The sequence below is a fragment of the Exiguobacterium oxidotolerans JCM 12280 genome (assembly GCF_000702625.1).
Taxonomy (GTDB): Bacteria; Bacillota; Bacilli; order Exiguobacteriales; family Exiguobacteriaceae; genus Exiguobacterium_A; species Exiguobacterium_A oxidotolerans.
The window spans coordinates 1207051-1264466 of the sequence record NZ_JNIS01000001.1; the positions used below are offsets into that span (position 1 = coordinate 1207051).

The 57416-nt window shown below is 48.7% G+C and carries 58 protein-coding genes and 3 riboswitches (2 of these 61 only partly in view); of the genes, 16 read left to right on the forward strand and 42 right to left on the reverse strand.

The genetic code is table 11. From position 1 onward, the window contains the following. The 16 genes from P403_RS0106085 to prfA all read right to left on the reverse strand — a co-directional run. A protein-coding gene (locus tag P403_RS0106085; RefSeq protein WP_014971404.1) for an AtpZ/AtpI family protein crosses the window boundary here: on the reverse strand, positions 1-191 show its 5' portion. It extends 28 nt beyond the left edge of the window; the window shows 191 of its 219 coding nt (coding positions 1-191); the start codon lies at positions 189-191; its stop codon lies off the left edge, out of view. 1045 nt (positions 192-1236) lie between these two features. Continuing rightward, complete coding sequence (wecB, locus tag P403_RS0106090; RefSeq protein ID WP_029331751.1) at positions 1237-2376, reverse strand: non-hydrolyzing UDP-N-acetylglucosamine 2-epimerase; 1140 nt, start codon at positions 2374-2376, stop codon at positions 1237-1239. Positions 2377-2480: 104 nt separating this feature from the next. Next, positions 2481-3110 carry a uracil phosphoribosyltransferase gene (gene upp / locus P403_RS0106095; RefSeq protein ID WP_029331752.1) on the reverse strand — a complete coding sequence of 210 codons (630 nt, stop codon included), beginning with the start codon at positions 3108-3110 and terminating at the stop codon, positions 2481-2483. A gap of 75 nt (positions 3111-3185) precedes the next feature. Next, a complete protein-coding gene (locus P403_RS0106100; protein ID WP_029331753.1) occupies positions 3186-4163 on the reverse strand; it encodes a hypothetical protein in 978 nt (325 codons plus the stop codon). Positions 4164-4295: 132 nt separating this feature from the next. After that, positions 4296-4940, reverse strand: a complete 645-nt coding sequence (locus tag P403_RS0106105; RefSeq protein WP_029331755.1) for an ABC transporter ATP-binding protein — start codon at positions 4938-4940, stop codon at positions 4296-4298. Continuing rightward, a complete protein-coding gene (locus P403_RS16020; protein ID WP_235195183.1) occupies positions 4937-5668 on the reverse strand; it encodes an ABC transporter permease in 732 nt (243 codons plus the stop codon). Before P403_RS16020 ends, P403_RS0106105 begins: the two co-directional genes overlap by 4 nt. A 2-nt stretch (positions 5669-5670) precedes the next feature. Beyond that, on the reverse strand, positions 5671-5967 hold the full coding sequence (locus P403_RS16815) for a hypothetical protein (RefSeq protein WP_235195184.1): 297 nt from the start codon (positions 5965-5967) through the stop codon (positions 5671-5673). Positions 5968-6037: 70 nt separating this feature from the next. Beyond that, entirely contained in the window at positions 6038-7408 is a 1371-nt protein-coding gene (locus P403_RS0106115) for a sensor histidine kinase (RefSeq protein ID WP_029331756.1), read from the reverse strand. After that, on the reverse strand, positions 7405-8073 hold the full coding sequence (locus P403_RS0106120) for a response regulator transcription factor (protein WP_029331758.1): 669 nt from the start codon (positions 8071-8073) through the stop codon (positions 7405-7407). The genes P403_RS0106115 and P403_RS0106120 overlap by 4 nt, the downstream gene beginning before the upstream one ends. Positions 8074-8185: 112 nt before the next feature. Further along, on the reverse strand, positions 8186-9445 hold the full coding sequence (gene glyA, locus P403_RS0106125; protein ID WP_029331759.1) for a serine hydroxymethyltransferase: 1260 nt from the start codon (positions 9443-9445) through the stop codon (positions 8186-8188). A 111-nt stretch (positions 9446-9556) separates the two neighbouring features. Then, positions 9557-10096, reverse strand: coding sequence for a TIGR01440 family protein (locus tag P403_RS0106130; RefSeq protein ID WP_029331762.1), 540 nt, complete (start codon positions 10094-10096; stop codon positions 9557-9559). Then, positions 10097-10537 carry a ribose 5-phosphate isomerase B gene (rpiB, locus tag P403_RS0106135; protein WP_029331763.1) on the reverse strand — a complete coding sequence of 147 codons (441 nt, stop codon included), beginning with the start codon at positions 10535-10537 and terminating at the stop codon, positions 10097-10099. It abuts the gene before it with no gap. 5 nt (positions 10538-10542) lie between these two features. Then, positions 10543-11058, reverse strand: a complete 516-nt coding sequence (locus P403_RS0106140; protein ID WP_029331765.1) for a low molecular weight protein arginine phosphatase — start codon at positions 11056-11058, stop codon at positions 10543-10545. 17 nt (positions 11059-11075) lie between these two features. Further along, on the reverse strand, positions 11076-12074 hold the full coding sequence (locus P403_RS0106145) for an L-threonylcarbamoyladenylate synthase (RefSeq protein WP_034800984.1): 999 nt from the start codon (positions 12072-12074) through the stop codon (positions 11076-11078). Then, positions 12071-12919, reverse strand: coding sequence for a peptide chain release factor N(5)-glutamine methyltransferase (gene prmC / locus P403_RS0106150; RefSeq protein WP_029331768.1), 849 nt, complete (start codon positions 12917-12919; stop codon positions 12071-12073). Before prmC ends, P403_RS0106145 begins: the two co-directional genes overlap by 4 nt. Beyond that, positions 12919-13977, reverse strand: a complete 1059-nt coding sequence (gene prfA, locus P403_RS0106155) for a peptide chain release factor 1 (protein ID WP_029331769.1) — start codon at positions 13975-13977, stop codon at positions 12919-12921. The genes prmC and prfA overlap by 1 nt, the downstream gene beginning before the upstream one ends. Positions 13978-14154: 177 nt before the next feature. Here prfA and P403_RS0106160 point away from each other — a divergent pair, with 177 nt between their 5' ends. The 6 genes from P403_RS0106160 (at position 14155) to treC (ending at position 20679) form a co-directional block, all read left to right on the forward strand. Next, complete coding sequence (locus P403_RS0106160) at positions 14155-14523, forward strand: GntR family transcriptional regulator (RefSeq protein ID WP_029331771.1); 369 nt, start codon at positions 14155-14157, stop codon at positions 14521-14523. Then, complete coding sequence (locus tag P403_RS0106165; RefSeq protein WP_029331774.1) at positions 14517-15383, forward strand: ATP-binding cassette domain-containing protein; 867 nt, start codon at positions 14517-14519, stop codon at positions 15381-15383. The genes P403_RS0106160 and P403_RS0106165 overlap by 7 nt, the downstream gene beginning before the upstream one ends. Then, positions 15376-16341, forward strand: a complete 966-nt coding sequence (locus P403_RS0106170; protein WP_029331776.1) for a hypothetical protein — start codon at positions 15376-15378, stop codon at positions 16339-16341. The genes P403_RS0106165 and P403_RS0106170 overlap by 8 nt, the downstream gene beginning before the upstream one ends. A gap of 50 nt (positions 16342-16391) precedes the next feature. Continuing rightward, positions 16392-17099, forward strand: coding sequence for a trehalose operon repressor (gene treR / locus P403_RS0106175; RefSeq protein WP_029331777.1), 708 nt, complete (start codon positions 16392-16394; stop codon positions 17097-17099). Positions 17100-17570: 471 nt separating this feature from the next. Then, entirely contained in the window at positions 17571-19010 is a 1440-nt protein-coding gene (gene treP, locus P403_RS0106180; RefSeq protein WP_029331778.1) for a PTS system trehalose-specific EIIBC component, read from the forward strand. 25 nt (positions 19011-19035) lie between these two features. Next, complete coding sequence (gene treC, locus P403_RS0106185) at positions 19036-20679, forward strand: alpha,alpha-phosphotrehalase (protein WP_029331779.1); 1644 nt, start codon at positions 19036-19038, stop codon at positions 20677-20679. A gap of 196 nt (positions 20680-20875) precedes the next feature. Here treC and P403_RS0106190 read toward each other — a convergent pair whose 3' ends face one another. The 7 genes from P403_RS0106190 to ribD all read right to left on the reverse strand — a co-directional run bounded on the left by P403_RS0106190 (position 20876) and on the right by ribD (position 29473). Beyond that, positions 20876-22237 (reverse strand): alanine/glycine:cation symporter family protein, encoded by a 1362-nt coding sequence (locus P403_RS0106190; RefSeq protein ID WP_029331780.1) that lies wholly within the window; start codon positions 22235-22237, stop codon positions 20876-20878. 162 nt (positions 22238-22399) lie between these two features. Further along, positions 22400-23167 (reverse strand): DUF6612 family protein, encoded by a 768-nt coding sequence (locus tag P403_RS0106195; RefSeq protein ID WP_152638911.1) that lies wholly within the window; start codon positions 23165-23167, stop codon positions 22400-22402. Positions 23168-23239: 72 nt separating this feature from the next. Beyond that, a complete protein-coding gene (locus tag P403_RS0106200; protein ID WP_235195185.1) occupies positions 23240-25891 on the reverse strand; it encodes a putative bifunctional diguanylate cyclase/phosphodiesterase in 2652 nt (883 codons plus the stop codon). A gap of 277 nt (positions 25892-26168) precedes the next feature. Then, positions 26169-26630: a 6,7-dimethyl-8-ribityllumazine synthase gene (ribH, locus tag P403_RS0106205; RefSeq protein WP_029331783.1), complete on the reverse strand. Its 462-nt coding sequence runs from the start codon at positions 26628-26630 to the stop codon at positions 26169-26171. A 1-nt stretch (position 26631) separates the two neighbouring features. Continuing rightward, positions 26632-27816, reverse strand: coding sequence for a bifunctional 3,4-dihydroxy-2-butanone-4-phosphate synthase/GTP cyclohydrolase II (locus P403_RS0106210; protein ID WP_029331784.1), 1185 nt, complete (start codon positions 27814-27816; stop codon positions 26632-26634). Then, positions 27816-28442: a riboflavin synthase gene (gene ribE / locus P403_RS0106215; protein WP_029331786.1), complete on the reverse strand. Its 627-nt coding sequence runs from the start codon at positions 28440-28442 to the stop codon at positions 27816-27818. Before ribE ends, P403_RS0106210 begins: the two co-directional genes overlap by 1 nt. Continuing rightward, complete coding sequence (gene ribD, locus P403_RS0106220; protein ID WP_029331787.1) at positions 28427-29473, reverse strand: bifunctional diaminohydroxyphosphoribosylaminopyrimidine deaminase/5-amino-6-(5-phosphoribosylamino)uracil reductase RibD; 1047 nt, start codon at positions 29471-29473, stop codon at positions 28427-28429. The genes ribE and ribD overlap by 16 nt, the downstream gene beginning before the upstream one ends. A gap of 158 nt (positions 29474-29631) precedes the next feature. After that, positions 29632-29776: riboswitch (FMN riboswitch) on the reverse strand. A 150-nt stretch (positions 29777-29926) separates the two neighbouring features. Beyond that, positions 29927-30031, reverse strand: a riboswitch (SAM riboswitch). A 215-nt stretch (positions 30032-30246) separates the two neighbouring features. After that, positions 30247-30349: riboswitch (SAM riboswitch) on the forward strand. A gap of 60 nt (positions 30350-30409) precedes the next feature. Here ribD and P403_RS0106225 point away from each other — a divergent pair. Beyond that, the gene (locus P403_RS0106225) at positions 30410-31168 is read left to right on the forward strand and encodes an alpha/beta hydrolase (protein WP_029331789.1); all 759 of its coding nucleotides are present in this window, start codon (positions 30410-30412) and stop codon (positions 31166-31168) included. A 170-nt stretch (positions 31169-31338) separates the two neighbouring features. On the opposite strand, the gene P403_RS0106230 is transcribed toward P403_RS0106225, so the two are convergent. Next, on the reverse strand, positions 31339-31956 hold the full coding sequence (locus P403_RS0106230; protein WP_034801409.1) for a thymidine kinase: 618 nt from the start codon (positions 31954-31956) through the stop codon (positions 31339-31341). A gap of 184 nt (positions 31957-32140) precedes the next feature. On the opposite strand from P403_RS0106230, the gene P403_RS0106235 reads away from it, so the two are divergent. Beyond that, positions 32141-32791 carry a DedA family protein gene (locus P403_RS0106235; protein ID WP_029331792.1) on the forward strand — a complete coding sequence of 217 codons (651 nt, stop codon included), beginning with the start codon at positions 32141-32143 and terminating at the stop codon, positions 32789-32791. A 35-nt stretch (positions 32792-32826) separates the two neighbouring features. Here the strand turns inward: P403_RS0106235 and P403_RS0106240 are convergent, their stop codons facing one another. Together P403_RS0106240 and rho are read right to left on the reverse strand one after the other, a co-directional pair. Further along, positions 32827-33072 (reverse strand): type B 50S ribosomal protein L31, encoded by a 246-nt coding sequence (locus P403_RS0106240; protein WP_012371588.1) that lies wholly within the window; start codon positions 33070-33072, stop codon positions 32827-32829. 97 nt (positions 33073-33169) lie between these two features. Then, positions 33170-34534 carry a transcription termination factor Rho gene (gene rho, locus P403_RS0106245; RefSeq protein WP_029331794.1) on the reverse strand — a complete coding sequence of 455 codons (1365 nt, stop codon included), beginning with the start codon at positions 34532-34534 and terminating at the stop codon, positions 33170-33172. Between the two features lie 351 nt (positions 34535-34885). Between rho and P403_RS0106250 the strand changes: the two genes are divergently transcribed. Both P403_RS0106250 and P403_RS0106255 read left to right on the forward strand, forming a co-directional pair. Next, positions 34886-35566 (forward strand): C40 family peptidase, encoded by a 681-nt coding sequence (locus tag P403_RS0106250; RefSeq protein ID WP_029331795.1) that lies wholly within the window; start codon positions 34886-34888, stop codon positions 35564-35566. Between the two features lie 133 nt (positions 35567-35699). Beyond that, positions 35700-36473: an SDR family NAD(P)-dependent oxidoreductase gene (locus tag P403_RS0106255; RefSeq protein ID WP_029331796.1), complete on the forward strand. Its 774-nt coding sequence runs from the start codon at positions 35700-35702 to the stop codon at positions 36471-36473. A 502-nt stretch (positions 36474-36975) separates the two neighbouring features. Here the strand turns inward: P403_RS0106255 and glpX are convergent. From glpX to P403_RS0106280, 5 genes are all read right to left on the reverse strand, one after another. After that, positions 36976-37941: a class II fructose-bisphosphatase gene (glpX, locus tag P403_RS0106260; protein ID WP_029331797.1), complete on the reverse strand. Its 966-nt coding sequence runs from the start codon at positions 37939-37941 to the stop codon at positions 36976-36978. A 32-nt stretch (positions 37942-37973) separates the two neighbouring features. Continuing rightward, on the reverse strand, positions 37974-39224 hold the full coding sequence (murA, locus tag P403_RS0106265; RefSeq protein WP_029331798.1) for a UDP-N-acetylglucosamine 1-carboxyvinyltransferase: 1251 nt from the start codon (positions 39222-39224) through the stop codon (positions 37974-37976). A gap of 27 nt (positions 39225-39251) precedes the next feature. Next, positions 39252-39899, reverse strand: coding sequence for a fructose-6-phosphate aldolase (fsa, locus tag P403_RS0106270; RefSeq protein WP_029331801.1), 648 nt, complete (start codon positions 39897-39899; stop codon positions 39252-39254). Positions 39900-40064: 165 nt separating this feature from the next. Next, positions 40065-40919, reverse strand: a complete 855-nt coding sequence (fba, locus tag P403_RS0106275; RefSeq protein ID WP_029331802.1) for a class II fructose-1,6-bisphosphate aldolase — start codon at positions 40917-40919, stop codon at positions 40065-40067. A gap of 132 nt (positions 40920-41051) precedes the next feature. Further along, positions 41052-41429, reverse strand: coding sequence for a response regulator (locus P403_RS0106280; protein WP_235195186.1), 378 nt, complete (start codon positions 41427-41429; stop codon positions 41052-41054). Positions 41430-41520: 91 nt separating this feature from the next. Here P403_RS0106280 and P403_RS0106285 point away from each other — a divergent pair, with 91 nt between their 5' ends. After that, positions 41521-42030 (forward strand): DUF2529 family protein, encoded by a 510-nt coding sequence (locus P403_RS0106285; RefSeq protein WP_029331806.1) that lies wholly within the window; start codon positions 41521-41523, stop codon positions 42028-42030. Between the two features lie 197 nt (positions 42031-42227). On the opposite strand, the gene P403_RS0106290 is transcribed toward P403_RS0106285, so the two are convergent. From P403_RS0106290 to rpoE, 7 genes are all read right to left on the reverse strand, one after another. Continuing rightward, complete coding sequence (locus P403_RS0106290; protein WP_029331807.1) at positions 42228-43550, reverse strand: PTS sugar transporter subunit IIC; 1323 nt, start codon at positions 43548-43550, stop codon at positions 42228-42230. A gap of 12 nt (positions 43551-43562) precedes the next feature. Next, positions 43563-44969 (reverse strand): glycoside hydrolase family 1 protein, encoded by a 1407-nt coding sequence (locus P403_RS0106295; RefSeq protein WP_029331808.1) that lies wholly within the window; start codon positions 44967-44969, stop codon positions 43563-43565. A gap of 14 nt (positions 44970-44983) precedes the next feature. Next, positions 44984-45292 (reverse strand): PTS sugar transporter subunit IIB, encoded by a 309-nt coding sequence (locus P403_RS0106300; RefSeq protein ID WP_029331810.1) that lies wholly within the window; start codon positions 45290-45292, stop codon positions 44984-44986. After that, a complete protein-coding gene (locus P403_RS0106305) occupies positions 45289-45636 on the reverse strand; it encodes a PTS lactose/cellobiose transporter subunit IIA (protein WP_029331812.1) in 348 nt (115 codons plus the stop codon). Before P403_RS0106305 ends, P403_RS0106300 begins: the two co-directional genes overlap by 4 nt. A 151-nt stretch (positions 45637-45787) precedes the next feature. Continuing rightward, positions 45788-46498 (reverse strand): GntR family transcriptional regulator, encoded by a 711-nt coding sequence (locus P403_RS0106310; RefSeq protein WP_029331813.1) that lies wholly within the window; start codon positions 46496-46498, stop codon positions 45788-45790. A 359-nt stretch (positions 46499-46857) separates the two neighbouring features. Beyond that, the gene (locus tag P403_RS0106315; protein ID WP_029331814.1) at positions 46858-48453 is read right to left on the reverse strand and encodes a CTP synthase; all 1596 of its coding nucleotides are present in this window, start codon (positions 48451-48453) and stop codon (positions 46858-46860) included. 253 nt (positions 48454-48706) lie between these two features. After that, positions 48707-49231, reverse strand: coding sequence for a DNA-directed RNA polymerase subunit delta (rpoE, locus tag P403_RS0106320; RefSeq protein WP_029331815.1), 525 nt, complete (start codon positions 49229-49231; stop codon positions 48707-48709). A 169-nt stretch (positions 49232-49400) separates the two neighbouring features. On the opposite strand from rpoE, the gene P403_RS0106325 reads away from it, so the two are divergent. Further along, the gene (locus P403_RS0106325) at positions 49401-49847 is read left to right on the forward strand and encodes a GNAT family N-acetyltransferase (protein WP_029331817.1); all 447 of its coding nucleotides are present in this window, start codon (positions 49401-49403) and stop codon (positions 49845-49847) included. 64 nt (positions 49848-49911) lie between these two features. Here P403_RS0106325 and P403_RS0106330 read toward each other — a convergent pair whose 3' ends face one another. From P403_RS0106330 to P403_RS0106340, 3 genes are read right to left on the reverse strand one after another with little or no spacing between them, the layout of a single operon-like run. Then, on the reverse strand, positions 49912-50373 hold the full coding sequence (locus tag P403_RS0106330) for a heme-degrading domain-containing protein (RefSeq protein WP_029331821.1): 462 nt from the start codon (positions 50371-50373) through the stop codon (positions 49912-49914). Beyond that, entirely contained in the window at positions 50370-51410 is a 1041-nt protein-coding gene (locus tag P403_RS0106335) for an oxidoreductase (protein WP_029331823.1), read from the reverse strand. The genes P403_RS0106330 and P403_RS0106335 overlap by 4 nt, the downstream gene beginning before the upstream one ends. Continuing rightward, positions 51407-52168 (reverse strand): DeoR/GlpR family DNA-binding transcription regulator, encoded by a 762-nt coding sequence (locus P403_RS0106340; RefSeq protein ID WP_029331825.1) that lies wholly within the window; start codon positions 52166-52168, stop codon positions 51407-51409. Before P403_RS0106340 ends, P403_RS0106335 begins: the two co-directional genes overlap by 4 nt. A gap of 136 nt (positions 52169-52304) precedes the next feature. Between P403_RS0106340 and P403_RS0106345 the strand changes: the two genes are divergently transcribed. From P403_RS0106345 to P403_RS0106360, 4 genes are all read left to right on the forward strand, one after another. Further along, positions 52305-53147, forward strand: a complete 843-nt coding sequence (locus tag P403_RS0106345; protein ID WP_029331826.1) for an SDR family NAD(P)-dependent oxidoreductase — start codon at positions 52305-52307, stop codon at positions 53145-53147. Between the two features lie 91 nt (positions 53148-53238). Then, positions 53239-54807 carry a GGDEF domain-containing protein gene (locus P403_RS0106350; protein ID WP_029331828.1) on the forward strand — a complete coding sequence of 523 codons (1569 nt, stop codon included), beginning with the start codon at positions 53239-53241 and terminating at the stop codon, positions 54805-54807. Positions 54808-54817: 10 nt separating this feature from the next. Next, positions 54818-55147 (forward strand): potassium channel family protein, encoded by a 330-nt coding sequence (locus P403_RS0106355; RefSeq protein WP_029331830.1) that lies wholly within the window; start codon positions 54818-54820, stop codon positions 55145-55147. Between the two features lie 17 nt (positions 55148-55164). Next, a complete protein-coding gene (locus P403_RS0106360) occupies positions 55165-55806 on the forward strand; it encodes a hypothetical protein (RefSeq protein ID WP_029331832.1) in 642 nt (213 codons plus the stop codon). Positions 55807-56336: 530 nt separating this feature from the next. Here the strand turns inward: P403_RS0106360 and mgtE are convergent. After that, positions 56337-57416, reverse strand: the 3' portion of a protein-coding gene (gene mgtE / locus P403_RS0106365) for a magnesium transporter (RefSeq protein WP_029331833.1). 273 nt of this gene lie beyond the right edge of the window; only the last 1080 of its 1353 coding nucleotides appear in the window; the start codon falls outside the window, past its right edge — the gene reads right to left on this strand; its stop codon occupies positions 56337-56339.

Below are 57416 nucleotides of genomic sequence, written 5' to 3' on the forward strand. Positions count from 1 at the left end.
ATCATTGCGATCATGCAAAGAATGCCGATGAAAATCCCGATGAACACTGAGAATGTCGCTCCCATCTTTTGCCACCAGTCTTGCTGTTCCCCATAGTTCCCAACAAGGAAGCCGATGACGATTGGTGCGGCAAGTGCCGTCGAAATTTGCGAGGCCATGACCATACTCGTTGCGAGCCCTTTTTGGCGCACTAGAGACGACCCCCTTTTCCCAATTGCAGGTTCTTTTTCTTTCCCACAATTTGCGGATTTTCATACTAGTCAAGAATACAATGAGAACCATTTCATAGTCAAATGAATTCACAAATAAAATAGACCGCTGAAACCATTGTATATCAACGATTGATAAGGTTTTCACAGAGGTACCCCATCCACCTCTTTTCACGAAGATGTGAAGAAAATATGTAGTACTATCAACGTTTAAAGAGATGGTTCACTTGATGAACAAAACCATTGAACAGTAACGTTATATCGCGTTCTGGGATGAGAAACAAGCCATCTAAAATAGATTTGTGTCGATTTTGTGAAAAAGTAATTTTTGTTCAAGATTGGAAGCGCTTTCGATTTGGGACAGAAAAACGCTCCTGACATCTGTTTGTAACAAAGGATTTAAAGCATTTCCAATTTGTCTGTTGTGTTGCTTGTCACAGCTTGAAATGTCATGAATGAATTACAGGTTTTAAGGTCAGCTCGGTGATTTGGATTTTACATTTTCTTCACAAACAGGTAGATTGAGGTGTTTGTTTCTTTCTTAAAGATACATTGATGTATGTTTACTCACTACTTCTTGTTTAGTGATTATTGAATAGACCTTTCGCTATTTCCTCTCGCTTTCCTTGGGCGGGACGCAAGCCGCGGTCTTCCTGTCGGATGACCGGGTCTCGCTTGTCCCTGTCGGAAGCGGTCGCTTCCTCTTCCCATAGGAGTCGAGAGGAATTGCTCAAGGCTATTCAACTTACAAGTGAATAACAACACTACGCCTTGATCAAAATTTAGTAGAGCGTAATTGAAAAGGACGTACCCCGGTCGACTCGACTCCTACGGGAAAAGAAACCACAGTTCATCGTGGTTTCGTCAGAGGGAAAGCGAGGTCGACGGGAATGGCTGAGACAACTTACGGAAGTTAACCTTAAACGGAATCATTAAAAAGGACGCATCCGTTCGTCTTGATTCCCGTAGGAACGGCAAGATGTACGGAAACGCCCTAAGTAAACATTTTTGACTGGATTACTTCATTTTAGATATCTGCATGAAACGGTTCCGGCGCCTCACCTTGATTAAAGTGCGCTAAAATCGCTGCTGCAATCCGCTCCGACGCATGACCATCCCCGTAAGGATTTGAAGCGTGCGCCATTTTTGCATAGGCCGCTTCGTCTTCAAGCAACTCGCTCGCCATCCGGTAAATCGTTTCTTCGTCTGTCCCGGCAAGTTTTAACGTCCCGGCTTTGACGCCTTCCGGACGCTCCGTCGTATCGCGTAAGACAAGGACAGGTACGCCGAGCGAGGGTGCTTCTTCCTGGACGCCGCCGGAATCGGTCAGGATTAAATGGGCACGACTGGCAAAGTTATGAAAGTCGAATACATCGAGCGGCGGAATTAACGTGATGCGATCGTGTCCCCCAAAGATTTCAGCCGCTGTTTCCTGGACGACCGGATTCAAATGGACCGGATAGACGACGTGCACGTCCGGATATGTATCGACGAGTCGACGGATCGCCCGGAACATCTGATGCATCTTCTCTCCGAGGTTTTCTCTCCGGTGTGCCGTCATCAAGATCAGGCGCCGTCCGCCGACCGCTTCGAGCACAGGGTGGACATAATCCGGTTGGACGGTCGTCTGCAGGGCATCGATCGCCGTATTGCCCGTCACATAGACACCAGTATAACGATTTTCAGACGCTAAGTTCGCTGCCGCCTGATCGGTCGGCGCAAAGTGCAAATCTGCGAGTGTCGACGTCAATTGACGATTGACCTCTTCCGGAAACGGTGAGTATTTATTATATGTACGAAGTCCGGCTTCAACGTGTCCAACGGCGATTTGATTGTAGTAGGCAGCAAGACTACCGACGAACGTCGTTGTCGTGTCGCCATGAACGAGAACGAGATCCGGTTTGACATCCTTCATGACGAGATCGAGTCCTTCAAGACCACGCGTCGTGATGTCGACGAGCGTCTGACGGGGTTGCATGATATTGAGGTCAGAATCCGGTTCAATCTCGAACATCCGTAACACTTGATCAAGCATTTCGCGGTGTTGCGCCGTGATCGTCACATGGACATCGAACGCTGGATTTTGTTTTAAGGCATTGACGAGCGGTGCCATCTTGATGGCTTCCGGCCGTGTTCCAAAGATGGGCATGACTTTGATGGGCATCATTACTTCCTCCTTTTTCTACTTCCTCCATTTAAGCATAGTTGAAAGCTGTCCTGCATCTTACAACAAAAAAAGCAGCCTGCCAGGAGTGGCAGACTGCTTCTGTCTTACTTCGTACCGAACAAACGATCACCCGCATCCCCGAGTCCAGGGACGATGTAGCCATGATCGTTCAGTTTTTCATCGAGTGCCGCGAGGTAAATATCGACATCCGGATGCTCTTCCTGAACGCGTTTGACGCCTTCAGGTGCTGCACACAGGCAAGCCAGTTTAATGCTTTTCGCGCCTTGTTTCTTTAAAGAGGAGATTGCGTCAGCAGCCGAACCGCCTGTCGCAAGCATTGGATCGACGACGACGAAATCACGTTCTGCGACGTCCGTCGGCAACTTGAGGTAGTATTCCGTTGGTTCAAGCGTCTCTGGATCACGGTAAAGACCGATGTGACCGACTTTGACGTTCGGCATCATCCGAAGCATCCCGTCGACCATCCCTAGTCCTGCGCGAAGGATCGGAACGATTCCGAGCTTCTTGCCTTCAATCATCTTCTGCGTCGTTTTCGTGACCGGTGTCTCGATCGCGACTTCTGTGAGTGGAAGGTCACGCGTGATTTCATATGCCATCAATGAAGCCACTTCGTCGACAAGCTCCCGGAATTGTTTCGTCCCCGTTTCGACTTTACGCATGATTGTCATTTTGTGCTGAATCAATGGGTGATCAAATACATGTACTTTACTCATTGTTTGCATCTCCTCTCAATTCTCTTTTCGCATTGTACTCCAAAAAGTGACCGCTTGGGAACTGTTTTTTTGGAATCACTCCTCCCCAAGCGTACTTTTCCCGTCAAGAATCGCTTGCGCCGCATAGGACCATTCATTATCTGGTTGCTTCGCTAATTCTTCTAACGTCGCCTTATAATTGCCGACCTTATTCTTTTGTTCATAGACGGCCTGCATCCATAACACATCACTCATGTAGCCCGAATCCGGGAAGTCCTCTCGATACGCGACATAATCCGTTTGTTTCGTTTCACCTAGCTTGCCTGCAGCAATCAATTTGTAGAAACGTGCCATGCCCTTCGTCGTTTTGTCCGTCAAGACTTTCCCCGTCAACAAGCGGTTCGCTGACTTATAATCCTTTTCTTGCGTCGCAGCGATCGCCTGTTTCAATGTTTCTTCGGGAGAAAGCGTCTTCGCTGCATCCGTAGTCGCTTTTGGTTTCGTTGTGTCTTTCGATTTCGCTGTCTCTTTTGGTTTCGCTGGTGCTTGTTCTGTCAGCTGTTCATTCTTTTCTTTTAATTGCTCGACTTCTTTTTCAAGCGCGGCCAATTTTTGTTCAACGTTCTCTTGATTGGTCACGACCGGCGCTTCTTCCGGTTGTGAGAAGTCAAGTTGAAAGAGACCGAGAACGGCGAGACCCGCAACAAGCAATCCGCCGAGCATCCACGGATTCGATTGCAGCTGCTTTTTCCACGGTTTGAGCTGCGGATGATTTTGGACAGCTGCCGGGAGCATGGAAAAACGTTTTTTGACGAGCCGTTTCCCGCCGGCTTTTCCGGCGATTGCTAACCGATAGCGCTGGAGCTCCGCCGGAATCCCTTTGTTCTTCCACTGGCTGAATCGCGTGTCCGCTTGTTCATAAAAACCTGCTTCCTGCATGATAACGATCGCTTTAAAGTCTTCACTGAGTCGTTTATATTCACGTTCCGTCTGACTTTTTTTAGTCAGCCAGTCCGCAATTTGAGTCGTATTGATTGTTTCGAGTTCTGATTGGACCAATGCTGAAAATTTCATCTGACAGTTTCCACCCTTACCTTATTTTACTAAAGTTCAGTATATCAAAAATCAAGGCTGTAAAATATAAGTCTTCTGACGCATGGTGGACAACACATGGACGCCGCCTCTTGCGTCGAGGCGACGTCCGCGTTATTTCACTTCGCTCAAGTAACCATCCTCGATCCGCAGGACACGGTCACAATACTCAAGCATCCGCTCATCATGGGTAATGACGATTACCGTTTTTTGTTCATCATGGGCTTGCTTTTGTAACACTTCCATCACTTGGCGTCCGTTCGTATAATCAAGGCTTGCCGTCGGTTCATCGGCGAGGACGAGTCGCGGCTGATTGACGAGTGCCCGAATGATCGCGACACGCTGTCGTTCTCCACCCGATAAGGCGTGTGGTAAATGGTGTGCACGGTCTTTTAATCCAAAAGCGGCGAGCATCGCGGCGGCGTCAATTTTCCGTCCCGCTTCTTCTGCGACGAGTTCGAGTTGTTCCGCCGCCGTCAGGAACGGAACGAGATGCGATTCCTGAAAGATGAACCCGATCTCTTCGAGGCGCATCTTTCGGCGTGCATCGTCCGATTGCTGATTGACGTACTGTTCCCCAAACTGAATGTCTCCTGCTGTCGGTGTTTGCAACAATCCGAGCAACTGGAGCAACGTACTTTTTCCACTTCCGCTCGGTCCGACTAAAGCAATCAGTTCACCCGCGTTCGCTTCGAATGAAACGTCATGGAGCACGGGGACGTCACTGTAGGTCTGTTCGACATGTGTCATCTTAATCATCCTGCCATTCCTCCCATCGCGTCTGCCGGCTCAAGTTTTTTTAAGGCCCGGAGCGGAATCACGGATCCAATTAATGCCGTACCGATCAGCAAGGCCCCGTAACCGAGACTCGTTTCCCACTCAAAACGAAACGGAATGCCACTCGGTAAGACTTGACTGACACCGAGCGTCACGCACAGGCTAAAAGCAAGCGACAGGAGCGTCAAGACGAAGACTTGTAAAACGAGTCCACTCCCGATCGTCCATGTCCGAATCCCGATCGCCTTCAAGATGCCCAGTTGCTTCATTTTTTGCATCGTCAAAATATAGAAAAACGCCGTCAAAATCAACGCACCGATTACGACAAGCGCCAGCCGCATCATCTGGAATGAATTTTGTTCCGCCGCGTAACCGGGAACTTGCTTGACGATGTCTGCTTTCGTATACGTCGTCAAGTCCGTTTTGAATGAATCCTGACTGACGAATGCCGAGACGTAGTTCGTCTGCATCTTTGCTTGCCAGTCGTCCCACGACGCAAGCGTCGTCCATAACACAGGCGCATGGCTGTAGCGTCCATCGGTGACGGTACCGACGATCGTAAAGGTCATCTTCGTCCGAAAATCGGTCACTTTGTCGCCGACTGCAGTCCCGGTCTGTTTCGCATAAGCGGTATCGACGAGAACTTCGCCTCGTTTCAACGCTTCCAGTTGCTTTGGACCGTACGCCGTGTCAGCAGGTAATGCAAACACCGTCACATCGTCCTTCGTCCCATCTTTTTTCTCGAGGACCATGTTTTGGACGCCGAGTGCTTCCGTCCCGCGTGGTGCTCCTGCTCCTCTAAAAAGGATCGCGTCAGTTGCCCTTCCGCTTCTTGACTGAGTGCCATATGTTCGACCGGTAAATTTCGAATGACGGCTCCATTATCGTATGCCAGTCCATCGGCGAGCCCGGTGATCATTAAAATCAAGACGATGATCAATGTCGTCACGAGTCCCATCAGACCGAAGCGTTTTTTCATCCGGATTAGTTCGCGCCAACCCATTTTCATTTAATATCCCTCCTGTATGTGCGTTACAGGTCTTATCTTACGGATACTATATGAACGGAGCATGAACAACTTACGCGGCCCGTAAAAACGTCAGGATGAACGTCGTCCCCGCGCCGATTTCCGAATCAATTTCGACTGTCCCGCGCAGTTGTTTGACGGTCTCGGCGACGATCGCGAGCCCGAGTCCCGTCCCGTGCGACCCGCGTGCCGTGTCAGCTTGATAAAAGCGGTCAAAGGCGTGAGCAATCATGTCGTCCGACATACCGGGGCCTTCATCCGTGATGCGGACAGTGACGCGCTCCGCGGTCTGTTCGGCTTCAATCGTAATCATGTCCCCGTCGTTTGAAACATGGAGGGCGTTCCGGATGACATTTTGAAAAACGTGTTCGAGGCTTGCGGCATCCGCCTCGACCGTCACGTCACTCGCAACATCAACAGAGACCGCGACACCGCGTTCATCGATCTGGTAGGCGAGTGCCGCGAGCGTCGTCCGAATCGCTTGTCCAAGATGGATTGACTCCAGTCGCATCCGACTTCCTTCATCGAGCCGGGCGAGGACCAGCAGTTGCCGGGTCATCTCTGCCATCCGGTCTGCTTCACGCGCAATCGTCGCCAGTTTGTCCTGTCCGGCAGGTGCGACATGCGGTTGCAGTTGACCGGCGTACCCTTTAATCGTCGTCAGTGGCGACTGAAACTCGTGCGAGACGTTGGCGACAAACGTTTTGCGCTCAGCATCCGACTTCGCGACTGCTTCCGCCATCTCACCGAACCGCCGTGACAACTCTCCAATCTCATCGCGCGAGGTCGTCGCCACATGAACGGAATAGTCACCGGACGCGACTTGTTTCGTCGCATCCGTCAACCGTTTAATCGGACGGACGAGATAACGGATCGAGAAGGCAAGCAACAGAAAACTGATGACGACGAGTAAGCCGAGGAAGGCTCCGACGAACAAATGGAGTTCGCGGATTTGTCGGCTCAAATCGGGTCGAATGAAGACGGCGTCCGTCCCGTTTGGTGTTTTGAGCGACGCACCGACCGTATTGACGACTTCGTTGTCAAACAGACCGAGCAAAAAGAGATGGAACGGATAGTCCCGCATTCCGTGATAGACTTCCCCGGCGCGGACACGTTCGATGATCGCCGGTGCCAGTGTTTCGTCTCGGAATGCATTGCCGTGGCGGATGATGGGACCTGATTCCGGAACGACATAGAGCTGAAAACCCGTCGCGCTCAACATGTCGTAAAAGGAGTCGGTCTGTCCGTCGCCATGCCGTTCATAGTAGGCAAACGATTGATCGACCGCCTCTTCGACCTTTTGACTATAGGAAGACTGCAAGACATTGTAGTAAAACAAGTTGCTGATCAGTAAGGCAATCAAGGCCGAGACGAGTAGGACAAGACAGACGAGTCCGACGATTTTCGTATAAAGTGACTTCATCCCTTCGCCTCCAGTCGATAACCGAGACCGCGGACGGTACTGATGTGAATCGCGTCCGTCTGGCGCAAGCGACTGCGCAAGCGTTTGATATGGACGTCAATCGTCCGATCATCACCCATGAAGTCGAGTCCCCAGACCCGTTCAATCAATTCCTCCCGACTGAAGACACGTCCCGGAAAACTCGCGAGCTGATGTAACAAGTCGAACTCGCGCCTAGGCAACGTCAATTCCGTTTCGCCAAGCATCACGTGTTGACTGCGTTTATCAATCATCACGTCACCAAACCGGAGAATCGGCAGCGCCGCCTTTTGATAACGCCGGGCGACGGCGTGCAAGCGAAATAATAATTCTTCCGGGTCAAACGGTTTCGTGATGTAATCATCGGCCCCCGCCGTAAATCCGGCGCGTTTATCTGTCAACTCCCCGAGCGCCGTCAATAGCAAGATCGGCAGTTCGTCCCGTTGCCGGAGCTGCTGACATAACTCGAGTCCACTCCGCCCGGGGACCATTACGTCGAGAATCGCCGCCTCGAACGTCAGCTCGTCGATCCAGCACGCCGCTTCTTGTCCGTCTGCCGTCGCCCGGACGCGATGCCCGTCTGCTTCGAGCGTCTCGACAATCAGGCGTTGAATGTTTTGGTCGTCTTCTACGACTAAAATCTCCATCTTTCGTCCCTCCTATCCGATCATTTACTCATCAATCAAAAAAACCACCTCTGACTTCTCAGCGATCGAAAAGAAAGAGGTGGTTCAACAGACGGGTCGGCATGCGTTCCGATTATCCGCGTTCCGGATAAAGCGGGAAGCGACCTGTCAATGCAAGGACTTGCTCGTGGGCATTTTTTAATGTGTCGGCGTCTTCCGGGTTCTTGAGGACGAGTTCAATCAATGCCGCAATTTGTTTCATTTCTTCTTCTTTGAAGCCACGTGACGTCATCGCTGCCGTCCCGATTCGAATCCCGCTCGTGACGAATGGGCTGGCCGGGTCGAATGGAATCGTGTTTTTGTTGACCGTGATACCCGCTTCATCAAGGGCATGCTCAGCGAGCTTACCTGTGATGCCGAGCGGCTGCAGGTCGACGAGCAACAAGTGGTTGTCCGTGCCGCCTGAAACGATTCGCAGACCACGTGCCGTCAATTCTTCACCGAGTACTTTTGCATTCGTGACGACTTGACCGATGTAGTCTTTGAATTCAGGAGCAAGCGCCTCACCGAACGCGACCGCTTTTGCTGCGATGACGTGCATGAGGGGACCGCCTTGAATACCAGGGAAAATCGATTTATCAATCGCTTTCGCATGTTCTTCTTTACAAAGGATCATCCCACCACGTGGACCACGGAGTGTCTTGTGTGTTGTCGTCGTGACGAAGTGTGCATGTTCGACAGGGTTCGGATGCAGACCCGCTGCAACGAGCCCTGCAATGTGCGCCATATCGACCATCAAGTATGCGCCGACGCTGTCTGCGATTTCACGGAAACGTTTGAAGTCGATGACGCGCGGATAAGCCGATGCTCCCGCAACGATCAATTTTGGTTTGTGTTCTTCTGCAAGCTTCGCGACGACATCGTAATCAATCATCTCTGTCTCTTGATCGACACCGTATTCGACGAAGTTGTATTGAACACCGGAGAAATTCACAGGACTACCATGCGTTAAGTGGCCACCGTGTGAGAGGTTCATCCCGAGGACCGTATCGCCCTGGTCAAGAATCGTGAAGTAGACGGCCATGTTCGCTTGTGCGCCCGAGTGCGGTTGAACGTTTGCATGTTCCGCACCGAAGATCGCTTTCGCACGATCACGTGCCAAGTCTTCTGCGAGATCAACGAATTCGCACCCACCGTAATAACGGCGTCCCGGGTAACCTTCTGCATACTTATTCGTCAGCACGCTACCTTGTGCTTCCATGACAGCTTGCGAGACGAAGTTTTCTGACGCAATCAACTCGATATTATCGCGTTGACGTCCTAGTTCCTTGCGCATTGCCGAAAAGAGTTCCTCATCTTGCTGTTTCAGATACGTAAGCGGTGTTTGTTCCATCTGAATTCCCCCATTCATTTTCGATACGCCTATCTTAACACGAATAATCAGTCCGCGGCACCCACAAAAAGTGCAGAAAAATAGCAAGAGGTATGCAACCCCTTGCACGAATCATTCGTATTTAGCACGCATTCCACCAATTAACTTCGGACGCGTCGTTGCTGCCGTAACATGTGCCTCACCGATTTCCCGGTGTGGAAGGCGGACCGGGATCGCGACCGGCTTCAAGTGCATGCCGATGAACGTGTCTCCGATGTCGATTCCGGCATCTGCTTGAATCGCTTCGACGACGACCGGGGCAGAAAAACGTTCATAGGCGATACTCGCCATCGAACCACCTGCTTCCGGTACCGGGACGACCGTGACCGGTTCCAGTCCGAGTCGTTCAACCGTTTGGCGTTCGAGCGTCAAGGCGCGGTTGATGTGTTCACACCCTTGGAACGCAAGATCGATTTGATGCGAACGACGAAATGTATCGAACACCTCAAACAATGCTTCGGCGACTTCCGGCGAACCCGCTTTTCCGATTTGTTTACCGATGACTTCACTCGTCGAACAACCGATGACGAGCAGCTTCCCTTTGAGGGGGAAGCGCTCATTCAAATCGGTCAACGAGGCTTCGAGATCCTGTTTAATCTGTTCGAGATCCATTTACTTCACCTCATAATCCGAGATTTTGCAGACACGGTTTTCGTGACGTCCACCTTCGAACTCCGTCTCTAACCAAATCTTTGCGATATCAAGCGCAAGGCCCGGTCCAATGACACGTTCGCCCATCGTCAAGATGTTCGAGTTGTTATGCTGACGTGTCGCTTTTGCGCTGAACGTATCATGGACAAGTGCCGCACGAATCCCTTTGACTTTATTCGCTGCGATTCCGATTCCGATTCCTGTTCCGCAAATCAAGATGCCACGATCAAATTCACCGTTCGCGACGGCTTCCGCGACGGGAATCGCGACGTCCGGGTAATCAATCGAGTCAGACGAATACGTACCGAAGTCCGTATAGTCGATCCCGAGTTCCTTTAATAAACCGTTGATTTCTGCTTTGAGTTTAAAGCCACCATGATCTGCACCGATTGCTACTTTCATCTGAACTATTCCCCCGTTTGTCTAGGTTGTTTTTTCGGAAGTTTCCGGTTGTCCGGTGCTTTTCTTCCATTTCCGTTCTGCGTTAATTTTAACACAAGACGGTTGACGAGGGGTTCGAGTTCATTTCGAACTTGTCGATAAACGTTCATCGATCCACCGTATGGATCGTTGATGTCTCGCTCAAGCCCTGTCACATATTCATAGAGGGTGAACGTCCGGTCCTTCAGTTCCGGATAACGTTCCCCGACTTCTTGTTTATGACTCCGCGTCATCGTCAAGATGATGTCAGACCAGCGTCCGAGAACATCATCGAAAACTTGCGTATAATGCTCCAGTTCAATTCCTCGTTCCCGCAATACTTGGAGTGCGTTCTCTGACGCATCGAAGCCTTGCATCGAACGAAGTCCCGCAGACCGGACGTCAAACTCTTGATCTGCGACTTTTGAGCGTAGTAATGCCATCGCCATCGGGCTCCGGCATGTATTTCCAGTACAGATAAACAATACGCGACGTGTGCTCATCTCAGTATCCTCCTTCTTTACGGGCGAATGATCCGACCACCTGCTGCCTTATGGAGCCGATTTCGGACTGCTAGCCCAACCCCTTCTCCTGATAGGTCCCGTACAAAAATCTGATCCACCGTCGTCTGATCAAATCGCCGTAAACAATCGTAAAGACGCTGTGCCGCTGTCTCTGCGGTCGTGCCGAGGAAACAGCGGACATCTGCTTCGACGTCTTCTCCGTCAAAGAGAATGACGCCGGTCTTTTGTCCGGTTTGGCGTGCTTCATCGATGAGCTGCTGCAGGAAGGAGAGGTCGCCCGCCACGACCGATAATTGTGCTTCCGGTGCGTAGTGCGTGTACTTCATTCCCGGTGCCTTCGGTGTTTTATCTTTCATCGATAAAGCAGGATCGAGTGCCACGGTGCCAATCACGCCTTCCAGCTGCTCACGTGTGACGCCGCCCGGTCGTAAAATGACCGGAGGTGTCATCGTACAGTCGATGACGGTCGATTCGACACCGATACCGGTTTCTCCCCCATCGACGATTGCTGCGATTCGTCCCGAGAGGTCATAGGCGACATGTGCCGATGACGTCGGAGAAGGTTTTCCGGAACGGTTGGCACTCGGTGCCGCTAACCCTAGTCCTGTCGCTTCAATCAATTGAAGTGCAAGAGGATGGTCCGGCATCCGTAATCCGATCGTATCAAGTCCTGCGGTGACGAGGCTTGAAGCGGTTCCGTTCGATTCTAGAATGATCGTCAAGGCACCTGGCCAAAACGTATCCATCAAACGTTTCGCGACAGCCGGAATGTGAGTGACGAACTGCTCTGCCTGTTCGATTGACGCGACATGGACAATCAATGGGTTGTCGGACGGTCGGCCCTTCGCGGCGAAGATTCGCCGAACGGCCGTCTCGCTCGTCGCATCCCCCGCAAGACCATAGACGGTCTCTGTCGGCATCGCGACGACTTCCCCTGCTTTTAATAAATTTACTGCTACATCCAGTGTCTGTTGATCGATCATTTCCGTCTTCACTCTGTACAATCCTTTCGTTCCGCATACACGATACGGTCTTTACCGTTTATATCTTTTAAAATACCCGTTTCCGCAGTAGGATAACGCTCTTTTAACATCATTTGCACTTCACTTCCTTGATTGTGTCCGATTTCAAACACAATCAAGCGAAAATCGTCCTTTAAAATACGCGTGCTGCCGTCAATCAAGCGACGATAAAAGACGAGACCGTCTTTTCCGCCGAACAGCGCGAGGTGAGGCTCATGGTCAAATACGACGTCACTGAGCAACTCATCTTCTTCAATATAAGGCGGGTTTGAGACGAGAACACGAACCGATTGATCGGCAAGCGGCTCAAGCAGATCCCCTTGTAAAAAAGTCACGTCGCCGCCAAGTGCCGCTTGATTTTTTTTCGCGACCGCAAGTGCGTCTTCTGAAATATCGACCGTCGTGACCGGCTGTCTGAGCTCAAGTGCGAGTGTGACCCCGATCGCTCCGCTTCCCGTTCCGATATCGACGATTTCACCCGGATGGAACGTTTCCCCGTCTAAACGACGGACGACGAACTCAATCAATTCTTCCGTTTCCGGACGGGGAATCAGGACAGCTGGCGTAACCTGAAAATCACGTCCATAAAAAGGTTGGTACCCGATCAAATGTTGGACGGGCACACCATTGACGTGTGCCAGTAAATATTCGCTGAACAACAGGTCATCGTCCGGCGATAACTCGTCCGAAAGTCGCACGAGCAATCCTGTCCGGTCGACTTGTAACACATGCATAAGTAACCATTCGGCACTCGACGCTTCGCGTCCTGCCGCGACTAACATCGTTTGTGCTTGATTCAATCGTTTCGCGATCCGCATCAGTTCGCCGCCTCCGATGCCCGGGCCTGGTACTCCATCACGAGCGTGTCGATGACTTCATCCATCTCGCCTTGGAGAATCCGGTCGAGCTTTTGAATCGTCAAGCCGATTCGGTGATCCGTCACCCGGTTTTGAGCGAAGTTATACGTTCGGATCCGCTCGGAACGGTCGCCCGTCCCGACAGCTGATTTGCGTTTTTCATCGTACTCCGCTTGCTGTTCGCGTTGAATTTTATCATAGACGCGTGCTCGTAACACTTTCATTGCTTTTTCTTTATTTTTGATTTGCGATTTCTCATCCTGACAGCTGGCGACGATCCCTGTCGGCACGTGTGTCACGCGGACAGCAGATTGTGTCGTATTGACGGACTGACCGCCGGGACCGCTCGATGTAAACGTATCGACGCGGACATCTTTATCGTGAATTTCGACTTCGACATCTTCTGCTTCCGGCAAGACGGCGACGGTCGCTGTTGATGTATGAATTCGTCCGCCTGACTCTGTCGAAGGCACACGTTGGACGCGATGGGCGCCGTTCTCATATTTCAGTTTCGAGTACGCACCGGTCCCTTTGACGATGAAGATGATTTCTTTATAGCCGCCGAGTTCCGTGTAGCTCGCATCGATGATTTCGATTTTCCAGGCTTGTTTCTCAGCAAACTTTGAATACATCTTAAACAGATCCGACGCAAATAAGGCTGCCTCGTCGCCTCCTGCTGCGCCCCGAATCTCGACGATGACGTTTTTGTCGTCGTTCGGATCCTTCGGTAAGAGCAACGCTTTTAATTTCGTTTCGAGTTCCTTGATTTCCGGCTCCAGGATTGCCACTTCTTCTTTCGCGAGGTCCCGCATCTCGGGATCCGTCAACATTTGACGTGCTTCCTGATAAGCTTCCATTTTATCGCGATAAACGCGATACGTTTCGACGGTCGGCGCGAGCTGGGATTGCTCCTTTGAGACCTCTCGTAATTGATTCGTATCATTAATGATTGCTGGGTCAGCCAACTGATCATTTAATTTTTCATAACGGTCCTCTAACGCACTTAATCGATCCAACATAATCGGTCATCCTTCCTGACGGTTCTTCTATCGTCAGTATAGCAAATATTTAGAACGTCAGTAGCAAGACCTCCTCGCAACCGTCAGTTCTGTCGTCAGACCGGTAGTTGACGTCAGACAGTCCTTTTCCTATAATTAGTGTACTAATTGAATTAATACACTTAAGGAGGTGGAAGGATGTATACCGTTGATCCGAAAAGTCCGCTCCCGATTTACGAGCAACTGGTCACACAAATCATCCGCGCGATTGCGCGGGGAATCCTACGGTCAGGCGAACAGATGCCGTCGGTCCGCGATCTTGCGAGCACGTTACTCGTCAATCCAAACACTGTCTCCCGTGCTTATCAGGAACTCGAAAGCCGCGACTTCATCGTGACGATGCGAGGAAAAGGCTCCTTCGTCTCGGACTTGCCGCTTGACCAAGTCAAACAAGCTGCCATTCAAGAGCACATCACGACACTTTGCCTTGTCGCGAATGAACTATCGATTTCGAACGAAGAACTTTATCAGTTACTCATACAACACAGGGAGGATTCATCATGTTGACCGTGTCACACTTAACAAAACAAATCGATTCGACGATGATTTATGAAAACGCCTCGTTCACATTGCCTGCTGGTACGATCACAGCATTGATTGGACGAAACGGCGCTGGAAAAACGACGTTACTGAAAACACTGGTCGGGGCACTCGAACCCTCGCGCGGGAAAGTCGAATGGAACAACCAGTCAATCCACGACGTCCCGGCAGCACGAAAGCATCTGTTTCTCGTTCCCGATTCCATCGGCGTCTACCGTCAGATGACACTCGGGTCGCTGATTGAGTTTTATCAGGCTTTTTATCCGAACTTCGAACGGACCTACATCGAAAACTACTGTCGCTCGTCGAACCTCGATCGTGGTCGGAAAGTGACGGCGCTCTCGAAAGGACAGGCGCAATTGTTCTTGCTGCAACTCGCCTTTGCGACGAACGCCCCTGTTTTGTTACTCGACGAACCGACAGACGGACTCGACCGGATTAATAAGCGCAACTACTTACAGCAACTGGTCTCTTTACTGACAGAACGTCAGACAGCCGTCTTGATTGCCTCACACCAACTCGAGGAACTCGATTCGCTCGCGGACCGCGTGATGACGATCGAACAGCACCTCGTCAAGGAACCGAAGACGCTCGACGATGCAAAAGCGAGCATGCAGAAGTGGCAAGTCGTCTACGAGACGGTTCCGGAACTGACGCATCATGACATCCATGTCCTGACACAAACCGGACGCGTCGTCACCTTGCTCGTCTTATCGGATGCAGGAAAGCTTTACTTAGAGAAGACGAATCCCTTATTAAAGGACGCCTTACCGGTCCAGATGGAAGACTATTTTTTAGGAACGTTCGGAGGAAATCGTCATGATTAAACAATTGATTCGTTATCATATCAAACAAGGCATTTGGCCGCTCGCGACGTTCTTTTTACTCGCAATCTTCAGCTACGGCTTTAGCAGTTTCTCCGCCATCGAGAATTTCGATACGTATCGTCTTGATGCAAAACCAAATCTCTTGCAAACTGTACTCGTCAGCCCGATTTTCGCCGGTTTCGGAGCGCTTTTGATTGCCGTATTCGCCATTTTGATGGTTGGTCAAGAACGGGGCAGCGGACGCAGTTTAATCCTCCATGCCTTACCGATTCATAAAAAACATCTATTCTTCATTAAGTTGAGTATCGGGGCCGCCGTATTGATCATCATTCCAATCCTCGGCTTTTTCTCGAGCTGGTTCATCTTACAAGGCATCGGCGGCATCCATCCGTTTGATTACGTCACTTTGAGTGATCTCACGTATGACTTTTTTAAATTCTTCATCTTCGATATAACCGTATTCGCCATTTTCTTGTTCGCAGGAACGATTGCGGGTGATATCATCGGTCAGCTCTTAATCGGGATGTTCCTGTTCTTTTTGAATTACTTCACGTTTTTTGCCATCGCTGCCGTCACGACACTCGGTTTCGGACTTAAGGATGATTTCACATCGTCACTGGATTTTTTGATGACGGTCACAACCCCGTTCCCGCTGTTGTTCCAATCGAATGATTTAACCGGTCCTGCGATTTACAGCGCTGCTTTGACGATCCTGCTTCTCGTCATCAGCCGCCAGCTTTATGTGCATAGCGAAAACGAGCGACTCGGTCGCTTTACCGTCTTTCCGAAGTCGCATCCGTTTTTCATCATTCTCTTTACGGTCTATACGACGTTCATACTCGCTGCCGTCATCGGCGTCATTTCGTCCGAGAATCAAATCCTGTATTGGCTCGCCGTCTTGATTCTTGCCTGGCCTGCCTTCAGTTCCTACCGCCGGATGATTGGGTGGAGTCGCTGAATCCGTGCTACACTTGTTTCAAATCTTTTAAATAAGGACGGTCTACACCCATGCCAAAATATCTTCAAATTTCCCAACAACTCGCCGCCCGGATTCAGGATGGATCATTACCTGCTGAAACGAAATTACCGTCAGAAACGGAATTGATGGCAGAATTCTCTGCGAGTCGCGGGACAGTCCGTAAGGCAATCGATGCGCTGCTCGAAAAAGGCTTTGTTCGTAAACAACAAGGCAAAGGCGTCTTCGTCTTGAGTCAAGATGCGATTGAGTTTCAGTTCAATGGCATCGTCAGCTTCTCGGAAGCCCATCAAAAAATGGGACAACACGAAGTTGAAACGGACGTTTTGTCTTGCGACGTCATCGATGCGACGGATGAGCTCGCTCAGTTATTCAGTGTAAAAAAAGGAACATCGATCACACGAATCAAACGGGTTCGGATCATCGACGGTGAACGCGTCATTTTGGACATCAACCACTTCGTGACAGAACTCGTCCCAGGACTCACTTCAGCGGTCGCTTCCGGCTCGATTTATACGTATATCGAACAAACGTTGAACCGGCAAATCAGCTATGCGAAACGAAAAATCGAAGCGCAACCTGCGACAGCAGAAGATCGGGCACAACTCGACTTAGAAGGGACGACGCATGTCATCGTCATCACGAATGACACCTATTATTACGAAGGACAACATTTCGAACATACGGAATCGCGCCATCGTCTCGATAAATTTCAATTTACGGATATCGCGCGTCGATAGACCGCAAGATGGCCGCTCAAAAGACGATTCGAGACAGATTGCGCTCTAAACCGTTTGCATGCCTGGATTTTCCTCATGGTATGACCTGAAAAGCGTCACGTTTCGTTGACTCCTACGGGGAAAAGTGCGTTTTTAACGCACGTTCAGAGACAGGCAAGACCCTGCTCGTTGTCCGTTAGGATCAAGGAGCAACGGCTTGCGTCTCGCCCGAGGAACGCCACGAAAACAAACGCTTGATCTCCCGATAGCACGTTGTCTACAGTCTTAAACCGCCTCCCGATTTTGTCGGAGAGGCGGTTTTTTTCTCGATTCAGAAAGAATCGAAGCCCCCTTCTTTTTCAATCATTTCAAACTTATCTATATAAGTTGTTGACTTAACTTATATAGATAAGTTAAGATGAATTTGCGCAGATAAGAAAACGTTTTCATTTCAAGTGATGTCTTCAGTTCAAGCCAAAAGGAGAATGCGAGATGAAACCTAATTACCGTCAAATTGCTGAACAACTCATCGAACGAATCGGTGGGAAAGATAATATCGAACAAGCCGCCCATTGTGTGACGCGGCTTCGCCTGACACTGAAAGATCAAAGCCTCGTCGAACAAGATGCCTTACTCGAAGTCCCGCTCGTCAAAGGGGCGTTCTTGAATGCCGGTGTCTATCAAATCGTCATCGGCGCGGGGGATGTCGACCGTGTCTATGCTGAATTCATTCAATTGACCGGATTAAAAGCAACGACCATCGCCGACGTTAAATCGTCCGGTGCTTCTAAGATGAATCCGTTCCAAAAACTGATTAAAGTCTTCTCCGATGTCTTCATGCCAATCATTCCTGCCATCATCGTCGCTGGTCTCTTGATGGGGATCAACAATCTTTTCGGGATCGAGTTCGGCGGAAAAACGATGATCGAACGTTACCCGAACCTCCAGGGGTTATGGGATTTAATCAACATGATGGCGAATACCGCCTTCGTCTTCTTACCGGCACTGGTCGGTTGGTCGGCAACGAAACGGTTTGGCGGGAGTGAAATTCTCGGGATTGTCATGGGACTGATGCTTGTTCACCCGGACCTCTTGAATGCTTGGAACTATGGACAAAGTGCGTTAAAAGGCGAGATTCCGACGTTCAACATACTCGGTCTCTTCGAAATCGAAAAAGTCGGTTACCAAGGTCAAATCTTGCCTGTACTCGCAGCAGCGTATGTCTTAAGTACGATTGAAAAATGGCTCAAGGAACGCGTACCGAATGCAATCCAGCTCCTTGTCGTTCCGATTACGACGATTACTTTAACAGGTTTCCTTGCCCTTGCTGTCATCGGTCCCGTCACGCGTCAGCTCGGCGACTGGATCACGATCGGTGTCGTCAATACGTTTGAAGCTGTACCATTGCTCGGTGCTTTGTTATTCGGTGCCCTCTATGCGCCACTCGTCATCACGGGAATGCACCATATGTTCATCGCCGTCGACCTTCAACTAATCGGACAAAGCGGTTCAACCTTCATCTGGCCGATGATCGCCATCTCGAATATCGCCCAAGGATCAGCAACGCTCGCCATGCTCTTCCTCGCGAAAAACGCCAATGATAAAAACATGGCTTCGACGTCCGCTATCTCCGCTTACTTCGGCATTACGGAACCTGCGATGTTCGGTGTCAACTTACGCTTTAAGTATCCATTTTATGCAGCACTCGTCGGATCAGCGATCGCTTCTTCCTTCATCGCTGTAAGTGGTGTCTTAGCTCCTGCAATCGGTGTCGGTGGTTTACCTGCCTTCATCTCAATCGTTCCCGGATCGATTTTATCGTTCATCATCGGTATGGTGATCGCGATTGTCATCCCGATTGTCTGTACGTTCCTGTTCCATTACGTCTCAACGAAACGCGCACGAAAAGCGGCACTCAAAGATGCTGCGTAACTGTTTTTAGAAAGGTGTGACTTGTATGACGCTCACAACGACCGACTGGCGGAAATCCGCTGTTTATCAAATCTATCCGAAAAGTTTTTATAGCCCAGAAGGAAAAGCGACGGGCACCCTCCGTGGCGTCACGGAAAAACTCGACTATCTCGCGTCACTCGGCATCGGTTATTTATGGCTGACGCCTGTCTATGCCTCACCACAAAATGACAATGGGTATGATGTCAGCGACTATTATGCAATCGATCCCTCTTACGGAACGATGCAAGACTTTGATGACCTGCTTGCGGAAGCAACGAAACGTGATTTAGCGGTGATGATGGATATCGTCGTCAACCATTGTTCAACAGAGCATGACTGGTTTAAGCAAGGACGGAATCCCGACAGTCCGTATCATGATTATTTCATTTGGCGGGATGAACCGACCAACTGGCAATCGAAGTTCGGTGGCCCGGCCTGGTCGTTTGATGAAGTCGCTGGCAAATATTATCTTCATTTGTTCGATCAAACCCAAGCCGATCTCAACTGGGAAAACCCACGTCTTCGCGAAGACATCTATCAGATGATGCAGTTTTGGCGCGATAAAGGAGTCCGTGGATTCCGCCTGGACGTCATCAATCTCATCTCGAAGGATCAATCGTTCCCAAATGATCCGACTGGAGACGGCAGAACGTTTTATACGGATGGCCCTCGAGTCCATGATTACCTTCAGGAAATGAATCAACGTGTGTTTGAAGGTCATGACTTGATGACGGTCGGTGAGATGTCATCGACGACACTCAATCATTGCCGGCAATATTCACATGTCAGCGAGGAAGAGTTGAAGATGACCTTTAACTTCCACCATTTAAAAGTCGACTATCCGGACGGTCAAAAATGGACAGCCGCGCCATTCGACTTTCTCGAATTGAAACGAATCATGTCGGACTGGCAAGTCGGGATGCAGGGCAAGGCGTGGAATGCCATCTTTTGGTGCAACCACGACCAGCCCCGTGTCGTCAGCCGCTTCGGTGACGATACCGTCTACCGCGTCGAAAGTGCGAAGATGCTCGCGACGACGTTACACGGTCTACAAGGCACACCGTATATTTATCAAGGTGAAGAAATCGGGATGACGAATCCGGATTTCACGGATCTTACAGATTATCGTGACGTCGAAACATTGAATCTCTATGAAGAAAAAATTGCTCAGGGCGAAGCACCTGAACAGATCCTTGCGGCAATCCGCCAAAAATCACGCGACAACGCCCGAACACCGATGCAATGGGATACGACGCTTCACGCCGGTTTTTCAGAAGCAACGCCGTGGATCGACGTCGCTCCGAACTATACTGACATCAATGTCAAAGCGGCCGTCGCTAATCCTGATTCGGTGTTCCATCACTATAAAAAGTTGATTCAATTACGAAAACAATATGACGTGTTGACGAACGGAATGTATCGTCTTCTCACACCGGACGACTTGTCGATTTGGGCGTACGAACGAACGACAGAGGACGAACAGCTACTCGTCCTCTCGAACTTCTACAGTTCAGAAACGACGTTCACGTTACCAGAGACGATGTCGGACGCCGACGTATTGATTCAGAACTATCCTGATGTCGCACAAGATGGGCGCAACGTCACATTACGTCCATATGAGTCGGTCATGTTCTACCGGACCACTTAACGACTTAAAATGAATAGAGGGAGGTGGATTTCCAGTATATGATCCGGAAATCCGCCTCCCTTTCCCTTGTGAACGATAAGGCTTGTATAGAAAAGGCCGATGCTTCCGTGAAAAGTCGGAAGCGTCGGCCTTTTAATGGGTTGTGATTTGATTCCTGCGTCGGATTCACATCCGAAAGGAATGATCGCTTTTGGATTTAGGAGGCGTTTCGATTTGCCTGTTCTTTTTTCAGCTGTTCGCGGAACAACCTCGTCTCGGCAATGACGACGCCGGACAGACCAAGCAGACCAATCAAGTTCGGTATTGCCATCAAACCGTTAAAGACGTCCGAGATGGCCCAAACCATGTTCAAGTTCGTCGTCATCGCGCCCAGTCCGGCGACGAGAACAAATACGACGCGGTACGGCACGATTGATTTTTGACCAAAGAGATAATAAATCGATTTTTCACCGTAATACGACCAGCCGAGGACTGTCGAAAAGGCAAACAAGACAAGTCCAATCGTGACGATATACTTTCCGGTCGGACCGAGGAACACTTCAAAACTTGCAGTCGTCAATTCGACTCCTTCTAATCCGGTCCCGATTTTTCCACCCATGACGAGCGTTAATCCTGTCATCGAACAGACGAGAATCGTATCGAGGAAGACTTGTGTCATCGAGACGAGTGCTTGTCGTCCCGGGAAATCGGTTTTCGCAGCAGCAGCCGCGATTGGTGCTGAACCGAGACCCGCCTCATTCGAGAAGACGCCTCGGGCGACACCGTAACGAATCGCTGCCCCGATTGCACCACCCGTAATCGCCTCATTGGAGAACGTGCTACTGAAAATTGTTGAAAATGCCGCTGGAATCAAGTCGTAGTTCATGATTAGGATCAATAAACCACTTCCGACATAAAAGAAAATCATGAATGGCACAAAAAAGCTGACGACTTTCCCAATCGATTTGACACCGCCCAAAATGACGCCACCCGTTGCAACCATTAAGACGATTCCGGTCACGTAGAGCGGTACATCGAACGTTGACTTCATCGCGAGCGCAACCGAGTTCGTTTGAACCCCGTTACCAATCCCGAAAGCGGCAATCGAAGCGAAAGCGGCAAATAAAACCCCGAGCCACTTTTGCTTGAGCCCCCGTTCAAGATAGTACATCGGACCCCCGGCCATCTGCCCTTTTTCATCGACGACACGGTATTTGACGGCGAGAATCGCCTCCGCATATTTGGTCGCCATGCCGAATAATCCGGATAACCACATCCAGACGATCGCCCCTGGTCCCCCAAGGACGACGGCTGTTGCGACACCGACGATATTCCCCGTACCGACCGTCGCTGCCAGTGCGGTCATTAATGCCTGAAAATGACTGATGTCCCCTTCCGATTGTTTTGAGTCCTCTTGTTTCGTAAACGCGAGCTTTAACGCATAAGGAAGTTTTGTAATTTGAATGAATCCTAAACGAATCGTTAAGTAAATGCCTGTTCCGACTAATAGGATCAGTAACGGTGCCCCCCAAACCAAATTCGACACCGAACTTACCCACTCAGTGAATGACGTTCCCATGCTTTTCCCCCCTCTGCAATTCCTATGTAGACTTTCCCATTTTTTCAGAATTGACAGAATACTGTCAACCCTATTTCCTAAGTTCCCCGTTCAGAGATGTTCCACACATAAAAAAACGCCGACTTCCTCCGACTTGTCACATCGCGGGAAATCGGCTATTCATCATTGGTTCATATCAGTAATCGTTTGGGCCTCTTTCGCCTCTTCCGGCAACTCAATCGACTCGATGGTATTAAATTTCGAGAATGTCGATTCGTTTGTCATCTTAAACGAAGTTCCTTCTGCGATCTCAAACTCCATCTCCATGTCGAGCGTTTTCGGATAATACGTTTTGGCATCGTACGTCATCGTATAGTCCATCTTTTTATAATCGATTTGATCCATCATTTCTTTCATCTGCGCCATCTGTCCTGATTGTTCGAGCGCTTCTTGCATGAAGTTTTTCAGGTCATCCCCTTTTAACTTCACATCGATTTGATAGACGTCGTCTTTTCTTTCAGCCGTCCAGTTGTCCTTATACTTTTTCAACAACTTTAAATTTTGTTCCGTCGATGTAGGCGACTCCATCATTTCATTGAAATCGGATAGATCCTGAACAATCCAGTTGTCCTCTTGCTGCACATACATCTTGTCATCGAGCATATAACTTTCAACGACCATGTCCGTACCATCTTCGACATTTTTCATCTTCATCGTCTGATGCATCGCGAATGGTTTTTGAATGGCATCAGCAGAGACCTCTTGACTGATCGGCATGCCACCGACTTCAGAAAAGATCTTACTGTCCATATGGAACGATTGAATGTCGTCTTGCGCCGCTGTCGCTTTTTTCAGCAGTTCGCTATTCGACAGGTCGTCTTGACTGCATCCGGCAAGACCAATCGATGAGACGACGGCTAGCGCCAACACACCGGTTCGTTTTTTCATCATTACTATCTCCTCCTCATTTACTCCTGTCTACGAGAGACGTTTGGAAAAAGTTTCAAACCGCATTTTGCTGTTTCAGGTCAAATCCCGGTACAAAAGTGGCTCAATCTCATGCGGCGGCATCGGACGTCCAAAATAATAGCCTTGCATTCGCTCACATGCTAATTGATTTAAGACGTTGACTTGTTCAAGCGTTTCGACCCCTTCCGCGATGACAGCTAAGTTCAGGGATTGGGCGAGGTGGATGATGGAAGAAATCATCGAGTACCCACTTGCCTCGATATTGATTTTTTGAACGAATTCACGCGGAATCTTCAGCGTGTCAATCGGGAAATCAACAAGACGGGACAGCGAAGAATACCCTGTCCCAAAGTCATCGATCGAAATCGTGAATCCGAGCTGTTTCAGCCGATGCATCGTCTCGACCGTCTCTTCGATGTCTTCGACTGCTGACACTTCCGTGATTTCTAAGTCGATTTGTCTCGGATTGACTTGTGTTTCCTTGACGAGACGAACGAGTGTCAGTACGAACGTCGGATGATGAAACTGTTGCATCGAGACATTCAGACCGACCTTCAACTCGATTCCTTTATCCTCCCAGCGTTTCGCCTGCAAAAAGCCTTCACGTAAAACCCATTCACCAAGACGAATGATCATCCCCGCTTCTTCCGCGAGGGGAATGAAATCGTTCGGTGAAATCATTCCGAGCTCGGGATGATTCCAGCGGACCAGCCCCTCGACACCGACCATTTGATACGTGATCGTGTCGACTTGAGGTTGATAGCACAAGACGAGTTGATTTGTCTCGATTGCATGGGGGAGCTCCGACTCAAGTCGTAGCCGGTAGGACGCCGCTTCCGCAATATCATCAAAGAAGACGACCGTTTTTCCGCCTTTTGCCTTTGCCTGATACATCGCTAAATCCGCTTGTTTTAATAACGTCACGACATGTTTCGGTTCCGTTCTTTGATGGCGAACTACTCCGATGCTCGGGCTCGAGACGACTTCAAGCCCTTCAATATTGTACGGGATGCTCAACTGGTTAAGAAGGCGCTCGGTCCGGGTTCTCGCCCCTTCTTCCGACACGATATGACGGAGAATGACCGTGAATTCATCGCCCCCTTGTCGGGCGACGACATCTTCGATTTCTGTCGCGCGGCGTAAGCGTTCTGCGACTTGAATCAGCAATTGATCGCCGATGTGATGTCCAAACGAGTCATTCACGAGTTTAAAATCGTTTAAGTCGATGAAGCAGAGAATGATTGTTTCTTGACTTTGTTCTTGCTCGACTAAATGGTGTAACATCTCTTCGAAATACTTTCGATTGACCGCTTTCGTCAAGTGGTCATAGTACGCAAGCTGATGGATTTTCAATTCATTTTTCCGCATGTCTGTGATGTCACGACCGATGCCGAACAAACCAACAAGTCGTTTTCGGACACGAATCGGAATTGTCGTCACGCTGAGCAGGACATTGTTGCCACCTTCCTTTCGAAACACCGTCTCGAATTGTTCAGCGCTCATCTTATCTTGATCCACCATGGCAGAAGTCCCTTGTCCAAGCAATTGATCGTACGACCGACCAATCAACTCGCTCTCACAATGTTCCGTCAGTTTTTCGAATGATGGGTTCGCACTTTCGATTTGTCCTTTCAAATCAAGAGAATAAACGGCATCCGGATGATACGTAAAGAGTGATTCATAACGTTCCTTACTCTCTTCCAACTCGTCCGCCTTATGGTGGATTTCTTGAATCAATTGATGGTTACTTAAAATCATTAAAATTTGCCGGACTAAAATTAAGAGAATCGTCACCCCGCAACCAATCATCAATCCATTTAAGGCATCTCCCCGTTGCGCATAAAACAGCATTGTTGAAAACAATAGAAGTACGAGGAAATACGGTAAAAATAACCGCCCGAGATGCAAGGATTGCCTTTCTTCCTGATCGACTCGGATATGTTCCATCGTCACTTCTCCCGCGTGACCGGAAATCGCGACTAACAATAAACTTAAAATGAATAACGGATCAATCGCTGCGGTATTCTCATATCCATGGATGGTCGTCATATATAGAAAAATGGTATCGGCGATAATCTGAATTAATATTCCAATTAATAAAAAGGAAAAACAGGTCGGTCGTGTGACAGTTTGTCGTTTTTCGATTAAGAAGTAGATGCTGATGACACAAAACAGCAATACGACATCATTCATCGGATACGCGAACGCGACGAAGTTTTCCGCTGTCGACGCTTGCCCATCCGCTAAAGAAGGACGAACCAAGAAAAACCAGCTGTATGTCACAGCGACAGTCATGACGATTAAAATATCAAACACGAATCGAATCAATTGGTGTTTCGTCACGTATTTTCGAATCAAATGAAGAAATGCCATAAAGAAAAAGAACGATTGCAACATATAAAAAGGGTCCGGCAGACCGGGAAAAGGAACGGCAACCTGTTGGATATTTTCATAAGACATCCAAATCAGTTCCGCAATCAGATAACTTCCTGTTCCGAAAGCAAGATAGAGAAAAAACCGACCTTGGTCCCGACCATTCGTTCGATATGTGTGCAGTAAGAATAATGTTGCAGCTATACAGCCTATGATAGAAAAAATGTTATTCCCCCACGATGCCAGTTCCGGTCGATCGGCATAAAACCAGATCCAACTATAATAGCTCAAACTAAATAAAAGAACGCCGTACACGTAATGAATCCGCTTCATGTTCATTCGCCCCCCTTTCTTCCAAACCTCTAAGTTTTCCGTACTTTTATTATTATACGGTGGTTATACCATCCCGTGTATGCGTGACCATGAATTATTGACAAAAAACAGAAAACTTTCTATCGCATGTAAGAGGGGCACGACCTCAAAAAGGAATCGCTCATTTCACGCGCTTTCCTGGAGGAGTCGCGTAAAACGAGTGATTCCTTTTGAACGATCTAACAGGTGGCGGATTGACCTTTACGTCCGTCCCCGTTTTACATCCGATAGAGAAACATTACTGAAAGCTGCGTAACAAGTTCGCCATCTCGATGGCAGAGACCGCCGACTCATACCCTTTGTTCCCTGCTTTCGTGCCGGCCCGTTCGACAGCCTGTTCGATTGAATCCGTCGTCAATACACCGAAGATGATCGGGACACCCGTCTCACGCGACGCACCGGCGACACCTTTCGCGACTTCATTGCAGACATAATCGTAATGCGACGTCGCACCGCGGATGACGGCACCAAGTGTGATGATCGCATCATACTTACCGCTTTTCGCCAGTTTCTCCGCGACGAGCGGAATTTCGAATGCGCCCGGCACCCACGCCGTATCGACGTTATCCGCTGCGACACCGTGACGACGGAAGGCATCGTTTGCTCCTCCGACTAATTTAGATGTGATCAATTCATTGAATCGTGCCGCGACGATCGCAACCCGTAGTCCTTCGCCCGTTAAAAATCCTTCGTATACCATCTTAATTTCCTCCTTCGAGATCGAGCAGATGCCCGAGCTTCGTCTGTTTGGTTTTGAGATACTGGTGGTTTTCTAAACTTGCCGGTACTTCATGCGGAACCCGCTCCAGCACGGTGATGCCGTACGTTTCGAGCGCTTGCTGTTTATCCGGGTTATTCGTCATCAAACGGATTTTCGTGACACCGAGGTCCTGAAGCATCGCTGCTGCGACGGCGTAGTCGCGTAAGTCGGCTGCAAATCCGAGCGCATGGTTCGCCTCGACCGTATCGAGTCCTTGTTCTTGGAGCTCATAGGCTTTCAGCTTCGCCATCAGACCAATCCCTCGCCCTTCTTGACGCAAGTAGAGGACAGCACCACCTTCTTGTTCAATCCGGTCGAGCGCCGCATCGAGTTGCGGACCGCAGTCACACCGTTTGGACCCGAAGACGTCACCCGTCAGACATTCGGAATGAACCCGGACGAGCATCCCGTTTTCTGCTTCACCTGATAGCACCGTGACATGTTCCTTGGCGTCAGGTGTCGTATACCCAAGCATCCGAAACGCCCCGTGCGTCGTCGGTAACAAGACTTCCGCTTCACGGCGGACAGGGCGCTCGAGATAGCGGACGAGAGCATCGATCGTAATCATTTTTAAATCATGTTCTGCTTTATACGTCACTAAATCATCGACCCGTGCCATCGTCCCGTCTTCTAAAATGATTTCACAGATGACGGCCGCTTCGGCGCTTCCCGCGAGCCGTGCCAAATCAATCCCTGCTTCCGTATGACCACGCCGGACGCGGACGCCGCCTTCATTCGCGATTAACGGAAAGATATGTCCGGGACGCTTGAACTGCTTTGGACCATCCGTCAACATCCGCTGAATCGTCATTGCCCGTTCCTCTGCACTGATGCCGGTTTTCGCATCTTCATGATCAATGCTGATCGTAAAGGCCGTCCCGTGCGGATCTGTGTTGACATCTGTCATCGGCCGGAGTTCGAGTCGTGTTGCGATATCCGGACTGACCGGGACACAGACGAGTCCTTTGCCGTAAGTGATCATGAAGTTAATCATCTCGGGTGTCGCATGTTCCGCAAGTAACACGAGATCCCCTTCGTTCTCACGGTTTTCATCGTCACAGACGATGATCGGTCGTCCGCGTTTTAAGTCATCCACTGCTTCTTCAATCGAATCAAATCCGTTCATCATACTTCGCCTCCTAAAAATGCCGACCAGTCCGTCTTCGCATCCTTCTGCGTAAAGTGATAGAGATGTTTCGCCATCAAGTCACATTCGATATTGACGAGGGCACCCGTCTGCAAGCAATCGAACGTCGTGACTTGGCGTGAATGGGGAATCAATGAAATCGTCACCGCATCGTTTCCGACATGTTGCAGCGTCAGGCTCGTCCCATTGATTGCAATCGATCCTTTCGGAATACAGTACTTGCTCCAATCGCCTGCTTCAAAACGGTATTCCATCGCTTCACCGTCTGGTCGCCGGCTGAGAAAACGAGCCGTTCCGTCGATATGCCCGCTGACGAAGTGACCCCCGAACCGTCCATTCGCCGGCATCGCACGTTCGAGTTGAACGGCTGTCCCGACTCGTAACGTCTGCAGCGATGTCGCCCGGATCGTTTCATGGACGGCATCTGCCGTAAATCCGCTCTTCGTCATCGCCGTCACCGTCAAACAAATCCCGTCAACGGCAATGCTGTCGCCAATCTTCGTGCCGTCAAGCACTGCTGTCGCTTCAATTTCCAGCGCCAATCCGTTCGCCCGGGGGACTTTTCGTTTTAATGTGCCGAGTTCTTCAATCAATCCGGTAAACATGTCACCCTCTCCTTTCGTACATACTGGAGATGGACGTCCGGTCCGATTTGTTTCATATTCACTAAATTAAAACGGTCTTCGATGTCGTGTGCCGTCGTCAGAGATTTTGTCCCACTGAAGAGGGACGGTGCCTGATAGAGTTCGATCGTATCCACGAGATCCGCTTCTAAAAATGCGGATTGAATCGTGGGACCGCCTTCAATCAACAGACTGCGAATACCTTGTTCATATAAAAGTTCGAGGATTTGGTCCGGTGTCGCATACGTCCCGACGAAAACCGTCACGTTCTCGCGCTCTGTCGTACGCGGCTGTTCCGTCAGCCAGTACGTCGGATTCAAGCCATCGTTTAAGACTTGGAATGTTTCAGTCAGGCGCCCGCGCCGATCGACAATGACACGGACCGGTTCGATGCCGGTCGAACTGCGCAACGTCAGTGCCGGATCATCGACAATTACCGTGTCGCTTCCGACGAGAATCGCATCGTGCGTCCCGCGTAACTGACGTCCGTCTGCGCGCGCCACTTCTGAAGTGATAAAGCGTTGTTCACCCGTCGCGACCGTCCCGTTCATCGTTTGGGCGACTTTCACTGTGACATGCGGACGTTTTCGTTCGATCGCCGTCCAAAATGGTTCATACAGTGCCACTGCCTCGTCTTTTAATAGACCGACTTCGACGTCAAGTCCCGCTTCCCGGAGACGTGTGATGCCGCTTCCTGCGACGAGCGCGTGCCGGTCCTCTGTCGCGACAAAGACGCCGGCAATCCCGGCTTTTAGAATCGCTTCCGTACACGGCGGTGTTTTACCGTGATGATTGCACGGTTCGAGCGTCACGTAGAGATCTGCTCCGCGTGCTGCTTCACCTGCCATAAGGAGCGCCTCGACTTCGGCATGGGGTCCTCCCGCATAACGGTGGGCCCCAAATCCAACGATTCGTCCCTGTTTGACGATGACGCAGCCGACACTCGGATCCGGACTCGTTTGACCGTTTAACATGTGTGCTAGTTGCATCGCATAACTCATGAATATTTCCATTTTTTTCGCTCCTTTCAACAAAAAAGACGCCTCCTGTAAAAGGGGCGTCGCGATTGAAGGATTGACGAAATAAGCGTCTCGTGTTTCTGTTTTTTTGCATACAGAAACAGACCCTTCTCTGAACATATTTTTTCAGAAAATGGCGGCAAGCGCATTGTTTCGTCCTTCTCCCATCCGGACTTTACCGTCGGCCTTGGAGTCTCACCAAGTCAGCCACAGTGCGTACACTGCAGGTCGCGGGCTCGTCGATCCATTGATCGCATCACCGCCGGTTGGGATTTTCACCCTACCCCGAAGAACTGGTTATTGAGTTATACAGCTCAAGATTAGCATAGGTCATTCTAAAATACAAAATGAATTGTATTTCATTCTCTTTTTTAGAAAAACATCAAAAAAGGACCCTTCTCTTAAAAGAAAAGGGTCCTCTCATCTGCACTAAGGCAGAATCCGCTCAGCTCATCTTTCAGACAAACGTCTGATGGAATTGGCACAGTACGACGTAAGAAGTCTGTCGCCGAGGTTTCGTAGGGCCAGTCCCTCCACCTCTCTCGATAAGTGCTGCGGTATGAAGTTCATATGTGTGATGTTTCAAGTCGTTCTTATGTCGTGAATCTACTGCTTACACTACGGGGATTCTGTTCTCAAGTCAACCATATTTTCAAAATTAAACCAAATTACCCAGTTTATCAATTTCGACTTCTTTTTAACGTCTTGACAACGTATTTCAATCAATGCTATTCTCTTCACAATGATTATTCCGACAATTCCTATACGATATATCAAGAGTGGGCGAGAGATCTGGCTCTACGAACCCACGGCAACCTGCAACATGCAAGGTGCTCCGACCAGCAAAGCCGATGCTTTGGATGATACTTACGATAAACTCGTAGTGCGCCTAAAGCACTACGAGTTTTTTAATAGAAGGAGGAACCCTTTATGAATTCATCATCACCTGTTCTGTGTGGCGCAGAAGATTTTTTGATTGAACGAGGTCCAATCGGTATTTTACTGTCTCACGGTTTTAACGCAACCCCTCAAAGCGTCCGCACTGTCGGAGAATATTTTGCCGCCCAAGGGTTCACTGTGTATGCTCCGCGCCTCGACGGGCACGGGACGAGTATCCAGGATTTCGAAGCGTCGACTGCCGAAGATTGGAAACAGAGCCTCCGTCAAGGGTTCGACGTCTTAACCAATCATTGTTCGTCCATCTTCATCGCCGGACAATCGATGGGTGCGACACTTGCCCTCGCCCTCGTCGCGGAAGGATTACCTGCTGACGGATTGATTACGATCAATGCAGCGTTATCGATTCCTGCCTATGAAGCATTATCTTTCGAAGACTGTCCACGCTACTTGAAAGAAAGTACCCCAGACATTAAACGTGAAGCGTTTGAAATCATCTATGACCAGGTCCCTGTCGTCTGCGCATCGGAACTTTTAACCTTGATTGACGAGACACGTCCGCTCTTACCAACCATCGAGATTCCAACGCTTATTTTATATTCTGCCGAAGACCATGTCGTCCCGCCTGAAAGCTCGGATTACCTTTATCAAGTCATCGGTGCGACGGACAAACGGAGCTATTGCCTGCTTGACTCCTATCATGTCGCGACCCTCGATCATGATCAAGAAACGATTGTCCACGAGGCAACACGCTTTGTGCACCAATATAGTCGTTTGAGCCACACCGGTTGATGTCTTCCCTACGCAAAAGCAAGGAATGAAGACTGTTTCGATACGTGTCTAAACCGTCCAAAACAATATGAATGCGCACAAAAATGGCCGATACTCCCCTCGAATGATGGGCGTATCGGCCATTTGATTGATGTAGTCCTGACTGATGAGTCAGTCCTTCGTTTGCTTCATCAGTTCTGTTGCTGTTTCTTCCATTGTTGCAGGGCTTGCGATTTCCCCGGCACTTCATGGCAGTGGCGGCAACGCGGCTCATACGACTCTGACGCACCGACTAAAATGATTGGATCATTGTAGTTGGCAGGTCGACCGTCGATTAAACGTTGCGTCCGTGATGCAGGGTCACCGCACGACAGGCAGATCGCCTGCAGTTTCGTGACGAACTCTGCCCGTGCGAGAAGTTCTGGCATCTTACCGAATGGTTCCGCCCGGAAGTCTTGATCGAGTCCGGCACAGATGACACGTTTTCCGTCTTGCGCGAGGGCCTCGATGACATCGACGATTTCATCATCAAAGAACTGCACTTCGTCAATCGCGACCACTTGTGTCTCTTGTGCGACTGCCGCGTACACGTCACGGCTCGTCGCCATCGGTACCGCGATGACAGAGTTGCCGACGTGAGAGACGACATGTTCTTCATGGTAACGGTCGTCGATCGCCGGTTTAAACACTTGGACCGGCAACTTCCCGTACTGTGCCCGTCGAACACGTCGAATCAATTCTTCCGACTTACCAGAGAACATACTTCCGCAAATCACTTCAATCCATCCGTACTGATTTATTACATGCATCATTGCAAAAACACCGTCCTCTAAAATTAGTCACTTTAACGAGTATAGCCCGAATCGATAATGAGAAAAAGAGTTGACTTCTCGAAATCAAAAATCCATCCGTTCATTCCCATGATTCCCCACCTTGTCGTTTTAACTAGTCCTCATTTCCTGTACACTATAGAAGAAGAATTTATGAAGGAAGGTGTCCCCGATCCATCACATATTACATGAAGTACTTCACCAATATGGTTCATTTGGACTTGCGCTTTTACTCGCAGGTGGAATCGTCGGGCTTCCCGTTCCCGATGAAACGTTACTTGTCATGTCCGGTTTTTGGATGCATCAAGGCAATTTACCCTTAATCGGAACGATTATCGCCGCTTATGCCGGCAGCTGTATCGGGATGACGATCAGTTATCTCCTTGGTCTCAAACTCGGAATGCCGCTGCTCCACCGGATTGGTCCGAAGATGCGCATTTCAGAAAAACATATCCTAACGGCAGAAGCCGGCTTTCTTCGTTATGGCAAATCGGTCCTGATTATCGGATACTACATACCTGGTCTTCGGCAGCTGTCTGCTTTTTTCGCAGGCGTCTCGAAAATGCCTTTCCGGATCTTTGCATCCTACGCGTATACCGGCGCACTGATTTGGATTAGTGTTTTTCTCGGGGCTGGTTATTTCCTCGGTCGCCACTTCTCATTCAGTCGTGTCTTTGAGCAGTTCGCTAAAAATCCCGATTTACTGCCCTATGTCATCGGCATTGCCGGCGCCATCGGCTCATCTTTTATCTTAAAAACCTATCTTTCGTATCGCGCCCAGTTCAGTCTATACAAAAACAGCCTGCTCCAGTGATGGAGACAGGCTGTTTTTTAATGGATAGGTCGCAATTACTTGCGGCCGTATTTTTTGTTGAAGCGATCGACACGACCGTCTGCAGCGTTGAACTTTTGACGACCAGTGTAGAATGGGTGCGAGTCCGAAGACACATCCACGCGGATGAGTGGGTACTCGTTTCCATCTTCCCAAGTGATTGTTTCGTTCGAAGAACGAGTAGAACCAGTTAAGAATTTGTACTCAGTAGTTGAATCCATAAATACAACTTTGTTGTAGTTTGGGTGAATTCCTTGTTTCATGGTTGATTTCTCTCCTTCCGCCCTGGTTCATTTGCTGAGCCAGAGTAAGTTACCTTCCTATACTAAACGATTTTTCATCGTCTCGCAATACCTATTTTCAAGTCGGTGTATCTGTTTTGATTGTCCGTGGTTTAGCTGCTGCCCGGCGAATCGGCTTCTTCTTTTCCTTCAACAGTTCAACGAAGAATTCTTCATTATTTTTCGTATCCTTAATCTTGCGCAAGAAACTGTCGACGAACTCGTTTGATTCATTCATCGTCCGACGAATCGTCCACAACGCATCGAGTTGATCTTTCGGTAGGAGCAACTCTTCTTTCCGTGTGCCGGATTTCCGGATATCGATCGCCGGGAAGATGCGACGCTCTGATAGTTTCCGGTCAAGATGAAGCTCCATGTTGCCGGTCCCTTTAAATTCTTCATAGATGACATCATCCATCCGCGAACCGGTCTCGACGAGTGCTGTCGCGAGAATCGTCAAACTGCCGCCATGCTCGATGTTCCGCGCTGCTCCGAAGAAACGTTTTGGTTTATGGAAGGCAGCCGGGTCAATCCCACCCGATAGCGTCCGCCCACTCTGCGGAACGGTCAGGTTATAAGCCCGTGTCAGACGTGTGATCGAGTCCATCAAGATGACGACATCTTTTTTATGCTCGACGAGACGCATCGCCCGCTCGAGGACGAGTTCTGAAATCCGGACGTGATTATCCGGTGTCTCATCAAACGTCGAACTGACGACGTCTGCTCCCGGTACGGAACGTTCGATGTCCGTCACTTCCTCCGGTCGTTCATCAATCAAAAGAATGATTAGCTCAACATCCGGATGGTTGACTTGAATCGAATTCGCAATCTCTTTTAACAAGGACGTCTTCCCTGCCTTCGGTGGTGCGACAATCAGTCCGCGTTGACCAAATCCGACTGGCGCAATCATGTCCATGACACGAACCGACAGATGACGCGGTTCTGTTTCAAGACGCATTAAACGATCGGGATAGATCGGTGTCAGTGCAGGGAAGAATAAACGGTTTCGTGCCGTGTCCGGTGCTTCCCCGTTCACTGCTTCAACGCTCAATAAACCTTGGAAACGTTCATTTTCCTTCGGTGGACGGACTTTTCCCGTGACGACATCTCCATTACGAAGATTAAAACGACGAATTTGTGAAGCGGCGATGTAGATATCTTCAGAGGATTGTGAGTAGTTGATGGGACGAAGGAAGCCGAAACCACCATCGTTTTGCATCTGTGGATTGCCGGGGATGACTTCAAGCACCCCTTCGAGGAAGTAGAGACCGGTTGATTCTGCTTGTGCTTTTAAAATCTTGAACATTAACTCACGCTTCCGCGCTTCCCGGTATTGCGGAACATTTTTTGCTTTCGCAATTTCATATAAATCCTTCAATGTCAGGTTACCGAGTTGGGCAAGTGTATAGGAACGTTCTGGTTTATCGGTTTTTTCAGTTGGCATATGCATTCACCTATTCTTTATAAATTCAACAGCAAAGTTCTGTAACGTATTTAATGATAAAGCAAAAAAATCTTTTGTGAATTAAAGGTATCACATATCTACCACTTTCGTCGTGATTTAGCGAATGGAAATTTCTTCTTTGTAATATTCCACGATATTATTGCAGTTATATTACAAAAAAGCGGTATTTTGTAGCGGAACTGAAAAAACGTTTTCACACGACCGCATGCTAAGATATTCCTGCAGAGAAAAACTTACAAAGTCGTAAGGATGACTGCCTAAACAAACACTTAATGATTTCATTATATAACTCGGTCACATAAATTTTAATTAAAATGGAGGAATTCACATATGAAACGTTTTCTAGCATCGGTCGCGACAGCAGCATTAGTGGTTTCAGGTTTTGCGTCAGTGGGAACAGGTAAAGTTGAAGCAGCTACGGTCACTAAAGTCAAAATCACAGATAACGGATTACGCGTTCGCTCAGGTGCCTCTACAAAATCTTCAATCGTCGGTAAAGTTAACGCAGGTCAAACATTCCTTTATAAAGGAAAATCAGGTAGCTGGACTAAAATTTCTTACGGTGGAAAAACACGATATGTTTACTCGAAATATACGAAAACGTACAAATCTTCTACTTCAACAGCTAAGAAAACAACGACTTCTTCTTCAAAGCGTACAAAGATCTTAAGCGAAGCAGCAAAACATAAAGGTACGCCTTACGTTTGGGGCGGTACAACAACACGCGGTTTTGATTGCTCTGGTTTCACAAGCTACGTTTATAAGAAAGCAGCTGGAAAAACACTTCCACGCTCGTCTTCTTCACAATACTCTTCATCTAAGAAAGTCAGCGTCTCAAGCGTTCAACCGGGAGATCTCGTCTTCTTCTCACACGGTAGCGGCATCCAACACGTCGGTATCGCGACAAGTAAGACAAGCATGGTCAACTCGGAAACAGGCGGCGTTAAATACTCTAGCTTCAAATCAGGATACTGGGGTTCACGTCTCGTCGGAGCCGGTTCTTACCTTTAATCCAAACACTAGTGACCAAGCGGTTGAGCATCGGCTCAATCGCTTTTTTGTTTGTTCTACGCTATCGTCTAGTTAATACCCTTTTAATACCCTTTTTTAATCAATTCAATCCACGAAACAGGAGCGTGATCCTATGAACGTATTGATTACAGGAGCCTCGGCAGGCATCGGTCGCGAGCTCGCCCGGTTACATGGCATGCAAGGAGACCATCTGTTGCTCGTTGGACGCAATGTCACAAAACTGTTCGAGACGAAATATCTCGTCGAACAAGAAGGAGGAACGGCTGATGTCTTTCCATACGACATCGGACAGCCCGTCCACATCGAAGCCTTACTTCGGGCGACACAACACCAGTCGGTCGATATCCTAATCAATAATGCGGGATTCGGATTGTTCGGCGAGTTTCTCGAGACCGATCTCGACCGCGAACTCAACATGATTGATATCAACATCCGGGCCCTGACTCATCTGACGAAAACTTATGCACAGCGTATGCGGGACCAAGGTATACAAGGTCGGATTGTACAAGTCGCTTCGACGGCAGCATTTCAGGCCGGTCCTTTCTTAGCCGTCTATTATGCAACAAAAGCCTACGTCTTAAGTTTTTCAGAAGCTTTGACGGAAGAACTCGCGCCTTACGGCATTCAAGTGACGGCGGTTTGTCCCGGTGCGACCCATACCGATTTCGAAGCGACGGCCGGCCTGTCTGCTTCCCGTTTGTTTAAACGCCCCGGCATCATGGATGCGCCAACCGTCGCCAAGCTATCCTTCGATGGATACATGCAAGGCAAGACGCTCGTGATTCCTGGTGCAAGCAATGCCTTCTATGTTTTCCTGACGCGGCTCTTACCACGTCAAACACTCACGAAGATGAGCGCTTCTGTCCAAGCCCCGTTGAAGGAATAGTTGGTTCACAAAAGAAAGACCTTTCCGAAAAAATCGGAAAGGTCTTTCAGCGTATTGACAAACTATTAAGAAGCGTAAACATGCGGTATCGAGAAGCAATCCGTTCGCGCTTCCCTGTCTCGCCTCGTCTTCAAAGCGGCAATCTTCCGCGCCGCTACAGCAAAGCTGCAGGGTCGCGACCGATTGCTTTTCGCGGTTCTAAGCGATTCGAAACGGATTGCGCTCTAAAACGTCTCCATGCCCGGCTTTCCGTCACGGTATTAGCTAAAAAGCGTCATGTTTCGTTGACTCCTACGGGAAAAAGTGCGTTTTTAACGCACTTTCAGAGGCAGGCAAGACCCTGCTCGTTGTCCGTAAGGACCAAGGAGCAACGGCTTGCGCCTCGCCCGAGGAAAGCAACGAATAAAGACACTTTTTCTCCTGATAGCACTTTGTCTACAGTCTGAAAGACCTTTCCGAAAAAATCGGAAAGGTCTTTCTTTGTTTTGCTCAGTTTCATGCATTACTTGATGACGAGCTTCGGTTTCTTTTTGAACGAGTGATGTCCTTCGACGAAACGAACGGTTCCTGATTTTGCACGCATGACGACAGAGTGCGTTTGTCCACCTTGGCCGGAGAACTGAACACCTTTCATCAGCTCGCTGTCCGTTACGCCCGTTGCAGCAAAGATACAGTCATCTCCTGAAACAAGATCGTCCATCATGAGGATTTTTGACGGATCTTCAATCCCCATCTTCTTACAGCGTGCGACTTCCGCCTCGTCTGCCGGAAGCAGACGGCCTTGGAGTTCACCACCGAGACACTTGAGTGCGACGGCTGCGAGTACGCCTTCCGGTGCCCCACCTGAACCGAGCAGTAAATCAATCCCTGTATGCGGGAATGCGGTATTGATTGCCGCTGCGACATCCCCGTCACCAATCAAGCGAATCCGTGCTCCCGTTGCCCGAATCCGTTGAATGACTTCTTCATGACGTTCACGATCAAGAATCGAGACGACGACGTCTTCGATGTCTTTATTTTTAGCTTTCGCGACAGCGGCGATGTTTTCTTCAATCGTCGCATCTAAGCTGACGTGACCTGCTGCTTCCGGACCGACAGCAATTTTATCCATATACATGTCCGGTGCATGGAGCAAATCGCCGGCATCTGCAACAGCAAGTACGGCAAGCGCACCCCATGTTCCTTTTGCGACGATGTTCGTTCCTTCAAGCGGGTCGACGGCAACATCGAGTCGTGGGCCATATCCATTTCCAAGCTTTTCTCCAATGTAGAGCATCGGTGCTTCATCCATCTCACCTTCGCCAATGACGACCGTTCCCTTCATCGGGATCGTATCGAAGACATCACGCATTGCGCTTGTCGCCGCGTCATCTGCCTCATTCTTCAAACCTTTCCCCATCCAGCGGGCAGAGGCAAGTGCCGCTGCCTCCGTTACGCGTACAAGTTCCATTGATAGACTTCTTTCCATGTGTATGTCCCCTCTCTTTTGCTAAAAATCGGTCAGACCGTTTCTCGCCATACGAGGGCCCCGAGCCCTTTTAACTTTTCATCGAACCGTTCATAACTTTGATCGATGAGTTCAGCATGATGCAACAACGTTTCGCCTGAAGCGAGCATTCCACTTAGAACGAGTGCTGCCGCGCCACGCGGATCTTTCGCCTCGAGTTCTGTCCCAAACAACGTTTCACCGCCGCGGATGATGATGGAAGCAGTATCCTCATGTGTAATCCGTGCACTCAGGCGACGCATTTCTTGGACGTGACGAAAACGTTGTGGGTACAGCTTATCAACGACGATGCTCGCACCCTTCGCTTGCAAAAGCGCCGCTGAGATGATTGGTTGCATATCACTCGGAAACCCACCGTAATGGAAAACCCTGATATCGACCGGTTTCATTTCCCCGATCGAAGCCGTGACTGCATCGTCTGCGACTTCAATCTTCGCACCGAACCGTTCGAGTTTTTGAATGATGCTTTCCAGATGTAACGGAATGACGTTGTCGACCGTGACGCGTCCAAGGACGGCGCCCATCGTCAGAAATGTTCCCGCCTCCATCCGGTCAGGAATCAGTGTATGACGACAGCCTTGAAGCGATTTAATCCCTTTGATGCGAATTTCATCGGTCCCTGCACCTTTGACACTCGCTCCCATGTTCGTAAGCATCGTACTGACATCGATCACTTCCGGGTCACAGGCGGCATTTTCAATCACTGTCGTTCCTTCCGCCATGACGGCGACGAGTAACGCACTGATTGTCGCACCGAAGGAAGGTAAATCAAGATAGATGCGGTTACCCTTTAACTCTTCGACACGCATGTAGTAAACACCTTGTTCGTTTCGCATCGAAACACCGAGACGCTCGAGTGCTTTAATATGCAAATCAATCGGTCGAGGACCGATGGCATAGCCACCGGGTAGACCGACGACCCCCTGTTTAAATCGCGCTGCAAGAATGCTCATGAGGTAGATTGATCCACGTAATTTCCGTGTCTCAGCTCCCGTCAAAGGCATTGGTTCGACTTGACTCGGGTCAATCGTCACCATATCGCCTTGACGTGTCACGACGGCTCCAAGCGTCTCCATGATTTGGATCATCGTCGTAACGTCGCCAATGTCCGGCACACCCTCAAGTACGACTTGCTGATCCGTTAAGAGTGCAGCCGCGAGGCATGGAATCGCACTTTGTTTCGAACCGCTGATCAAGACCGTTCCTTCAAGGCGTTGTTGCCCTACGATATGCAAAATGTCCACTATCCATCAACCTTTCTTCACCATCTATTATTGCTGGGCTTTTTCCCAGTCCGCGAGAAACTTCTCGATTCCTTGAGTCGTCAATGGGTGGTGTGTCAACGACTCAATGACGTTGAACGGAATCGTCGCGATATCTGCACCTGCAAGTGCTGCATTCGTGACATGAATCGGGTTACGAATCGATGCTGCAATGATTTGTGTCGGAATATCATGGACAACGAAGATTTGCGCAATCGTTTCGACGAGTCCCATTCCATCTTGCCCGATGTCATCGAGACGTCCGAGGAACGGCGAAACGTATGTCGCTCCAGCACGTGCTGCGAGAAGTGCTTGGTTCGGATTGAAAATCAATGTCACGTTCGTCGTAATTTTTTCTTTTGACAATGCTGCAACTGCTTCAAGACCAGCAGGTGTCATCGGAACCTTTACCGTAATGTTCGGTGCGATTTGTGCGAGTTCCTTCCCTTCACGAATCATTCCTTCTGCATCGAGTGCAATAACTTCAGCACTGACGGATACATCCCCAACGATTTCACAAATCTCACGGAGACGTGTATGGAAGTCGACGCCTTCTTTCGCGACGAGTGATGGATTGGTCGTAACCCCATCTAAAATTCCCATTTTATGTGCTTTTTTAATATCCTCTACGTTCGCTGTGTCGATAAAAAATCTCATTTTAATCTTTCCCCTTTCATCCCTTAAAGTATTCCCTTGAAATCGCTTACTGTTCCATTATAAATTTTTTTCGCCCGAAGTCCTAACGTTTTCCAAAAACAGTTTGCTTTCTAGATGAAAAAAAATGCGATAGACCGGAGTCTACCGCATTTTAAAGGATAAAAATTATGCTTTGTTGCTTGAACCAAACTCACGCATCTTGCCGATGACTGTTTGTTTGATTGCTTCGCGACCTGGTGCGATGAATACGCGTGGGTCATATTCTTCTGGTTTCTCAGCCAATACTTCGCGAACGACTTTCGCGAATGAAATTTGGTTCTCTGTGTTGACGTTGATTTTAGAAGTACCGAGCGAAATCGCTTTTTCGATATCGTGTGTCGGGATTCCAGTACCACCGTGAAGAACGAGTGGAAGGTCTGTCGCGTTACGGATTTCTTCCATTTCAGCAAAACCAAGGTTTGGTTCACCTTTGTAAGGCCCGTGTACAGAACCGAGTGCTGGAGCGAGCGTGTCGATTCCTGTTTCTTTAACGATGCGAACGCACTCGTCAAGTTTGGCGTACATAACGTCACCGACGACGTCGTCTTCTTGTCCACCGACAGTTCCAACTTCTGCTTCTACAGAAACACCTTTAGCGTGTGCATATTCAACAACTGCTTTAGTTGTTTCGATGTTTGTGTCGATTGGGCTGTGTGAATCATCGATCATTACAGATGTAAATCCAGCGTCGATCGCTTCTTTACATTTTTCAATGCTTGAACCGTGGTCGAGGTGAATTGCAACAGGAACTGTCACTTTCATGTCGTGAACGAGACCTTCTACCATTTTAACAACCGTGTAGAATCCGCCCATGTGACGTGCTGCACCTTCAGATACACCAAGGATAACTGGTGATTGCTCTTCTTGAGCCGCACCGAGAATCGCTTGAGTCCACTCGAGGTTGTTGATGTTGAATTGACCTACTGCATACTTACCTTCGAGAGCTTTGTTTAACATGTCTGTCATAGATACTAATGGCATAATGACATCCTCCTCTGTTTTGATCGCTGCTTACACGGGATCGTGTAATTTCAGACTGATTATAACATACTGATTCGCTTGAACGTACAGCATTTCACTCAGTTTTCAGGTTTGTGTCGACGACGTGAAGGATTAACCGCTTACATCGTTCGAAATCTGCACAGTCACTTCTTTTTTCAGTTCAAAGATGTCAAACGGCTTTCCGAAGAAGGCGACGACACCGAGTCGTTTCGCTTCTTCCATCGCTTCTTTTTCACTGAGCGCCGTCATTAAAATCGTCCGGATCGGACGTCCGATTTGATCTTGATGACGCAACACTTCAATCCCTGTTTTCCCAGGCATGTTGACATCCATCAACAGCAGATCGTAATCCGCTTCGTGTAATCGTTCAATCGTCTCGATTCCATCGACCGCTAAATCCGTGATGTACCCTTGCGCCTTGAATAACTGTGCCAGTAAATTCCGAATACCTGGTTCATCTTCCGCGATGAGTAGTCTCCCTTTCATCATTCACACTCCCCCTCTAGTTATTTCCATTCTACATTAAAGTAAAACTTGCTATATACTGTCTGTGATAGAAATTTAGAGAGGATGTTCACCCATGATGAAAATTTTAGCGACTCAATTCAACGGAAAACTGCAAAGTCTCGTCAAACAGGAGGACGAATTGTTCGATGTCGTCCGTTTGTTGGCTCAAGCGCTCGTTGGTGAAGGAAAGGTTTACGTCGATGCTTATGGTGAGTTCACGGGACTCTATCCGATGCTGTCAGAAGGACCCGACCAGATGAAACGCGTCACAAAAATCAAAGATCATAAAACCTTGCATGCCGTCGACCGGATTTTAATCTTCACACCGGATACGGAACGGTCAGATTTCCTCGCCTCTCTCGCCCGCTATGATTCATGGCATACACCGTATGCGATTGTCACGTTTGGAGATGTAACAGAGACGCTCGAGCGCTCCATCGCACCGCTCGCCTTAACATTCAATAAAGGGTTGCTCCCGGCTGAAGACGGATCGCGTCACGGGTTGCCAAGTCTTGCCCTCGGTGCCTTTTTACTGACACATATCTTGACACAACTGCAAGAGATGACGGAAGAGTGGGATTGACGCTTTTCTTCTATAGTAATGACTGCTGAATCCTAGATGCGATCTATGCAAAAATTTAACCGAGTATCACTCTTTCATGTCGTCCTCTTTCGATGGGTGACACACAAAATACATGGTTCCATACAAAACAATTAAAACCGACCGACTCCCCTATTATTTCAAAAGAGGAATCGATCGGTTTTTCTATGAGCACGGTTTTATGCCGAAACTTGATCTTCCTGTGCTTTGACTTCTTCTCCATATGAGATTTGATCCTGCATTCGAACGAAAGGCAAGTAAATCGCAACGGACATAGCAATCGTCGCAATCTGTAAGAGTGCTGCCCGCCATCCTCCTATCAAGAACCCTGAGATGATTGGCGGAGTCGTCCACGGAACTTGCAAGGCATTAAACGGTTCGACCCATCCCCACAAAATCGTGAAATAGACCATGAATGATGCAATCGCCGGAACAATGACGAACGGGATAAACATGACCGGATTGAAGACGATCGGCATCCCAAAGATGACTGGCTCATTGATGTTAAACAGACTCGGTGCAAGCGACAATTTGCCGAGCTGCTTCAAGTGAGCTGAACGCGCAACCATAAGCGTTGCGATGATGAAACCAATCGTAATTCCAGTACCGCCAAGTTTCGTAAATACATCAAGAAACTGAATCGTAACGATCTTTGCATTCTCTCCGACGACAAGTTCTTTCCCCGAGTCGATGAGCGCTTGGTTCTGCAATGCATTTGCTGTCAACAATGGTCCCATAATCCCCATGATGATTGCCGCACCATGAATGCCGCACCACCACATAACAGACATCAAAACCATGATGAGCACTGCTCCAGCAAGCGTATCCGTTAAGTTTTGAATCGGTGCTTGAAGAACGTCATAAATGACTTCCGTGAACGTCCGATCAGCGAACGCCTGGAATACCGCAAACGTCACAACTGACAGTGTGATGACAGCTAATCCCGGTACGAGCGCTGAAAACGAATTGGCCACACCTGGTGGGACGCCATCCGGCATTTTGATACTGATTCCACGCTTGATGAACTGCGAATAAACGAACCCGACAACTAATCCAACAAGAATCGCTGCCATGACCCCTTGTCCGCCTGTCCAAACTTTTGGCACGACCCCGTTTACGACTTCTCCTGATTCCGAAAGGACTGAAGCTTGAGTAATGATTAAAAACGAGATAATTGCAAGGATACCAGCCGGCACCCCCTCAATCTTTTCATTTTTGACGTAGGAATAGGCAATGCCAAATACACCAATCAAAGCAAGGATGTCGAATGTCGCTCCAACGACCTGCGTCAGCGGTAACGTCCAATCTGCCCCAAATAACCCTGACATGAAATTTGCCCACCCCGGAATCGGAAGTGCCAAAATCAGTAGGAAAAGTGATCCGATGATAGTCATCGGCATTGTCAAAATAAATCCATCTTTAATAGCGAGAACAGGTTTTGCATTCGCAAAACGAGCAAAAGCTGGTGTGACTTTTTCGAATGCGGTTTCTAGACGGCTCATTCGGAAACCTCCTTATAGGTCTGCAGCGCGCGTGGCGATGATTTCTCGATACCAATGGAACGACTGTTTCTTTTTACGAGCAAGACCATTTGCATGATCGACATAGATGAAGCCGTACTGTTTTTTATAGCCGTTCAGCCAGCTCAGAAGATCAATGACCGACCACGCATAGTAACCCGAGACGTTGATTCCTTCTTGAACGGCATGCTTCACCGCACGTAAATGACCTTCAATGTATTCGATTCGTGGTGTATCTTTGATTTCTTCGCCGACGATTGGATCGACGTCACCAAGTCCGTTCTCTGTGATGTAGATTTTGACATCGCCATAACGGGCTTTTAGCATCCGCATTCCTTCGAGGAAAGCATCCGGCGCAATTTCCCAGCCCCACTTCGTATACACTTTATCATCCATCAAGACCGTCTTGTAAACACCATCGAACGATGGATTCCCAGGGCGACCTGTCGAATTTTCACGTCCGCCTGCCATGACGAGTGCTGTATCATTTTTCATGACACGTTGCGGGCAATAATAATTAAGACCAATGAAATCATTCATCGGAGCTGTCCGTTTGAGCAAGTCGAGCTCCTCTTCCGTCCAGTCAGGAAGAAGATTTTGTTGATCCAACTGTTTGACGACATATTCCGGATATGTTCCTTTTAAAATTGGATCATAGAACCAGTGTGTCGAAAATTCATTCGCGTGCATCTCAGCAAACTTATTATCCGCCTCATTATCGATGCTGAACGCTGGATTAAACACATGTGTGATGCCAATTTCACCTTCATAACCCGCCTGCTTAAAGCTTTCGATCGTGCGCGCATGTGCGACGAAGACGTTATGCGTCGTTTGGAAATACGCCTTTGCATCTCCTTCGATTCCTGGTGGGTGTGCACCTGACAAGTAGCCGAGCGAACAAAAGATGACCGTCTCGTTAAAGGTGATCCAGTTGTGGACGCGATCCCCAAAAGCCTCAAAACAAGTCTCGGCAAAACGGACGAACGCAGCGACCGTCTCCTGACTCCGCCAGCCGCCTTGTTCTTCAAGTACTTGCGGAAGATCCCAGTGGTACAGCGTCACGAATGGTACGATGTTGTGTTTTAAGCACTCGTCGATGACGTTGTTGTAAAACTCTAATCCCTTTTCATTCACTTCCCCCGTGCCATTCGGGAAGATGCGTGGCCAAGAGATGGAGAAACGATACGACTCGAGTCCCATTTCAGCCATCAGTCCGATATCTTCTTTGTAACGGTGATAGTGATCAATCGCGACATCACCGTTTGTATTTTCAAATGTCTTTCCTGGAATTTTCGAGAAGACATCCCAGTTCGAGACACCCTTCCCGTCCTCGTTCCATGCACCTTCGACTTGATAAGAGGCAGAGGCAGCACCAAACAAGAAATTTTTAGGCATTTTCACAGTCGTCACCTCGTTTATTTATTTGCGAGTTTGATCGCATGGTCCAGTACTTTTGTTCCGTTCATCATGCCGTAGTCAACCGTATTGATGACATCAATCGGAACACCTTTTGGTTCACAGATTTGTTTACCTTTCGCAAGTAAATATTTGACTTGTGGTCCAAGGAGCGCGACATCGATTGTATCCACATACGTTTCCATTTCCGATTCCGGGTACGCTGCGATTTCCGTTTCAAGACCACGTTCAGTAGCAACCGCTTTCATTTTTTCCACTAACATACTTGTTGACATACCTGCCGCACAGAAAAGTCCGATTTTCATCATTTTTGATCCATTCCCTTCAGTTGGTTGATTTCGTTTTGCATGTTCATCATGTATCCGAGCATTTCTTTTACAAGAATCGTATTCATCAAATGGTCTTGAGCATGTACCATCAAGACACCTACTGTAGCTGTTTTCCCTTGCGCTTCAAGCGTGACGAATTTCGTTTGGATGCCATGTGCTTCTTTTAATGTCGCATCCCCCGTCTTGACCGCTTCATTCGCTTCCGCGACTTTCCCTTCTTGCATGAGGAGCATTGCCTGGTGGTAGCTGGCTTTCGCGTCTCCCGAGAGGGCGATGAGACCAAATATATCTTCCGGTGTAATGTCAATCGTTTCAGAAACCATTGTATCTCTCCTTTTTGTATGGATAAATAAGATTCATAGGTACAAATTCTACAAGTTGATAATAGCACGCGTTAAATTTTATGTAAACCCTTTCTTATTGTATAAAATGTGAACAAAAAAAACGTAAGCGAGATGACTCTCTCGCCTACATTCATGATTTGATATTGGAGACTTTAAGCATTTTGACATGTCGAAAATGATGTGTAGCACGTGATACGTCAAAGATTTGACCATTCGTTAAATACACAGTGTTGTCGACGAGCAAGGCTGGATCATCTTCTTTCAGCTCGAGTAATACTGCGTCATCTGATTTCAAAAAATCAGCATAGATGACGCGATCAGCAAAGCCAATCGCGAGTTTTTGATCATTACGTAAATAGTTATAAATTGATTTCTGAATAATGTTTTCATCAAGGTAAATGACTAAACTTTTACGAAAATAGGAATCCTCGACTGAAAAAGGATGATCGTCGACCAGACGAAGACGCTTGACGTAATAAACGGGTGTTCCGACCGGACACTTCATTCGTTCTGCAACTTCTTCGTTTGCTGTCGTCTGCTCAAACGCAAGGACACGCGTTTCGACTTTCCGTCCACTAAAGTCACTAGTCAATCCTTGGAGTTTTTCGAGATTCACATAATCGCTGTTGTAATGATCCCGAACGAACACCCCACTCCCTTGTACTTGATAGACATATCCTTTATTCACAAGAATCTCAATCGCTTTTCGGACAGTATTACGGCTGATTCCATATTTTGTCGCGTATTCGTCTTCTGTGAGCAACTTGTTTGTATGTTGATAGACGTGATTTACGATATCCGTCTCGATTTGTTCTGCAACTTGCTTATACTTGGCGGTCATCGCTATCTACACCTTCCACTTAAATTTGTAGGAATGAATTCGCTATCATTATAGCAGATAAATTTAAAAAGCGTCCTTAAACTACGGAATCATTGAAATTTTAGAGATATGTCCCCTTCACAATCATAGATTCGTAGCCTGTGACTCCTACAGGGAAAAATGCGATTTCGCGCTAGCAGCGGCAAAAACGAAAAAAGACGCTTTTTAGGCAATACCGTAGGGAAAGACAAGTCGAGACAGGGAAGCGTGTCATGACAGCAAGCTCATGCAGACTCTTCACGCTTCATAAGAGTTTGTCTACACATCAAAACCCCCTGTTTCCGCTTGGAGACAGGGGGTTGATTTGCTTGTCCTACTTCTTATTCTCCAAGTGACGCTCGGATGAAGTCATGGAAGAGTGCTTGCGGACGTTCTGGACGTGAAATCAATTCCGGGTGGAACTGACACGCGACGAACCATTTGTGTTCTGGAATCTCGATGATTTCAACGAGACGGCCGTCCGGACTCGTACCCGAGAAAATCATGCCGTTCGCTTCGAACTGCTCACGGAACTCGTTCCCGAACTCATAACGGTGACGGTGACGTTCGTAGACAAGCTCGCTCGAATACGCCGCACGTGCTTTTGAACCTTCTTCAAGCTTACACGGGTAAAGACCGAGACGCAGCGTTCCACCGAGATCTTCGATGTCCTTTTGTTCAGGGAGCAAGTCGATGATCGGATATGGTGTCGACGGGTCGATTTCAGCCGAGTGTGCCCCTTCGAGGTTCAAGACGTTACGTGCGAATTCGACTGTTGCAAGCTGCATGCCGAGGCAAATACCGAAGAACGGAACGTTGTTTTCACGCGCGAAACGCGTCGCTTCGATTTTTCCTTCGATGCCGCGTTCTCCGAATCCGCCTGGAACGAGAATTCCATCTGCTGAACCAAGTAATTCGGCGACGTTTTCACGCGTCACGTCTTCTGCATTGATCCAGTCGATGTCGATGTCACTATTGAAGGCGAAACCGGCGTGTTTGAGCGATTCAGCAACTGAGATGTACGCGTCACGGAGCTCAACGTATTTTCCGACGAGTGCAATCTTCGTTTTCTTCTCAAGATGCGTCACCGTATGGACGAGTTGCTTCCACGCTGTCATGTCAGCTGACGGTGTATCGAACTTGAAGTAATCACAAACGAGTTGATCCATGCCTTGACGTTGCAAGTTGAGTGGGACTTCGTACAGTGTCGATGCATCTTGTGCTTCGATGACGGCTTCCGGACGTGTATCACAGAAGAGTGCGATTTTATCTTTCATTTCTTGCGGGACCGCATGCTCTGAACGAAGCACGATGATGTCCGGCTGAATTCCGTAACTGCGGAGTTCTTTGACACTGTGTTGTGTCGGTTTTGTTTTCAATTCACCTGCTGCTGCAAGATACGGGACGAGCGTACAGTGAACATACATGACATTTTCTTTTCCGATATCGTTCTTGACTTGGCGAATGGCTTCGATGAACGGAAGCGATTCGATATCCCCTACTGTTCCACCAATCTCCGTGATGACGACATCTGCGCCTGTCTCTTTACCGGCACGGAAGACACGGTCCTTGATCTCATTCGTGATGTGCGGGATGACCTGAACCGTTCCGCCGTTATAATCACCGCGACGCTCTTTTTTGAGAACCGTCGAATAGATGCGACCGGATGTCACGTTTGCGTTTTGGCTCAAGTTGATGTCGATGAAACGCTCGTAGTGACCTAAATCAAGATCGGTCTCCGCGCCATCATCCGTGACGAATACTTCACCGTGTTGATACGGGCTCATCGTACCTGGGTCGATGTTGATGTATGGGTCAAATTTTTGAATCGTGACGTTCAGACCACGGTTTTTGAGCAACCGTGCGAGTGAAGCGGCCGTGATTCCTTTTCCAAGCGAAGATACTACCCCACCGGTTACGAAAATATACTTTGTCATGAATAAAATGCTCCCTTCTCAAGTCCAAAAATCTAGCAGAGGTCTAATAAAATAAAAAAAGCAAAAGTGCCCCCATTTGCAGGAGACACTTTTGCTGAAATTAAGCACGTTGCTTAAAGAAGCCCATGACTAACTTACGTCATTCCGAAAACTTCGTCAAGCAGATTTTTAACAAATAAAAATCTTTCGTCCTTAGTCAGCCGTCAATGAAAAAACTACGATTTCTTGTTCGAAATCGCAGTTGTACGGTTGTTTATACTTCTTCTTCGTCGTCCTCGAAGTCTTCGAGATCGTCTTCTTCTAAATCATCTTCAAGATCGTCGATTGCTGCAACTTTCTTGAAAGAATCGTCTTCCGTGTCGTCAGCTGAATCATAGTCCGCTGTCTTCGCGAATGTATCGAGGTCATCTTCGATTGTCTCGAATTCATCTTCTTCTGCGTCATAGTTGAACTCTTCTTCGAACTCATCGAGTTCACCACGTTGACGTGCTTCGATGACGAGATCCTCGTCTGACTTATCAAACGGATACCAAGCACGGAGTGACCAACGGTTTGCTCCGACGTTAACGAAGTTTCCGTCGATGTTCATGTCTGTATAGAGTTGAGCAAGTTTCTCGAACTTGTCTTCTTCACCTGTAAACGAATGATACTTTTCAATTTCTTTCGTGATGTCATCGAAAGTGATTGGCTGTTCGCCAGCTTCTTGAAGCATTTCATTGACGAATTCAATCAGTGAAAGTTCAGTAATTTTTTCTTTACTCAAACGGCTGAGGCTCATTGTGACGGCCACTTCCTTTCATTTGCGTTCAATCCATTACTTCTCATTATACGCAAAATGGCTTTTAAAAATCCAGTCTCTATTCGAAAAAAGATTAATTTGCTTCATTTTTGTGTTTCTGTCCTCACTAATAAAGGAATAATGGAGGGAGAAGAAGGAGGAATCATTGATGGAGATGACGATTGAACGTGTAAACGATTTTGATGGATACAATTGGTTACCTTTACTTGCGAAAAGCTCGCAGGAAGGATTTCGATTCATCGAGTACATGTTACGGAACCGCCGCGACGAAACCTTTCAAGAGCCCGGCGAGGCGCTATTCATCGTCCTTTCGTCGATCGGGCAACCCATCGCCTGTGGTGGTTATACGAAACAACCGCATGAAGCTTCGACCGGCCGGATTCGGCACGTCTATGTGTTACCGGAAGCACGGTCCAAAGGAGTCGGAACGAGATTACTCGAGAAGATGATCCAGGAAGCTTTCTTAAGTTATGACCGGCTCATACTCTTCTCTGATGCCGCAGATGGTTTTTATCGTCGTCTTGGATTCGTACCTGCATCCGGTGAGAAAATAACCCATGCACTAGTAAAATCGAACGATCGGGAACAGGTATAAGAATCATTTTTATTTTTAATAATCGAAAAGACCGTGTTCCCTGAATCGGGGACACGGTCTTTCCTTACTTCATTCGTTGTTTTAAGAAAGTCAACGCATCGACCGCTAATTGATGATCGGCCTCTTGTGACAACCCTGACACAGTCAGTGTTCCGATGATTCCGACGCCTGCGACCCGAATCGGAAACGATCCCCCCGCGTCCGCATAATCAGCTGGTGCAACGGCGTACATCGTATGGTAGGACCGTTGCTTTAGCTCATTGTAGACACGCATGTAGAGCGAGCTATGTCCGTGACGGGTGACGACGTTTGATTTCCGTCGAATCCACTCCTCTTGATCGGGAGCCGTTCCTTCGAGTGCCGCGTAATACAGCCGTTGTCCATTGCGTTTGATTTCGACGGCAACTGCTAACTCTTCGCGCAGTGCCCGCTCAATGACATATTGTCCGGCAGCAATCGCCTCTTGATTCGTCAAACGCGTCAAGACGAGCTGTTGTTCTTGCTCGAGTAACGTCTCGATGTTCATACGTCCCACTCCTTCCGACGAATCGTCCGTCCGTCTTCGCTACTCTTGCGGACGGCTTCAATCAGCTTCATTGTCTTCAAAGCATCATGCAAGTCGACCGGCAGTCGTCCTGTCGCTAACCCGTCCGCTAAGTCGCGGTAATAGCCGAGGTAATTCCCGGACAGCGTTTCCAGCCGTTCTGCTGCCTCGTCTGCCAGCTGCAGATGACCAAAGTCCTCCGGGTCGTCCTCACCTAACGTCCCGTCCGCTTTCCGCCCTGAAGCAAGTCGCGCTTCTTGCGGGTCCATACCGTATTTCACATAGCTTCCCCGCGTACCGTGCAACTCAAAACGTGGTGTCGGCCCCTGGACGAATGATGTCGAGCGAAGAATCACCCGGCGTTTGCCATAGTGCAGCGTGATATGGAAGCCGTCATCCGTCTCTGCCCCCTCACGTTGCATCAAGACGTCACCCGTCAATTCGTCCGGTTCACCGAACAAGGCAAGCGCTTGATCAATCAAATGGGAACCGAGATCAAACAAGATGCCGGAACCCGCTCCCTGCTTCTCCCGCCAGCGGTCACGGACGACCGGGCGATAACGATCAAAACGTGACTCGAGCAGTTGCCAATCACCGATTTCATTGGCTTCTATCAATTGCTCGACCGTCAGGAAGTCACCGTCATAACGACGGTTGTGATACACGGCGACATGCACCCGATGTTGTTCGGCAAGTGCCAGTAGCGCCTCCCCTTCCTCAATCGTAACGACGGCCGGTTTTTCGAGTAAGACATGTTTGTTTGCTTCGATTGCTTGTTTCGCCATCTCGAAATGCAGACCTGTCGGTGTCGTGATGACGACGAGCTCTGTTGCTTCGTCGCGCAAGGCTTCGTCGAGCGTCGCAACGACACGCGCTTCCGGGAATACCCGGTGGACTTTTTCCGCGTCCCGTGAGACGACTTGTCGGACATGGAATTCGGGTAACGCCTCGAGTAGTGGGGCATGGAACGTCACGGCTGAAAAGCCGAATCCGACAATCGTGGTTTGGATGGGTGTCATGTCAATTCCTCCTTCGCCACTTCAATCGTGACGTTTGCTTGATGTAGTCGTTCTTCCCAGTCCGCAGATGGACGCTCGTTCGTAATCAGGACATCGAGTTGTTCGAAGCTACAGACTTTATGGAAAAAACGTTTGTCGAACTTCGTCCGGTCGGCTAAGACGATCACTTCTGCCCCGCTCCGAATCATCGCCTTTTTGACGATCGCTTCTTCTAAATTTTCTGCGAATACCCCTTCACTTGTCAGTCCACACGCTCCGAGGAACACGCGGTCGACTTGATAATTCAGGATGTCATCTGCTGTTTTGATACCGACGAGACTCCTCGCATGCGGATCGAACTTGCCACCTGTGACATACAAGTCGACGTTTGCCCGTTCGCCGATCTGCTCCGCGATTTCGAGTGAATTGGTGATGACTTGTAAGGAATAGAACGGGATATACGCCGTCATCTTCGCGACCGTCGTCGCCGCATCGAGCAAAATCCGGTCATCTTGCTTAATTCGCATCGAGGCCCGTTTTGCAATCCGTTCCTTCTCTGGTTGCTCCGTCCGTTGATCGTACTTCAAGGTGCGCTTCGCCCCCGCACGAACAAGCCCGTTTTTGATGCGAATGATATCGCCTTCACTTTCCAGCTGAATGATGTCACGCCGTGCTGTATCCCGCGAAATTTGATACGTTTCGACCAGTTGATCGAGCGTCAGCTCCGGCGTCGTCTTAATCCATTCACGCATCTTTTGTAATCGTTCTGCTTGACCCATGAGACACCTCCTTTGTATTCAACCTTTCTTTTATTTTAATTTTTTTCATTAAAAATTGCAATTTTAATGCAACTAAAACATATCCAGATTCGGGTAAAGGAAACTAACCCCACATTAGATAAGGAGGGACGATGACATGAAATCCATGTTAATTACGGGTGCCTCGTCAGGAATCGGATTAGCGACAGCTCGTCGCTTTGCTGAAGCCGGATGGACGGTTTACGCGGGGGTACGCGAACGAACGGAAACACTTGAAGACTTTAGTTCTACTCACCTTCGCTTCATTACAATTGATGTCACGGATACGGCAAGTTTAAAAGCAGCTTCTCACCAAATCGACCAAGAGGTCGGCCATCTTGATGTCTTGTTTTGTAATGCCGGCCAAGGCTTACTGCGGGCAATCGGGCAGGCGACGAGTTATGAGATCAACCAACTGTTTGAGACAAACGTCTTTGGTGTGATGCGAACGATTGAACAGTGTCTGCCCCTGTTAAAAGCGGCACCGCACGGGAGTCACTTGCTCGCGACTTCAAGTACGAGCGGGCTCGTCGGACAACCACTCAATGAAATTTATTGTGCGAGCAAATTTGCCGTCGAAGGTTTACTTGAAAGCCTCGCGACCTATTACAAGCCGTTCTTTTCAATTGATGTGACCCTGATCGAGCCCGGTGCCGTCGAGACAAACTTCACGGCAACCGTTCTTGACCAGCTTGAACAGTCAGGTGGCTTGCATGAGGATGATTTCAAACCAATCGTCGAAAACTATTTACGTCTGTACCGGAAACACCATGCGACGCGTCAGGCATCAAACGAAATCGCTGAACTCGTCTATACGCTCGTCCACATGAAAGAACCGAAACCGTTGCGCGTCCGCACGACACCGGTCGACGAGGCTTTCGTCGCCCATAAGACGTCTGCCGATCCGTCTGGATTAATCGGTATCACGAAGACACGTCAATTGACATTAAATCTTGAATGATTTCCCTCTTGTAAAAAAAACGCCGTCATCCTCTCGTCAGACGTCCTATACTGAGACTATATACCTACATCTTAGAAAGGGCGGTCTTGTCATGACGACATTATTTTTGTTTACTGCAGTTTATCTACTCCCCACGTTCATCATGTTTTATATGTCCGTCGACATTTTCTTACGCAACCCGAAACGAGCGGAACACCGCCTGTTAAGTCTGTTCACATTTGCTTACGGGATGATGTTCTTAGGCGAATTTTTCCGAAATGCTTCGCCGATCGAAATGAGTCCAGCTTTCGTGACGTACTGGTTCGGGAATGCCGGATTACTTGTATTTAGTACGTCTCTTCACTTTATCTTTCGTGTCTCAAATCTTCGAAAAAAGATCCCCCGTTTTTTGTATCCTGGGATTTTTTATGCACCGATGCTCATCGTCCTCGTCACGTATCTCTTTCAAACGAACGTCATCAACAGCCAACGTTTTGAACAAGTCGGTCTGTTCATTTACCCAGAATTCAATTCATCTTATTTAATTACGATCACCGTCGGAAATGTTTTTCACACCTTGGTCTTCACGTTACTTGTTTATACACGCAAACAATTAAACGATGCGCGGCGAGGGATTATCACCTTATTGATTTTCGCTGCTTCGCTCACACTCATCTGGAATATTTTATTCGGCTACTTTTCGTTTTACGGCAAGATCCCACCGTATGCGTATATGTATGGCGGACTCTTTTGGGCGGCTGCCATCACGATGTCCATGCGTCGCTTTGACTTTTTGGCTTCTTATCAAACACGCTTCGCGACACTTTACAACTTGAACCCGTCAGCCATCGTTCTTCTAGACCGCAGTGGCGTCATCGAAAGTGCCAATCCGGCCGCCTATCAACTGCTCGAAGAAACGGAGCTCGTCGGACAATCGTTCCTTGATTACTTGCCGCAAAACAAGCGAACGGACTGGCTCGAACATTACACGCACCACTTTGACTCTTCTAACCAATTCATCGAATACGAAACGAAAGTCGCGACGATTCAAAAACAGGAACGGTATGTCGTCATGGATGGGGATTTCGTTTTCATCGAACAAGAACTGCATGGGATGTTGCTCATTCGTGACATTCAAGCTTCCAAAGAGGCGGAACAGGCGATTCGTTTCTTCGCCTATAATGACCCCTTGACGAAGATTCCAAACCGGCGCAGTTTTTACGAAACAGCTGCGGCGGAACTCGCGCAACACGCGAGTTGCTCGATTGTCGTCGTCGACCTCGACGGATTCAAAGCAATCAACGATACGTTTGGTCACCAAATCGGTGATGAATATTTAATCCACATCGCACAGTTGTTAGAAGAGCATGTCGCAGAAATCGGATTTGCAGCACGTGTCGGAGGCGATGAATTTTTCTTATTGCTCTATGACCTGACACCAGAACAGCTCCATCACTTCGCGACGTCCTTGCTCGAGCGGTTCCAAGTCAATCCTTTCACGCTAGCTGAAGAATTAATCGACATCCGAACGAGTATCGGGATCAGTTTTTCACCTGACCATGGGATCAACCTTGATACATTGATTCACCATGCGGACCAGGCGATGTATGACGTCAAAAACAACGGTAAAAATGATTACCGGATTCATGATACGATGGACAAAACATTGCGTCAGCATTAAGGAGATTTATATGATTTCATTTTTAGCGATTTTTTCACGGTTGTTCAAAGGCATCCGACGAGCGTTTCAGATTTCTTATTTCCAAGGACTCCTGTTCCTCTGTTTGTTGACGTTAGTTTCCGGGACAATTTTCTATAGCACCGAAGAAAATTTATCGATCGTCGATGCTCTCTATTTCTGCATCACGACGCTCAGTACGATCGGTCACCCGACGTTCGTCCCGACGACGACACTTAGTAAAATCTTCACGATGGCCTACATTACGATTGGATGCGGTCTGTTCCTGACCTTGATTGCTACCCTCTCGTACGTATTGATTAAGCAACCCGACGAAGATTGATGAAGGGAGAACACTCAATGCGACAAGCGGCGATACAAAACAATTTCGATTGGTGTCGATTGATTTGTGAGCTCCATGGCTGTACGGTCACGGAAACACCGGATCGCTGGAAAGCGACGGGTGACGTACCTGCACTCTATCCGGAATTAATGATTCGGACGCCCCGCCAACACTTAACGCTCGATACAGCAAGCAGTATCAAAGATTGTACGGCGAGTTATGATTTTTCAAAAGACGGTCTGACTCATCTCTTTACGGCCGAGTGGATTGCCCGCCAACCGATTTATGATCGTCGGGCCCTACCGCCTGACTGGACGGTCGTGACAAACGTGCAGCTTGCAGAACAGTTTTTCAAACTCGTCGACGTCCATGACTTACCACGTGACCTATTCAATCGAAAAGAGGTCCGACTGTTTTTCTCCGATCAACAACAAGCGGCCTTTATCGCTTTTTCGAACGGGCAGACGACGGGACTTTCGCATTTAACATCGGATTATCTCGACGAACGCTTATGGGACGACGTCATACGACTCAGTTCAGCCCATTTTCCTGGGCAACGAATCGTCGGCTACGAGTATGGCGATCAACTGATCACAGCACTCGAAGCCGGATTTGATGATATCGGTCCGCTCGCTGTTTGGAAACGGATGACGCCTTGATTCAGGCGATGTATCGCTTATCGAGGTCGAAGAGTTCATGTAGGTGTACTGCCTTATAGCGCTTTCCCGTCTTCAAAGCGACACGCCTAAAAAGCGTCGCTTTCTTTTCACAATTACCATTTTGTCTACACGAAAAAACTGTAGACAACGTGCTATCGGGAAATCAAGCGTCTTTTTTCGTTGCTTTCCTCGGGCGAGGCGCAAGCCGTTGCTCCTTGATCCTCACGGACAATGAGCAGGGTCTTACCTGCCTCTGAACGTGCGTTAAAAACGCACTTTTCCCCGCAGGAGTCAACGAAACGTGACGCTTTTAGGTAACACTATGACGGAAAGCCAGTCATGCAGACGGTTTAGGGCGCAATCCGTCTCGAATCGCTTAGAACCGCGAAAAGCAATCGTTTGCGACCCTGCAGCTTTGCTGTAGCGGCGCGACCGGATTGTCTCTCGTTATCGCATGTTCACGCTTCACAAGAGTTTATTTACGCACTGAAGCACGCCTGACATATCGTCAGGCGTGCTTCTTCAATGTTTCACATCAAATGATTGATAAAGGCAGTCGCAATGCCGAAATAAACGAGTAACGACAAAATATCATTGAGCGTCGTGATGAGTGGACCCGAGGCAATCGCCGGGTCAATCTTCAACCGGTGCAAAATCAGCGGAATGATCGTTCCGGCGAGCGTTCCGAAAATCAACGTGATGATTAACGAACTACCAACGACGAGACCAAGAATCGGATTTCCTTGCCAGACATAGGCAATGATGGCGATTAAAATTCCGCACGTCACCCCGATGATTAAACCGACGCGGAATTCCCGTAAAATCAAACGCGTGACGACCTTTTTGTCGACTTCCCGTGTAATCAATCCCCGGACGACGACCGCAAGTGATTGCGTTCCTGTATTTCCGGTCATCCCGGCAATCATCGGCATGAAGAAGGCAAGCGCCACGACTTTCGATAGTGTCTCCTCGAACTGACTGATGATCGAACCAGAAACGAGGCCGATGAACAGTAATAAAATCAACCAGGGCAACCGACGTGTTGCGGCAATCAGTGGTTTCGTCTCAAAATCAATCGACTTACCGGACGCCGCCAGCTTCTCGATGTCCTCATTCGCTTCTTCCCGTAAGACATCTAACGCATCATCGACCGTAATCAGACCGACGAGTACATCGCCTTCGACGACAGGTAACGATACGAGATCATAGCGTTCGAACATCTTCGCGACATCTTCCTGATCGGTTTCAGCCGAGACACGGATAACTTTTTGATCCATGACGTCGCCAATTCGTTCGGAATTATTCGCGAGAATTAAATTCCGGTACGAGATGACGCCGACGAGTTCACTCAACTGATTGACGACGTAGACGTAATTAATCGTTTCCGAGTACTCGATGTAGTCACGCATCTTCTCGACGGTCTCCCCGACCGTGAAGTCTTCCGGGACCCAAATAAACCGGTTCGTCATCAAGCGACCGGCCGTCTCGACCGGATAGGTCAAGAGGTTACGGACGACGAGCGCTTCATCTTGCCGCATGCCGGATAGGAGACGATCGACTTCCTCTTCTTGCAACTCTTCTAAGATGTCGACTAAATCATCGTTTTCCAT

Coding starts and splice junctions, on each gene's coding strand:
- P403_RS0106355 (WP_029331830.1), top strand. CDS start 54,818: ATGATTTCATTTTTAGCGATTTTTTCACGGTTGTTCAAAGGCATCCGA.
- P403_RS0106280 (WP_235195186.1), bottom strand. CDS start 41,429: ATGATGAAAGGGAGACTACTCATCGCGGAAGATGAACCAGGTATTCGG.
- ribH (WP_029331783.1), bottom strand. CDS start 26,630: ATGGTATACGAAGGATTTTTAACGGGCGAAGGACTACGGGTTGCGATC.
- P403_RS0106230 (WP_034801409.1), bottom strand. CDS start 31,956: ATGCATGTAATAAATCAGTACGGATGGATTGAAGTGATTTGCGGAAGT.
- treC (WP_029331779.1), top strand. CDS start 19,036: ATGACGCTCACAACGACCGACTGGCGGAAATCCGCTGTTTATCAAATC.
- upp (WP_029331752.1), bottom strand. CDS start 3,110: ATGAGTAAAGTACATGTATTTGATCACCCATTGATTCAGCACAAAATG.
- P403_RS0106350 (WP_029331828.1), top strand. CDS start 53,239: ATGACGACATTATTTTTGTTTACTGCAGTTTATCTACTCCCCACGTTC.
- P403_RS0106190 (WP_029331780.1), bottom strand. CDS start 22,237: ATGGGAACGTCATTCACTGAGTGGGTAAGTTCGGTGTCGAATTTGGTT.
- P403_RS0106305 (WP_029331812.1), bottom strand. CDS start 45,636: ATGGTTTCTGAAACGATTGACATTACACCGGAAGATATATTTGGTCTC.
- P403_RS0106160 (WP_029331771.1), top strand. CDS start 14,155: ATGTATACCGTTGATCCGAAAAGTCCGCTCCCGATTTACGAGCAACTG.
- glyA (WP_029331759.1), bottom strand. CDS start 9,445: ATGGAACAAACACCGCTTACGTATCTGAAACAGCAAGATGAGGAACTC.
- P403_RS0106100 (WP_029331753.1), bottom strand. CDS start 4,163: ATGAAATTTTCAGCATTGGTCCAATCAGAACTCGAAACAATCAATACG.
- fsa (WP_029331801.1), bottom strand. CDS start 39,899: ATGAGATTTTTTATCGACACAGCGAACGTAGAGGATATTAAAAAAGCA.
- rho (WP_029331794.1), bottom strand. CDS start 34,534: ATGCCAACTGAAAAAACCGATAAACCAGAACGTTCCTATACACTTGCC.
- P403_RS0106285 (WP_029331806.1), top strand. CDS start 41,521: ATGATGAAAATTTTAGCGACTCAATTCAACGGAAAACTGCAAAGTCTC.
- P403_RS0106105 (WP_029331755.1), bottom strand. CDS start 4,940: ATGATTAAGATGACACATGTCGAACAGACCTACAGTGACGTCCCCGTG.
- prfA (WP_029331769.1), bottom strand. CDS start 13,977: ATGTTGGATCGATTAAGTGCGTTAGAGGACCGTTATGAAAAATTAAAT.
- P403_RS0106300 (WP_029331810.1), bottom strand. CDS start 45,292: ATGATGAAAATCGGACTTTTCTGTGCGGCAGGTATGTCAACAAGTATG.
- P403_RS0106330 (WP_029331821.1), bottom strand. CDS start 50,373: ATGAACATCGAGACGTTACTCGAGCAAGAACAACAGCTCGTCTTGACG.
- P403_RS0106130 (WP_029331762.1), bottom strand. CDS start 10,096: ATGGATCTCGAACAGATTAAACAGGATCTCGAAGCCTCGTTGACCGAT.
- ribE (WP_029331786.1), bottom strand. CDS start 28,442: ATGTTTACCGGATTGATTGAAGAACTCGGCACATTAAAACGAAAAGTC.
- glpX (WP_029331797.1), bottom strand. CDS start 37,941: ATGGAAAGAAGTCTATCAATGGAACTTGTACGCGTAACGGAGGCAGCG.
- P403_RS0106200 (WP_235195185.1), bottom strand. CDS start 25,891: ATGAAGCGGATTCATTACGTGTACGGCGTTCTTTTATTTAGTTTGAGC.
- P403_RS0106340 (WP_029331825.1), bottom strand. CDS start 52,168: ATGGGTCAAGCAGAACGATTACAAAAGATGCGTGAATGGATTAAGACG.
- ribD (WP_029331787.1), bottom strand. CDS start 29,473: ATGGAAATATTCATGAGTTATGCGATGCAACTAGCACACATGTTAAAC.
- fba (WP_029331802.1), bottom strand. CDS start 40,919: ATGCCATTAGTATCTATGACAGACATGTTAAACAAAGCTCTCGAAGGT.
- rpoE (WP_029331815.1), bottom strand. CDS start 49,231: ATGAGCCTCAGCCGTTTGAGTAAAGAAAAAATTACTGAACTTTCACTG.
- P403_RS0106120 (WP_029331758.1), bottom strand. CDS start 8,073: ATGGAGATTTTAGTCGTAGAAGACGACCAAAACATTCAACGCCTGATT.
- P403_RS0106170 (WP_029331776.1), top strand. CDS start 15,376: ATGATTAAACAATTGATTCGTTATCATATCAAACAAGGCATTTGGCCG.
- P403_RS0106310 (WP_029331813.1), bottom strand. CDS start 46,498: ATGACCGCCAAGTATAAGCAAGTTGCAGAACAAATCGAGACGGATATC.
- rpiB (WP_029331763.1), bottom strand. CDS start 10,537: ATGAAAGTAGCAATCGGTGCAGATCATGGTGGCTTTAAACTCAAAGCA.
- prmC (WP_029331768.1), bottom strand. CDS start 12,919: ATGCGGATCGCGAAACGATTGAATCAAGCACAAACGATGTTAGTCGCG.
- P403_RS0106255 (WP_029331796.1), top strand. CDS start 35,700: ATGAACGTATTGATTACAGGAGCCTCGGCAGGCATCGGTCGCGAGCTC.
- P403_RS0106195 (WP_152638911.1), bottom strand. CDS start 23,167: ATGATGAAAAAACGAACCGGTGTGTTGGCGCTAGCCGTCGTCTCATCG.
- treR (WP_029331777.1), top strand. CDS start 16,392: ATGCCAAAATATCTTCAAATTTCCCAACAACTCGCCGCCCGGATTCAG.
- P403_RS0106345 (WP_029331826.1), top strand. CDS start 52,305: ATGAAATCCATGTTAATTACGGGTGCCTCGTCAGGAATCGGATTAGCG.
- P403_RS0106165 (WP_029331774.1), top strand. CDS start 14,517: ATGTTGACCGTGTCACACTTAACAAAACAAATCGATTCGACGATGATT.
- P403_RS0106115 (WP_029331756.1), bottom strand. CDS start 7,408: ATGAAGTCACTTTATACGAAAATCGTCGGACTCGTCTGTCTTGTCCTA.
- wecB (WP_029331751.1), bottom strand. CDS start 2,376: ATGATGCCCATCAAAGTCATGCCCATCTTTGGAACACGGCCGGAAGCC.
- P403_RS0106250 (WP_029331795.1), top strand. CDS start 34,886: ATGAAACGTTTTCTAGCATCGGTCGCGACAGCAGCATTAGTGGTTTCA.
- P403_RS16815 (WP_235195184.1), bottom strand. CDS start 5,967: ATGAAAATGGGTTGGCGCGAACTAATCCGGATGAAAAAACGCTTCGGT.
- P403_RS0106225 (WP_029331789.1), top strand. CDS start 30,410: ATGAATTCATCATCACCTGTTCTGTGTGGCGCAGAAGATTTTTTGATT.
- P403_RS0106325 (WP_029331817.1), top strand. CDS start 49,401: ATGGAGATGACGATTGAACGTGTAAACGATTTTGATGGATACAATTGG.
- treP (WP_029331778.1), top strand. CDS start 17,571: ATGAAACCTAATTACCGTCAAATTGCTGAACAACTCATCGAACGAATC.
- P403_RS0106140 (WP_029331765.1), bottom strand. CDS start 11,058: ATGAGCACACGTCGCGTATTGTTTATCTGTACTGGAAATACATGCCGG.
- P403_RS0106315 (WP_029331814.1), bottom strand. CDS start 48,453: ATGACAAAGTATATTTTCGTAACCGGTGGGGTAGTATCTTCGCTTGGA.
- P403_RS0106360 (WP_029331832.1), top strand. CDS start 55,165: ATGCGACAAGCGGCGATACAAAACAATTTCGATTGGTGTCGATTGATT.
- P403_RS0106290 (WP_029331807.1), bottom strand. CDS start 43,550: ATGAGCCGTCTAGAAACCGCATTCGAAAAAGTCACACCAGCTTTTGCT.
- P403_RS0106335 (WP_029331823.1), bottom strand. CDS start 51,410: ATGACACCCATCCAAACCACGATTGTCGGATTCGGCTTTTCAGCCGTG.
- P403_RS0106210 (WP_029331784.1), bottom strand. CDS start 27,816: ATGAACGGATTTGATTCGATTGAAGAAGCAGTGGATGACTTAAAACGC.
- P403_RS0106240 (WP_012371588.1), bottom strand. CDS start 33,072: ATGAAACAAGGAATTCACCCAAACTACAACAAAGTTGTATTTATGGAT.